The 50,933-nt window shown below is 67.8% G+C and carries 47 protein-coding genes and 1 riboswitch; of the genes, 21 read left to right on the top strand and 26 right to left on the bottom strand.

All coding sequences use genetic code 11. The features are described 5' to 3' along the window. Positions 1-52: 52 nt before the first annotated feature. From hslU to AC6LKG_RS17855, 5 genes are all read right to left on the bottom strand, one after another. A complete protein-coding gene (gene hslU / locus AC6LKG_RS17875; protein WP_498166388.1) occupies positions 53-1,387 on the bottom strand; it encodes an ATP-dependent protease ATPase subunit HslU in 1,335 nt (444 codons plus the stop codon). A 74-nt stretch (positions 1,388-1,461) separates the two neighbouring features. Then, entirely contained in the window at positions 1,462-2,001 is a 540-nt protein-coding gene (hslV, locus tag AC6LKG_RS17870) for an ATP-dependent protease subunit HslV (RefSeq protein WP_498166386.1), read from the bottom strand. 216 nt (positions 2,002-2,217) lie between these two features. Further along, positions 2,218-2,682, bottom strand: coding sequence for an RNA polymerase-binding protein DksA (gene dksA / locus AC6LKG_RS17865; protein ID WP_056327244.1), 465 nt, complete (start codon positions 2,680-2,682; stop codon positions 2,218-2,220). Positions 2,683-2,809: 127 nt separating this feature from the next. Then, positions 2,810-3,946 carry a CobW family GTP-binding protein gene (locus tag AC6LKG_RS17860; RefSeq protein WP_498166385.1) on the bottom strand — a complete coding sequence of 379 codons (1,137 nt, stop codon included), beginning with the start codon at positions 3,944-3,946 and terminating at the stop codon, positions 2,810-2,812. 353 nt (positions 3,947-4,299) lie between these two features. Next, a complete protein-coding gene (locus AC6LKG_RS17855) occupies positions 4,300-4,800 on the bottom strand; it encodes a Fur family transcriptional regulator (protein ID WP_498166383.1) in 501 nt (166 codons plus the stop codon). A 332-nt stretch (positions 4,801-5,132) separates the two neighbouring features. On the opposite strand from AC6LKG_RS17855, the gene AC6LKG_RS17850 reads away from it, so the two are divergent. The 5 genes from AC6LKG_RS17850 to AC6LKG_RS17830 are packed head-to-tail and all read left to right on the top strand — an operon-like array spanning position 5,133 to position 9,506. Continuing rightward, complete coding sequence (locus AC6LKG_RS17850) at positions 5,133-5,855, top strand: metal ABC transporter ATP-binding protein (RefSeq protein WP_498166382.1); 723 nt, start codon at positions 5,133-5,135, stop codon at positions 5,853-5,855. After that, complete coding sequence (locus tag AC6LKG_RS17845; RefSeq protein WP_498166380.1) at positions 5,852-6,718, top strand: metal ABC transporter permease; 867 nt, start codon at positions 5,852-5,854, stop codon at positions 6,716-6,718. Before AC6LKG_RS17850 ends, AC6LKG_RS17845 begins: the two co-directional genes overlap by 4 nt. 18 nt (positions 6,719-6,736) lie before the next feature. Then, positions 6,737-7,717, top strand: a complete 981-nt coding sequence (locus AC6LKG_RS17840) for a metal ABC transporter substrate-binding protein (protein WP_498166379.1) — start codon at positions 6,737-6,739, stop codon at positions 7,715-7,717. A 50-nt stretch (positions 7,718-7,767) separates the two neighbouring features. After that, a complete protein-coding gene (locus AC6LKG_RS17835; RefSeq protein ID WP_498166389.1) occupies positions 7,768-8,361 on the top strand; it encodes a DUF1007 family protein in 594 nt (197 codons plus the stop codon). Beyond that, positions 8,352-9,506: a nickel/cobalt transporter gene (locus tag AC6LKG_RS17830; RefSeq protein ID WP_498166377.1), complete on the top strand. Its 1,155-nt coding sequence runs from the start codon at positions 8,352-8,354 to the stop codon at positions 9,504-9,506. The genes AC6LKG_RS17835 and AC6LKG_RS17830 overlap by 10 nt, the downstream gene beginning before the upstream one ends. 13 nt (positions 9,507-9,519) lie before the next feature. On the opposite strand, the gene xerC is transcribed toward AC6LKG_RS17830, so the two are convergent. From xerC to AC6LKG_RS17805, 5 genes are read right to left on the bottom strand one after another with little or no spacing between them, the layout of a single operon-like run. Then, entirely contained in the window at positions 9,520-10,521 is a 1,002-nt protein-coding gene (gene xerC / locus AC6LKG_RS17825) for a tyrosine recombinase XerC (protein WP_498166376.1), read from the bottom strand. 7 nt (positions 10,522-10,528) lie between these two features. After that, positions 10,529-11,206, bottom strand: a complete 678-nt coding sequence (locus AC6LKG_RS17820) for a DUF484 family protein (RefSeq protein WP_498166374.1) — start codon at positions 11,204-11,206, stop codon at positions 10,529-10,531. Positions 11,207-11,210: 4 nt separating this feature from the next. Then, positions 11,211-12,122 carry a diaminopimelate epimerase gene (gene dapF / locus AC6LKG_RS17815; RefSeq protein WP_498166372.1) on the bottom strand — a complete coding sequence of 304 codons (912 nt, stop codon included), beginning with the start codon at positions 12,120-12,122 and terminating at the stop codon, positions 11,211-11,213. 59 nt (positions 12,123-12,181) lie between these two features. Further along, positions 12,182-13,072 (bottom strand): lysophospholipid acyltransferase family protein, encoded by an 891-nt coding sequence (locus AC6LKG_RS17810; protein ID WP_498166370.1) that lies wholly within the window; start codon positions 13,070-13,072, stop codon positions 12,182-12,184. 50 nt (positions 13,073-13,122) lie between these two features. Next, positions 13,123-13,989, bottom strand: coding sequence for a lysophospholipid acyltransferase family protein (locus tag AC6LKG_RS17805; protein WP_498166368.1), 867 nt, complete (start codon positions 13,987-13,989; stop codon positions 13,123-13,125). A gap of 276 nt (positions 13,990-14,265) precedes the next feature. Here AC6LKG_RS17805 and metK point away from each other — a divergent pair, with 276 nt between their 5' ends. Continuing rightward, positions 14,266-15,429, top strand: a complete 1,164-nt coding sequence (gene metK, locus AC6LKG_RS17800; protein WP_498166367.1) for a methionine adenosyltransferase — start codon at positions 14,266-14,268, stop codon at positions 15,427-15,429. A gap of 65 nt (positions 15,430-15,494) precedes the next feature. Here the strand turns inward: metK and AC6LKG_RS17795 are convergent, their stop codons facing one another. Further along, positions 15,495-16,922: an amidase gene (locus AC6LKG_RS17795; RefSeq protein WP_498166366.1), complete on the bottom strand. Its 1,428-nt coding sequence runs from the start codon at positions 16,920-16,922 to the stop codon at positions 15,495-15,497. 81 nt (positions 16,923-17,003) lie between these two features. Continuing rightward, positions 17,004-18,308, bottom strand: a complete 1,305-nt coding sequence (locus AC6LKG_RS17790) for an MFS transporter (RefSeq protein WP_498166364.1) — start codon at positions 18,306-18,308, stop codon at positions 17,004-17,006. 77 nt (positions 18,309-18,385) lie between these two features. On the opposite strand from AC6LKG_RS17790, the gene AC6LKG_RS17785 reads away from it, so the two are divergent. After that, entirely contained in the window at positions 18,386-19,396 is a 1,011-nt protein-coding gene (locus tag AC6LKG_RS17785; RefSeq protein WP_498166362.1) for an Lrp/AsnC family transcriptional regulator, read from the top strand. A 34-nt stretch (positions 19,397-19,430) separates the two neighbouring features. Here the strand turns inward: AC6LKG_RS17785 and AC6LKG_RS17780 are convergent, their stop codons facing one another. From AC6LKG_RS17780 to AC6LKG_RS17770, 3 genes are read right to left on the bottom strand one after another with little or no spacing between them, the layout of a single operon-like run. After that, on the bottom strand, positions 19,431-21,917 hold the full coding sequence (locus AC6LKG_RS17780; protein ID WP_498166360.1) for a branched-chain amino acid ABC transporter ATP-binding protein/permease: 2,487 nt from the start codon (positions 21,915-21,917) through the stop codon (positions 19,431-19,433). Then, the gene (locus AC6LKG_RS17775) at positions 21,917-22,795 is read right to left on the bottom strand and encodes a branched-chain amino acid ABC transporter permease (protein WP_498166358.1); all 879 of its coding nucleotides are present in this window, start codon (positions 22,793-22,795) and stop codon (positions 21,917-21,919) included. The genes AC6LKG_RS17780 and AC6LKG_RS17775 overlap by 1 nt, the downstream gene beginning before the upstream one ends. A gap of 17 nt (positions 22,796-22,812) precedes the next feature. Next, on the bottom strand, positions 22,813-24,006 hold the full coding sequence (locus tag AC6LKG_RS17770; RefSeq protein ID WP_498166356.1) for an ABC transporter substrate-binding protein: 1,194 nt from the start codon (positions 24,004-24,006) through the stop codon (positions 22,813-22,815). 196 nt (positions 24,007-24,202) lie between these two features. On the opposite strand from AC6LKG_RS17770, the gene AC6LKG_RS17765 reads away from it, so the two are divergent. From AC6LKG_RS17765 to AC6LKG_RS17755, 3 genes are read left to right on the top strand one after another with little or no spacing between them, the layout of a single operon-like run. Continuing rightward, complete coding sequence (locus tag AC6LKG_RS17765; RefSeq protein ID WP_498166354.1) at positions 24,203-25,153, top strand: polysaccharide deacetylase family protein; 951 nt, start codon at positions 24,203-24,205, stop codon at positions 25,151-25,153. A 37-nt stretch (positions 25,154-25,190) separates the two neighbouring features. After that, positions 25,191-25,961 (top strand): GntR family transcriptional regulator, encoded by a 771-nt coding sequence (locus AC6LKG_RS17760; protein WP_498166352.1) that lies wholly within the window; start codon positions 25,191-25,193, stop codon positions 25,959-25,961. A 1-nt stretch (position 25,962) separates the two neighbouring features. Continuing rightward, positions 25,963-26,586, top strand: a complete 624-nt coding sequence (locus tag AC6LKG_RS17755; protein WP_498166350.1) for a flavin reductase family protein — start codon at positions 25,963-25,965, stop codon at positions 26,584-26,586. A 19-nt stretch (positions 26,587-26,605) separates the two neighbouring features. Here AC6LKG_RS17755 and AC6LKG_RS17750 read toward each other — a convergent pair whose 3' ends face one another. Then, positions 26,606-27,529, bottom strand: coding sequence for a LysR family transcriptional regulator (locus AC6LKG_RS17750; protein WP_498166348.1), 924 nt, complete (start codon positions 27,527-27,529; stop codon positions 26,606-26,608). A gap of 131 nt (positions 27,530-27,660) precedes the next feature. Between AC6LKG_RS17750 and AC6LKG_RS17745 the strand changes: the two genes are divergently transcribed. The 9 genes from AC6LKG_RS17745 (at position 27,661) to metF (ending at position 36,433) form a co-directional block, all read left to right on the top strand. After that, positions 27,661-28,644, top strand: coding sequence for a tripartite tricarboxylate transporter substrate binding protein (locus tag AC6LKG_RS17745; RefSeq protein ID WP_498166346.1), 984 nt, complete (start codon positions 27,661-27,663; stop codon positions 28,642-28,644). A gap of 60 nt (positions 28,645-28,704) precedes the next feature. Further along, the gene (gene leuC / locus AC6LKG_RS17740; protein ID WP_498166344.1) at positions 28,705-30,126 is read left to right on the top strand and encodes a 3-isopropylmalate dehydratase large subunit; all 1,422 of its coding nucleotides are present in this window, start codon (positions 28,705-28,707) and stop codon (positions 30,124-30,126) included. Further along, positions 30,123-30,761: a 3-isopropylmalate dehydratase small subunit gene (leuD, locus tag AC6LKG_RS17735; RefSeq protein WP_498166343.1), complete on the top strand. Its 639-nt coding sequence runs from the start codon at positions 30,123-30,125 to the stop codon at positions 30,759-30,761. The genes leuC and leuD overlap by 4 nt, the downstream gene beginning before the upstream one ends. Positions 30,762-30,790: 29 nt before the next feature. Beyond that, complete coding sequence (locus AC6LKG_RS17730) at positions 30,791-31,684, top strand: alpha/beta fold hydrolase (RefSeq protein WP_498166341.1); 894 nt, start codon at positions 30,791-30,793, stop codon at positions 31,682-31,684. A 199-nt stretch (positions 31,685-31,883) separates the two neighbouring features. Then, positions 31,884-32,120: a DUF1289 domain-containing protein gene (locus tag AC6LKG_RS17725; RefSeq protein ID WP_198486325.1), complete on the top strand. Its 237-nt coding sequence runs from the start codon at positions 31,884-31,886 to the stop codon at positions 32,118-32,120. Between the two features lie 117 nt (positions 32,121-32,237). After that, positions 32,238-33,278: a glycosyltransferase family 4 protein gene (locus AC6LKG_RS17720; RefSeq protein ID WP_498166340.1), complete on the top strand. Its 1,041-nt coding sequence runs from the start codon at positions 32,238-32,240 to the stop codon at positions 33,276-33,278. Positions 33,279-33,344: 66 nt separating this feature from the next. After that, positions 33,345-33,480: riboswitch (S-adenosyl-L-homocysteine riboswitch) on the top strand. Between the two features lie 100 nt (positions 33,481-33,580). Then, entirely contained in the window at positions 33,581-34,999 is a 1,419-nt protein-coding gene (ahcY, locus tag AC6LKG_RS17715; protein ID WP_498166338.1) for an adenosylhomocysteinase, read from the top strand. A gap of 117 nt (positions 35,000-35,116) precedes the next feature. Next, positions 35,117-35,452 (top strand): phage holin family protein, encoded by a 336-nt coding sequence (locus AC6LKG_RS17710; RefSeq protein WP_050446250.1) that lies wholly within the window; start codon positions 35,117-35,119, stop codon positions 35,450-35,452. A gap of 138 nt (positions 35,453-35,590) precedes the next feature. Then, the gene (metF, locus tag AC6LKG_RS17705; RefSeq protein WP_498166337.1) at positions 35,591-36,433 is read left to right on the top strand and encodes a methylenetetrahydrofolate reductase [NAD(P)H]; all 843 of its coding nucleotides are present in this window, start codon (positions 35,591-35,593) and stop codon (positions 36,431-36,433) included. Between the two features lie 171 nt (positions 36,434-36,604). Here the strand turns inward: metF and AC6LKG_RS17700 are convergent, their stop codons facing one another. The 6 genes from AC6LKG_RS17700 to AC6LKG_RS17675 form a co-directional block, all read right to left on the bottom strand. Then, the gene (locus tag AC6LKG_RS17700) at positions 36,605-37,603 is read right to left on the bottom strand and encodes a tripartite tricarboxylate transporter substrate-binding protein (protein ID WP_498166335.1); all 999 of its coding nucleotides are present in this window, start codon (positions 37,601-37,603) and stop codon (positions 36,605-36,607) included. 160 nt (positions 37,604-37,763) lie between these two features. Next, the gene (locus tag AC6LKG_RS17695; protein ID WP_498166334.1) at positions 37,764-38,627 is read right to left on the bottom strand and encodes a proteasome-type protease; all 864 of its coding nucleotides are present in this window, start codon (positions 38,625-38,627) and stop codon (positions 37,764-37,766) included. Positions 38,628-38,682: 55 nt separating this feature from the next. Next, on the bottom strand, positions 38,683-39,486 hold the full coding sequence (locus tag AC6LKG_RS17690) for a transglutaminase family protein (protein WP_498166332.1): 804 nt from the start codon (positions 39,484-39,486) through the stop codon (positions 38,683-38,685). A gap of 13 nt (positions 39,487-39,499) precedes the next feature. Next, positions 39,500-40,486: an alpha-E domain-containing protein gene (locus AC6LKG_RS17685; protein ID WP_498166330.1), complete on the bottom strand. Its 987-nt coding sequence runs from the start codon at positions 40,484-40,486 to the stop codon at positions 39,500-39,502. Positions 40,487-40,488: 2 nt separating this feature from the next. Continuing rightward, on the bottom strand, positions 40,489-41,919 hold the full coding sequence (locus tag AC6LKG_RS17680) for a circularly permuted type 2 ATP-grasp protein (RefSeq protein WP_498166328.1): 1,431 nt from the start codon (positions 41,917-41,919) through the stop codon (positions 40,489-40,491). 337 nt (positions 41,920-42,256) lie between these two features. Next, positions 42,257-42,931: a 5-formyltetrahydrofolate cyclo-ligase gene (locus AC6LKG_RS17675; RefSeq protein WP_498166327.1), complete on the bottom strand. Its 675-nt coding sequence runs from the start codon at positions 42,929-42,931 to the stop codon at positions 42,257-42,259. Between the two features lie 213 nt (positions 42,932-43,144). Here AC6LKG_RS17675 and AC6LKG_RS17670 point away from each other — a divergent pair, with 213 nt between their 5' ends. Together AC6LKG_RS17670 and AC6LKG_RS17665 are read left to right on the top strand one after the other, a co-directional pair. Continuing rightward, positions 43,145-45,292, top strand: coding sequence for a lytic transglycosylase domain-containing protein (locus tag AC6LKG_RS17670; RefSeq protein WP_498166325.1), 2,148 nt, complete (start codon positions 43,145-43,147; stop codon positions 45,290-45,292). Beyond that, the gene (locus tag AC6LKG_RS17665) at positions 45,289-46,392 is read left to right on the top strand and encodes a tRNA nucleotidyltransferase/poly(A) polymerase-related protein (protein ID WP_498166323.1); all 1,104 of its coding nucleotides are present in this window, start codon (positions 45,289-45,291) and stop codon (positions 46,390-46,392) included. The genes AC6LKG_RS17670 and AC6LKG_RS17665 overlap by 4 nt, the downstream gene beginning before the upstream one ends. Before the next feature lie 6 nt (positions 46,393-46,398). Here the strand turns inward: AC6LKG_RS17665 and AC6LKG_RS17660 are convergent, their stop codons facing one another. The 4 genes from AC6LKG_RS17660 to AC6LKG_RS17645 all read right to left on the bottom strand — a co-directional run. Beyond that, positions 46,399-47,580: a class I SAM-dependent methyltransferase gene (locus AC6LKG_RS17660; protein ID WP_498166322.1), complete on the bottom strand. Its 1,182-nt coding sequence runs from the start codon at positions 47,578-47,580 to the stop codon at positions 46,399-46,401. Between the two features lie 88 nt (positions 47,581-47,668). Then, positions 47,669-49,444, bottom strand: coding sequence for a DEAD/DEAH box helicase (locus AC6LKG_RS17655; protein ID WP_498166321.1), 1,776 nt, complete (start codon positions 49,442-49,444; stop codon positions 47,669-47,671). A gap of 278 nt (positions 49,445-49,722) precedes the next feature. Then, on the bottom strand, positions 49,723-50,484 hold the full coding sequence (locus tag AC6LKG_RS17650; RefSeq protein ID WP_498166319.1) for a uracil-DNA glycosylase: 762 nt from the start codon (positions 50,482-50,484) through the stop codon (positions 49,723-49,725). 237 nt (positions 50,485-50,721) lie between these two features. Then, on the bottom strand, positions 50,722-50,933 hold a 212-nt coding region (locus AC6LKG_RS17645), incomplete at its 5' end, for a hypothetical protein (protein WP_498166317.1).

Here is a 50,933-nt window from a genome sequence, read left to right as displayed (position 1 = left end):
CTCGCGGCGGGCCTTCGTGTTTGTGCCGCCGACCGTGACCGGGGCGCGGGCCTTACAGCACGTAGCGGGCCAGGTCCTGGCTGCTGGCGGCTTCGGCCAGTTGCGCGTTGACGTAGGCGGCGTCGATCTTGACCGTCTTGTTGCTGGAGGCGGCGGCGTCGAACGACAGTTCGTCCAGCAGCTTTTCCATCACGGTGTAGAGGCGGCGGGCACCGATGTTCTCGGTGGTTTCGTTGACCTCGTAGGCCAGCTCGGCCAGGCGGCGCACGCCCTCGTCGGTGAACTCCAGTTGCACGTCTTCGGTGGCCAGCAGCGCGGTGTACTGCTTGGTCAGCGAGGCGTCGGTGTCGCCCAGGATGCGCACGAAGTCTTCGGCGGTCAGCGATTCCAGTTCCACGCGGATCGGAAAACGGCCCTGCAGCTCGGGGATCAGGTCGGACGGGCGCGCCAGGTGGAAGGCGCCCGAGGCGATGAACAGGATGTGGTCGGTGCGGACCATGCCGTAGCGCGTGTTGACGGTGGTGCCCTCGACCAGCGGCAGCAGGTCGCGCTGCACGCCCTGGCGCGAGACGTCGGCGCCGCCGCTTTCCTGGCGCGCCGCGATCTTGTCGATCTCGTCCAGGAACACGATGCCGTTCTGCTCGACGTTGTTGATGGCGACGGTGCGCAGGTCTTCCTCGTTGATGCGCTTGGCGGCTTCCTCGTCGACGATCAGCTTGAAGGCTTCGCGCACCTTCATCTTCTTGGACTTCTTCTTGTCGCGCGCCAGGCCGGCGAACATGCCGCGCAACTGCTCGGCCATTTCTTCCATGCCGGGGGGCGTCATGACGTCCATTTGCGGCGCGGCCTGGGCGACTTCGATTTCGATCTCAAGATCGTCGATCTTGCCTTCGCGCAGGCGCTTGCGGAAGGTCTGGCGGGCGCTGTTGTCCTCGCCGCGCTCGGGCTCGCCCGAGGCGCCGCGGGGCGGCGGCACCAGGGCGTCGAGGATGCGGTCTTCGGCGGCGTCCTCGGCCTGGGTGCGCACGCGGCGCATTTCCAGCTCGCGGGTCTGCTTGATCGAGTATTCGGTCAGGTCGCGGATGATGGTGTCGACGTCGCGGCCGACATAGCCCACCTCGGTGAACTTGGTGGCCTCGATCTTGATGAACGGCGCGTTGGCCAGCTTGGCCAGGCGGCGCGCGATCTCGGTCTTGCCGACGCCGGTGGGGCCGATCATGAGGATGTTCTTGGGGTGGATCTCGTGGCGCAGCGGCTCGGCCACCTGCTGGCGGCGCCAGCGGTTGCGCAGGGCCACCGCCACCGCGCGCTTGGCGCGGTTCTGGCCGACGATGTATTTGTCGAGTTCGGAGACGATCTCTCCGGGCGTCATGTTGGAGGCGGACATGAGGGCGGATCCTTGAAGCAGGGGACTGGCTGGGGGCTTGCCGCGACGCCGTGGGCGGCGTCGCGCGGCCGGGGTCAGTCGCCCAGCGTTTCGATGACGTGGTTCTGGTTGGTGTAGATGCAGAGGTCGCCGGCGATCTCGAGCGACTGCTTGATGATGGCCTCGGGCGCCAGGTCGGTATTGCGCAGCAGCGCCAGCGCGGCGGACTGGGCGTAGGCGCCGCCCGAGCCGATGGCGGCCAGGCCGTGCTCGGGCTCGAGCACGTCGCCGTTGCCGGTCAGCACCAGCGTGTGTTCGGCGTCGGCCACGATCAGCATGGCTTCGAGTCGGCGCAGGACGCGGTCGGTACGCCAGTCGCGGGTCAATTCGACCGCGGCGCGCATCAGGTTGCCCTGGTGCTTTTCGAGCTTGGCCTCGAAGCGTTCCTGCAGCGTGAACGCGTCGGCCGTGGCGCCGGCGAAACCGGCCAGGATCTTGTCGTGATAGAGGCGGCGGATCTTGCGGGCCGTGCCCTTGATGACGATGTTGCCCAGGGTGACCTGGCCATCGCCGCCGAGCGCGACACGGTTGCCGCGGCGGACACACACGATGGTGGTGGCGTGAAATTGTTCCATGCGTTCCTTCCTTTGAAAGGACTAGCTGGGGGCGAAGCGAACGAAATCAAGGCTTGCGGGCCCATGAAGAAAGGAAGGCCCGCCACGCCACGCCGCGCCGCCCGGGGGCCGGCGCCGGGACGGGGCGCTTTCATCATCAGGCGGCGCGGCAATGAAAAAAGGCCATGCCGGAAACCAGCATAGCCTTTCGAGGTGGCGCTTGAATAACGGGACGGATCAGTCGCCGTACAGCTTCTGCCGCATTTCGCGCCGTTCCTGCGCTTCCAGCGACAGGGTGGCGGTGGGGCGGGCCAGCAGGCGCGGGATGCCGATGGGTTCGCCGGTTTCCTCGCACCAGCCGTATTCGCCGCTGTCGATGCGGGCGATGGACTGTTGCACCTTTTTCAGCAGCTTGCGCTCACGGTCGCGGGTGCGCAGCTCGAGGGCGTGTTCTTCCTCGATGGTGGCGCGGTCGGCCGGGTCGGGCACGAACTGCGTTTCGCGCAGGTGCTCGGTGGTCTCGCCAGCGTTGGCCAGGATATCCTGTTCGAGTTGTTTGAGCCGTTCCTTGAAGAACGCCAGTTGGCGGTCGTTCATGTAGTCGGACTCGGGCATGGCCAGCAATTCCTTCTCGCTGGGCAGATCAATCGCCGTATCGCTCGTCGACTTGCTTGATTTTTTGGTTGCTGCCTTGGTAGCCATGAAAACACTCCACTATGAATCGATCCTGGCGCGGGATTGTCTTCCCGGTCCGTGTGCTTGCTGCCTACGCTATTCGTACCTCACAGTACTGCCTTCGTCGCACCGCGTCACGTATCCAAAAAGGGGATCACCCCGCCAGGCACTGCTCCAAGCCCCGGGTGAAAATCTCCTGGGGCAGTTTGCGTCCGATGAAGACCATCTTGGTGGACGGCTTTTCGGCCGCGGTCCACGGTTTGCCGGGTTCCGCGCCCATCATCATGTGGACACCCTGGAACAACATGCGGCGGTTGATGCCTTTCATGTACAGGATGCCCTTGTAGCGCAGCAGGTCCGATCCATAGACCTGCACGACGCCGCCCAGGAATTCCTCGAGGCGCGCGGGATCGAACGGCTTGTTGGAACGGAAGACGAACGCGCCGATTTCATCGTCGTGCTTGGGGTGGTGATGATGAGCATGATTGCAGTGCGCACCGCATTCGCCCTCGTGGTCGTGGTCATGATGGTCATGACCGTGACCGTGACCGTGGCCATGGTCGTGGCCATGGGCATGATCGTGATCGTGATCGTGGGCGGCGTCGGGATGCTCGTCGGCCAGGAAGTCCGGGTCGATGTCCAGGATCGAATTCAGGTTGAAACCGCTGATGTCGATGATGGACTTCAGGTCGACATCGCCGAAATTGACCGGCGTGATCGGCGCGCGCGGGTTCATCCGCACCAGGCGGTTGCGCAACGCTTCGTAGTCGATGTCGTTGACCAGGTCTTTCTTGGAAATCAGGATGCGGTCCGCGAAACCGACCTGCTTCTGGGCTTCGGGTTGTTCGTCAAGCGTCACCATGCCGTGCTTGGCGTCGACCACCGTGACCACCGCGTCCAGGCGGTAGTACTCGGCGATGTCGTCGTCCATGAAGAACGTCTGGCACACCGGGCCGGGGTTGGCCATGCCGGTGGTTTCCAGGATGACGCGCTCGAAATTCAGGGCGCCGGCCTCGCGCTTGGCGCGCAGGTCGGACAGGGTGCGCATCAGGTCGCCACGCACGGTGCAGCAGACGCAGCCGTTGGACAGCTCGATGATTTCCTCGTCGCTGTCCTGCACCAGCAGATCGTTGTCGATGCTTTCCGGTCCGAATTCGTTTTCGATGACGGCAACGCGGCGGCCGTGGAATTCGGTCAGGATGCGCTTGAGCAGGGTGGTCTTGCCCGCACCGAGAAAGCCGGTGAGGATGGTGACGGGAACCATTTTGTCCAAACTGCGCGGGGTGTTCATGGCGAAGCTGCTTGCGTGAAGTAAAGGCGGTTAAACACGGCGGTCAAACGCTGTATCTGGCGGGGCGGCAGCGGGTGCCGATTGCCTGCCAGACATCGCTCGACCGATGTTACTGCCACAGGCTGCGAGGGCCGCGGATCGCGGCCGGACGCAGGATTACAGCACAGTCGGGGGCGGGGGGCAAACCCCGGGCCAACCCGGGGGCCGCAGCCGCCCAGATCGCGGCTGTACGCCGTCAAGTATCGGGCGATATCGCTATTTTGGGGCGATTTTCCGGATTTCAAGTGTCCGGGGAGTGCGGCGGTGCCGGCCGCATGGCCGCTGTGCCCGCGCCGGACGCGGGCGACAAGCGGTTAGTGGTGGTGATGGTGCCCGGCGTCCGCAGGCTGCTGCTTCTGGCATTGCGGGCACAGGGCCCGGATCTCGGTTTCGTGGGTAGCCAGGACATAGCCGGTCTGCGCCACGCGCTCGGCGAGCTGGCGGCTCATGGCAGGGTCGGAAATCTCGGCGACCGCGCCGCAGCCCGTACAGACCACCAGCAGGTCGTGCGGCGCGCCGCCAGCGTCGTGGCATGCGCTCCAGGCATTGACGGCGTCCAGGCGGTGGATCAGGCCTTCGTCCATCAGGAAGTCCAGGGCGCGGTACACCGTGGGCGGCGCCGCGCCCGGATGCACCTCGCGCATGGCGTCGAGCAGTTCGTAGGCCTTCAGGCTGCGACCGTGGCGCAGCAGCAGTTCCAGCACCTTGCGGCGGATGGGGGTCAGGCGGCGGCCGCGTTGTTCGCACAGCGCCTCGGCGACGCTGAGTTGGGCGCCTACGGTGTCGCTGCGGGGGGAACGGGGCGGAGCGGGCATGGCGGGCTTCATCTGAATAGGGAACGCGCGCGACGCGCGCGAGATGCCTGGAAGGTAGCAGAAAACACCCAGCTGCGGGCGAAACCCCGCGATTCAAGTCTGTTAGTTATGATATAACATAATAAGATCTGGTCATTCCACTCTGTCCTGCCGTCCGTCTTTTCCATGCCCCAGCCTTCCGCCCCGTCCGCGCGGCCCGACGCCGCGCCGCGTCCGCGCGTGTCCCTGCGTTCCGCCTTTCTCGCGTCCGCCTGGCGCCGCATGGCCTATGCGCTGGCCGCGGCCCTCGCATTGTGGGCCTTGACGGGCTGGGCGCTGGGCTGGTGGCCGCGATGAACCGCGCGCCGGTCGCCATCGAACTGCGCAAGGCCTCGTTCGGCTGGCACGGACATGTGGCCTTGCGCGAGGTCTCGGGCCGGTTCGATCCTGGCACCATGACGGCGGTGGTCGGGCCCAACGGCGCCGGCAAGTCGACACTGGTCAAGGGCATCATGGGCGTGTTGCGGCCGATGTCCGGCAGCGTCGGCATCGGCGGGGCCGGCCGCGCCGAACTGGCCTGGCTGCCGCAGGCCGCCGAGCTGGACCGCGCCTTTCCCGCCCGGGTCCTGGACCTGGTGGCCATGGGGGCCTGGCGCCGGGTCGGCAGTTGGCGCCGCCATGGCCGCGAGGAATTCGACCGTTGCATGGACGCGCTGGAAACCGTCGGCCTGGCGGACATGGCGGGCCGTGGCATCGATACGCTGTCCGGCGGACAGATGCAGCGCACCCTGTTCGCCCGCATGCTGGTGCAGGATGCGCCGGTGCTGGTGCTGGACGAGCCCTTTGCCGCCGTCGACAGCCACACCGCCGATGAGTTGATGGCCCTGCTTTGCGAGTTGCATGGCCAGGGCCGGTCGGTGGTCGCCGTGCTGCACGATCTGGATCTGGTGCGCGCACATTTTCCGCAATGCCTGCTGCTGTCCGGGGCGGTGGTGTCCTGGGGCGCGACCACGGCCGCGCTGACCGAGGATCACCTGAGGTTGGCGCGCCAATGGCACGCGGGGGCTTTCGCATGACGGCGCTGCAATGGGTCGTGGCGCCCTTTCTCGATTACGCCTTCATGCGGCGCGCGCTGGCTGGCGCCAGCGCCCTGTCGCTGGGGGCCGCCCCGCTGGGCGTATTCCTGGTGCTGCGGCGCATGAGTCTGATGGGCGACGCCATGTCGCACGCGATTCTGCCGGGCGTGGCGGCGGGCTTCCTGCTGTCCGGCCTGTCGCTGGGCGCCATGATGCTGGGTGGCATCGCCACTGGCCTGGCCGTGGCGTTGCTGGCGGGCCTGGTGGCACGCCTCACACCGCTGCGCGAAGACGCCAGCTTCGCCGCCTTCTATCTGATCTCGCTGGGCCTGGGGGTGCTGCTGGTATCGCTGCGCGGTTCCAACATGGATCTGTTGCATGTGCTGTTCGGCACCGTGCTGGGGCTGGACGATGACGCCTTGCTGCTGGTGACGGCGACCGCCAGCGCGACCCTGCTGGCCTTGGCCGCGCTGTATCGCCTGCTGGTGGCCGAATGCCTGGACCCCGGCTTCCTGCGCGCCAGCGGCGGTCATGGCGGCTGGGTGCACATGAGCTTCCTGGTGCTGGTGGTGGTGAACCTGGTGGCCGGGTTCCAGGTGCTGGGCACGCTCATGGTGGTCGGAATCATGATGCTGCCGGCCGCCGCCGCCCGCTTCTGGATGCGCTCGGCGGCCAGCCAGATTCCGCTGGCCGCCGCCATCGGCGTGGCCGCTTCGATCACCGGCCTGTTGGTGTCATACCACTTCAATGTGCCGGCCTCGCCCGCCATCATCCTGGCGGCCGGCGCTTGTTACCTGTTTTCCATCGTTGGCGGCCCGCATGGCGGGTTGCTGCGGGCGCCGCGCGCTGCGCGCCGGGCCTGAATTCCAAGGAGATTCGCCATGCGTTCCATTCTGCTGCCGCTTTCGCGCCGCCGCGCCTTGCTGGCCGTGGCCGGCTTGTGGTTGTCCACGACCTTCGGCGCGGCGCATGCCGCCGAACCGTTGCCGGTCGTGGCCAGCTTCTCGATCCTCGGCGACATCGTGCGCGAGGTCGGCGGCGACGACGTCAGGCTCGGCACCCTGGTCGGTCCGGACGGCGACGCCCATGAATACGAACCCACGCCCGGAGACGCCAAGAAGCTGGCGGCGGCCAGGGTGCTGTTTGTCAACGGCCTGGATTTCGAGGCCTGGCTGCCGCGGCTGGTCAAGGCGTCCGGCTTTTCCGGCACGACCGTGGTGGCGTCCAGGGGCGTGACGCCGCGCAAGTTCGCCAGCCACGGCGACGCGCATGAACATGACGCCAAGGATCACGATCATGCCCATGGCGCGGGTGAAGACCATCACCATCATGGCGACGCCGATCCGCACGCCTGGCAGAACCTGGCCAATGGCGTGATCTATGCGCGCAACGTGGCCGACGGCCTGGCCGCGGCCGACCCGGCCCACGCCGACGCCTACCGCAAGCGCGCCGACGCCTATATCGCCCGCCTGCAAGCCGCCGATGCCGCTGCCCGCAAGAGCTTCGCCGCGATTCCGGCCGAGCGCCGCAAGGTGGTTACTTCGCATGACGCCTTCGGCTATTTCGGCGATGCCTATGGTGTCGAGTTCATCGCCGCGATGGGCATCTCGACCGCGGCCGAGCCGTCCGCCGGCGACGTGGCGCGCATCATCGAACAGGTCAAGCGCGACAAGGTGCCGGCGGTGTTCGTCGAGAACATCACCAGTCCGCGCCTGGTGCAGCAGATCGCGCGCGAAACCGGCGCCAAGGTGGGTGGTACGCTGTATTCCGATGCCCTGTCCAAACCCGGACAGCCCGGCGCCACCTATCTGGAAATGTTCGAATGGAACGTACGTCAGCTCGCCACGGCCTTGCGGCCCTGAGCGCCGTGGCGGGCGCGCTGGTGGCCACCGCCGCCGGCGCGCATCCCCACATGTGGATCGATGCCCGCGCGGTGATCGATCTGGACGAACAGCATCGCATCACCGCCGTGCGGCAGGTCTGGCTGTTCGATGAGATGTTCGGCGCCTATGCCACCCAGGGCCTCAAGAAGGGCAAGGGCGGAACGTTGCCGGATGACACCCTGAAGGGCATGGCGCGGGAATGGATGAAGGCGCTGGGCGAACCGGTTTCGCACTATTTCACGCGTGTCACCGTCGCCGGCAAGACCATGGCATTCGCCGCGCCGCGCGATGCGCGCGTGACCTGGAATCCGAAGACCAGCCGGCTGGCACTGGCCTTCACGCTGCCGCTGGCCGAGCCCGCCGCCGCGGATGCCGCGGGCGCGCAGGTCGATATCTACGACCCGACGTATTTCGTGGCCTATGCCTTCGAGGAAAAGGGGGCGGTCGCACTGGGCGGACCCGGCGCGGCGGCCTGCAAGCAGGCTTACCGCAAGCCCAAGGAACTGGATTGGAACACCATGCAGCAACTGGCCGCCATCCCGGCCGATCCGGACGCGTTGCCCGAGGAGCTTTTCGCCATCACCAAGGGGCTGACGCATCGCATCGAGGTGCAATGTTCGTAGCGCGCGGCCGTCCGCCGGCCGTCACATGCGCGTGGCTGCTGGCGCTGGTCGCGCTGGCCTGGGCGGGGGGGGCGGCGGCGCAGGGCGCGCATCCCTTCGGCGTGCCCGAGAGCGGCGGCGCCGGTCTTGGCGGACCCGGCTGGCTGGCGGGCTTTTTCGGCCAGGTATCGGCATGGCAGACCCATTTCTACCGCCAGCTCACGGCGGCGGTGCGGGCCTGGCAGGCCGATGGCGGCGGCTGGCTGCTGATCGGCCTGTCGTTCGCCTATGGCGTTTTCCACGCGCTGGGACCGGGCCACGGCAAGGCGGTGATTTCCTCCTACGTGCTGGCCAATCGCCAGACCGCCCGCAACGGCGCGCTGCTGGCATTGATCGCGTCATTGGTGCAGGCCTTGGTGGCGATCGCGATGGTGGCCGTGCTGGCCCTGGTGTTCAACGCCACGGCGGCTTCCATGAACCAGGCGACACGCTGGCTGGAACTGGCGTCATATGCGCTGGTGACGCTGCTGGGCGTCTGGCTGGTGTGGGTCAAGGCGATCCGGCCGTTGTGGCGGCGGCGGTCTTACGCGGGTGTTGCCGCGCCCGCTCCGGTCCGGTCCGCCCCACCGGTGGTTGCCGTGCCGCCGGTATTGAAGGGCGCCGCGGCGCTGCGCGCGATCACAGTGCAGGCCGCCGCGCCGCGGGAGCGGCGCGCGCACGGCGCCCACGATCACGCACATGTCGACGGGCACCATCACCACGATCACTCGCATCATGACGACGCTTGCGGTTGCGGTCATTCCCACGTGCCGCCGGCGGAGCAGATGGCAGGGCCGCTGAACTGGCGCCGCGCCGGGGCCGCCATTCTCGCCGTGGGCCTGCGTCCGTGCAGTGGCGCGCTGATCGTGCTGGTATTCGCGCTGTCGCAGGGGTTCTTCCTGGCGGGAGTGGCCTCGGCGCTGGCGATGGGCCTGGGCACGGGCCTGACCGTGGCGGCGCTGGCCTGCCTGGCGGTCGCGGCTGGGGGCGCGGCCAATGCACTCGGCGCGCGCCTGTCGAGCGTGGCGGCTGCGCGGCTGCGCTACGCGGTTGAAGCGCTGGCCGCGCTGGCAGTGCTGGCGCTGGGTGTGCTACTGCTGGGTGGCATGCTGGCCGGGGGCGGCTGAGCGGCCGCTGGTCTCAGGATTTGCGGCCAGCGCGCGGATGCGCCTGGTCGTAGGCGCGCGCCAGGTGCTGGAAGTCGAGCCGGGTGTAGATCTGGGTAGTGGAAATGTTGGCGTGGCCCAGCATTTCCTGCACCGCGCGCAGGTCCTGGGCCGACTGCAGCACATGGCTGGCGAAGCTGTGGCGCAGCACGTGCGGATGCACATGGGTCGGCAGGCCGGCGGCTTGCCCAATATGCGCCAACTGCAGTTGCACAACGCGCGGCGAGATGCGCCGCCCGCGCATGCCCAGGAACAGCGCCGCGGCATCGTCGGGCGATGCCGATGGCGGCGCCAGTTGCGGCCGCGCCGCGATCCAGCGGCGCAGCGCCGCCACGGCGGCCTGGCCGACCGGAACCGAGCGGCGCTTGCCGCCCTTGCCCAGCACGATGACCTCGGCCTCGTCCAGATTGAGCCAGCCACGCGATTCATGGTCGGGCGAGCGCGTATAGCGCAGGTCCAGCCCGACCAGTTCCGACAGCCGCAGCCCGCTGGAATACAGCAATTCGAACATGGCCTGGTCGCGCAGCGCGGCCGGTTCGGTCGCCACCCGGGCCGGCGCGCGATCGAGCAGGGCCTGGGTCTGTTCCACCGACAGGGCCTTGGGCAGGCCGCGCGGCGCTTTCGGGGCGCGCACGCCGGCCACCGGATTGCCGGCCAGGCCGATGCCAGGCGCCCACCATTGATAGAAGCCGCGCCAGGCCGCCAGTGTGCGCGCCAGGCTGCGCGGGCCGCGGCCCTGGGCGTGCAGCCGCGCGACGAACTGGCGGATATGGCCATTGCCGAGTTGCTCGAGTGGCAGTCGGACGCGGCTGGCCAATTCGTGCAGAAAGCGCAGTTCGCGTCGGTAGCCGTCCAGCGTGTGGGGAGAGTAGCGGCGGTTGCTTTCCAGATGGCGCAGCCAGGCGGCCATCGGGTCGGGCAGGGGAGTGTCCGGCGCCGGGTCCCGCGTGGCCTGTTCCGGGGCTCCCGTGCTCATGGTTCGATCAGGCCTTGGGCGCGGCCGGATTCAGCCGGTGCAGCGCGGCCGAGGCCAACTGGCCGATGGATTCGAGGAACGCGGTGCCCATGTCGGGCGTGAAGCGTTCGGCATCGTCCGAGCCCAGCACCAGCAGGCCGACGCTGGCGCCATCGGCTTGCAGGCGCAGCGGCACCAGCGCCAGCGACTTGGGCTTGGCATCCAGCCAGGCGGCGGCTTCGAAGCCGGTGTCGGTGCCGCAATACGGTGTCTTCAGGCTGTCGGTGAAGGTGCGCACGTCCTGGCTGGTGGGTTCGCCGTAGCCGGTTTCGGGCAGCTCGGGCAGGTTCCACAGGCGCAGCGCCACGTGGTTGATCTCGAACTGTTCGGCCAGGCCCAGCGCGATTTCGCCGGGCACGAGCTGCGGGTCCGGTTCGGACAGCAGTCGGCAGCACCACTTGGAGATGTGGCTGCCGATGGTTTCGTTGGCGGTGGCGTTGCGCACCAGTTCATTCAGGCGCCATTCGAGTTCGCGGTTGCGTTCGCGCAGCGTGAGGATCTGGCGCTCGCCCAGCGAGATGGCGCGCGAGCCATGCGGATGCGGCACTTGCAGCGTGGCGAAGACGTCCGCGTGCTGGTCGAAGAAGCCGGGGTGTTCCTGCAGGAACGTGGCGATGTCCTGGGCGGTGAAAGCGGTATCGGTCATGGGTTCAGCGGTTCAGCGCCATGGAAAAAACGAGCTTGTCGATATCGACCTGGCCCGTGAAAACGGATTCGGCCGGTCCGGTCATGCGTAGCTGTTCGCCATCCCAGGCGATGGTCAGCACGCCGCCGCGCGTCTGCACGCGCACCGGCGAGTCGAGCAGGCCGCGGCGGATGCCCGCCGCCACCGCGGCGCAGGCGCCGGTGCCACAGGCCAGCGTTTCGCCGGCGCCGCGCTCGTGCACGCGCAGGCGGATATTGTGGCGATCGACGATCTGCATGAAGCCGGCGTTGACGCGGCGGGCAAAGCGCGGATGGGTTTCGATCAGGGGGCCGACGATGGCGACGGGCGCGGTATCGACGTTGTCAACCACTTGCACCGCGTGCGGATTGGAGATGGCCACGGCCGACAGCGCCACCGTGCGCGGCAGGCCGGCGGGCACGTCGAGTTCGAGTTCCCACAGGGTGTCGCTGCCTTGGTTGCGCGCGGCCAGGCCGGCGGTGTCGAAGGGCAGGGCGACCGGGTCGAAGCGGGTACTGCCCATGTCGACCGTGACCTGCTCGTCGTCGCCTTCGTCCAGCACCAGGATGCCGGTGGCGATCTCGGCGCGCAGCGGGTTGCGGTCGGACAGGCCCTGTTCGTGCACGAAGCGCACGAAGCAGCGCGCGCCGTTGCCGCAGTGTTCGACTTCGCTGCCATCGGCATTGAAGATGCGATAGCGGAAGTCGGCGTCGGGCCGGGTGGCGCGTTCGACCAGCAGGATCTGGTCGGCGCCGATGCCGAAGTGGCGATCGCCGAGGGCGCGGGCGCGCTCGGGCGTCATGTCGATGGCCTGGCGGACCCCGTCCAGGACGACAAAGTCGTTGCCCGCGCCATGCATTTTGGTGAAGTTCCAGTTCATCGGACGATTATCGCCCATTCTGGCCGGGGACACCGCGATGGCGCCGCCAGTCTTGGCCCGCCAGGCCGGCCGTCGCTTCAGTAGATCTTGGGTTCGCCCGGCGGGCGCGTCTTGAAGCGGCGGTGCACCCAGTAATACTGGCTGGGGCAGCGGCGCACCCAGGCCTCCAGTTCGCGGTTCAGGCGCGCCGTGGCTTCCTCCAGGGAATCGTCGCCGGGGAAGTTTTCCAGCGGCGGCAGCACCTCGGCGTGGTAACGGCCGGTTTCCGGATTCCAGAAGTCCAGGATCGGCAGCACCGCCGCGTCCCACTTCTTGGCCAACTGGGCGGTAGCCAGCAGCGTCGCCGCCTGGATGCCGAAGAATGGCACGAACACCGCGCCCTGGCGGCCGAAGTCCATGTCGGGCAGGTAGTACACCGGCCGCGGCGCGCGCAGGTGGCGGATCAGTTCGCGCACGCCGTCCTTGCGGCTGACCAGGAACACCTCGTTGAAGCGGGCGCGGCCAGCGGCCACCACGGCGTCGATGTGCGGATCGCTTTGCGGCGTGTACATGGTGGCGGCGCTCGGCACTTCCATGGTGAGCCGGGTGGCGGCCGCGTCCAGGCCGATGAAGTGCGGCGCCAGCAGGATCACCGCGCGGCCCTGGGCGGTCAGGTCGTTGATGCGTTCGGCGCCGCTCTGCGTGACCAGGTCCTTGATGGCTTCGGGGGTGCCGTACCACAGCACGCCCCGGTCGACGATGGATTGCGCCAGCGCCCGGAAATGCTCGCGCACCCAGCGTTCGCGCACTTCCTCGGGTTGGTCCGGGAAGCACAGCTCGAGATTGCGGCGCACAATGCGGGTGCGCGATTTGGCCAGGCGCATGGCCAGCCAGCCGAGGGTGGCGCCGATGCGCAGCCGGGTGGCAGGCCGCATGCGGCCGAACCATTTCAGCAGGTTGACCAGCGTGCGCGTTTTCGATTCGTTCATGGGCGGGTTCAGGGGGGGCGTGAGACCAGGGCGGAGGGGGAGCAATGGCGTCAGCGGGACGCGGCGGCCGTGTCCTCGGCGGGCGCGGGCGGGGCGCCGCGCGGGGTCTTGTAGCGGTTGTAGCTCCAGAGATACTGCTGCGGACAGCGGCGGATCAGCGTTTCCATGGCGGCATTGAGCAGCGCGGCCTGGGCCTGCGGGTCGGCCGGCAGCGGCTCGGGCACCCGCACGTAATGGATGCGCCAGCCGCGGCCGCCCGGCAGGCGTTCGCCGGCGGTCAGGATGATCGGCACGCCGGTCTGGGTGGCGAGCTTGCCGGGCAGGGTCATGGTATAGGCCATGCGTCCGAAAAATGGCGCCCAGACGCCGTCGCCGACGCCCGGCGCCTGGTCCGGCAGCATGCCGACCGATTCGCCGCGCCGCAGGGCGCGCACGAATTCCCGCACGCCTTGCATGGTGGCGGGCACGGCATTGACGGCCGAGCTGTTGCGCGCGGTTTCGAGCAGCGGCGCCAGGATGTCCTTGCGCGGCGGGCGGAACATCACCGTCATGGGCATCAGGCGAGCCAGGTAGCGCGCGGTGATCTCGAAACAGCCCAGGTGCGGGGTCAGGAACAGGATGCCGCGGTTCTCGGCGCGGGCGGCCTCCACCACCGCGTTGTCGTCCGAGACGACCTGGGCCAGGCTTTGTTCATTGCGAAACCAGACCCGCGGCATTTCCAGGATCATGGCGCCGGCCTCGCCCGCCGCGCGCCGGGCAAAGGCCGGCTCGGGATAGCCCGCCTGCGCCGCATTGGCCTGCAGGCGGCGCCGGTACTTGCCCGGAAACGCATACGCGGCGCGGCCAAGCAGGCGTCCGAGCGCGTGCGCGACGGGCAGGGGCAAGGAGGCGAATAGGCGAAATAGGACGAGCAGCATGCGGCAAATGAGCGATATCGGGCATGGTGATGCCGGTGCTCGCGGGAAAGACCCCACCCCCGGCACAAGCATAAGACCGACATTTTCGCTTAAAATCGCCCTGTCGCCGAGTTAACCGACAACTTGCGGGGCGACGGCAAGGTCACGACGCGTCATGCATCGCTTGCCAAATCCGCTAAAGCGTCGCGCCCAGATCAGCGTATCTCACGCATTCCGGGGTGCAACGCGCCTCGTGAACCTATGCTCCGGCCATGCCGGACACCAAAGGACGCATCTGTGGCCAACAACGACTTTCTCTTCACCTCCGAGTCCGTTTCCGAAGGGCACCCCGACAAGGTCGCCGACCAGGTTTCCGACGCGATTCTGGACGCCATCTTCACCCAGGACCCGAACGCCCGCGTGGCGGCTGAAACCCTGTGCAACACGGGCCTGGTCGTGCTGGCCGGTGAAATCACCACCACCGCCAACGTCGACTACATCCAGGTCGCGCGCGACACGATCCGCCGCATCGGCTACGACAACACCGAGTACGGCATCGACTACAAGGGTTGCGCGGTGCTGGTCGCCTACGACAAGCAGTCGCCCGACATCGCCCAGGGCGTCGACCGCAGCTCGGAAGACTACCTGAACCAGGGCGCGGGCGACCAAGGCCTGATGTTCGGCTATGCCTGCGATGAAACGCCCGACCTGATGCCGGCTCCGATCTGGTACGCGCACCGCCTGGTGCAGCGCCAGAGCGAACTGCGCAAGGACGGCCGCCTGGCGTGGCTGCGTCCCGACGCCAAGTCGCAAGTGACTTTCCGCTACGTCGACGGCCGCCCGGCCGAAGTCGACACCGTGGTGCTGTCCACCCAGCACGCGCCGGAAGTCTCGCAGGAGACCATCCGCGAGGCCGTGATCGAAGACATCATCAAGCCCAGCTTCCCTGACGGCCTGATCACGCCCAAGACCAAGTTCCTGGTCAACCCGACCGGCCGCTTCGTCATCGGCGGCCCGCAAGGCGATTGCGGCCTGACCGGCCGCAAGATCATCGTCGACACCTACGGCGGCGCTTGCCCGCACGGCGGTGGCGCGTTCTCGGGCAAGGATCCTTCCAAGGTCGACCGTTCGGCCGCCTACGCCGCCCGCTACGTGGCCAAGAACATCGTGGCCGCCGGCCTGGCGCGCCAGTGCCAGGTGCAGGTCAGCTACGCCATTGGCGTGGCCGAGCCCATCAACATCACCGTCTACACCGAAGGCACCGGCGTCATCCCCGACGACCAGATCGCCAAGCTGGTGCGCGAGCACTTCGACCTGCGTCCGAAGGGCATCGTCAACATGCTGGACCTGCTGCGCCCGATCTACACCAAGACCGCCGCGTATGGTCACTTCGGCCGTTCCGAGCCGGAATTCTCGTGGGAAGCCACGGACAAGGTCCAGGCCCTGAAGAAGTCCGCCTGATCCTCCCCGTTTGGCAAGACGCCCCTGCATGCAGGGGCGTTTTCTTTTGGACGGCGTCGGCCGGGTCAGAGGTTCCAGGCCGAGAGGTCGGGTGTGCGCATGACTGGCGCCAGGATGCGTTCCAGCGCCGCGGCGCAGTCCAATAGCGCGGCATCGGCGCCGGCGGGCGCCAGCAATTGCGCCGCCATCGGCATGCCGTCGGCATCGAACCCGGCCGGCAGCGCGATGGCCGCCGCGCCCAGGAAGTTGGCGGGACGCAACAGCCTGCCCAGGCCCGCGTGGCGCACGTCGGCAGTGTCCAAAGCCTGGGCGGCCTGGTCGCAGGCCGGCATCAGCAAGGCATCGACCCCTTGCATGGCGGCCGCGAACGCGGCCATGTCCGTCTGCCGCCGTTGCAGCGCGGCAGCGTAGTCGGCCGGCGCGATGCGACCGCCGGCGGCGATGCGCGCGCGCACGACTTCCCATAGCGGCTGCGCCGGGTCCTCGGCCAGGTGGCCGAAATGGCGGTAGGCCTCGTAGGCCAGCACCAGCGAGTTGTCGTCCGCCATGCGCGCGAACGACAGCGACGCCGGCGGATGCCAGGTCGCGGGCGAGACGCCGGCCTGGTCCAGTCGTTCCTGCGCCTCGTGCCAGATCCGCAGGCCCTCGTCGGCCAATGCCGCGGGCCAGGCCTGTGGCGCCAGCGCCGCGATGGCGCCTGCGCGGCGCGGGGCCGGACGCCGCAGCGCGGCGATGCTGGCGGCGGAGACGTCCAGCGTGGCGACATCGTCGATGTCCGGACCGGCCAGCACCTGCGTCAACAAGCGTGCATCGGCCACGCTGCGGGCGATTGGGCCCAGCACATCCAGTGTCTCGGACAGCGGCAGGCAGCCGGCCCGGCTGATGAGGCCCGAGGACGGCTTGTAGCCGACCACGCCATTGAGCGCCGCGGGCGCGCGCACCGAGCCGCCGGTATCGCCGCCCAGCGCCAGCGGGGCCAGGCCCGTGGCCACCGCGACACCGGCGCCGCTGGACGAGCCGCCGGGCGCGCGCGGGATGGCCGCGTCCCAGGGATTGCGGGCGGTGCCCTGGGTCGGGTTCTGGCCCGACAGGCCGAACGCGAATTCGGTCATGCGGGTCTTGCCCAGGATCACCATGCCCTGCGCCGCCAGGCCGCGCACGGCGGTGGCGGTTTCATCGCTGACCACGCCGCGGCGGGTCTGCGAGCCGCCGCTGGCGGTGGTGCCGGCCCATTGCACACTGTCTTTCACTGCGACCGGCACGCCGTGCAGGGGGCCCATCGAGATGCCGGCGGCCAGCAGGCGGTCCGCGGCATCGGCCTGGGCCAGCGCGCGTTCGGCGGTGACTTCACTGTAAGCGGCCAGGGCCGGCGCACGCTCGATGCGGTCCAGGAAATGGGTGGTGACCTGGCGCGAACTCAGCTCGCCCGCGTGGATGGCGCGGGCGAGTTCGCGGGCTTCTCGGAAATGCAGGGCGATATCTTGGTCTGGCATGGCTCTCACGAAAAGGAAAAGCTCTCCGGTCCTGGCAGAACCGGAAAGCGTCGATGCGGGGCGTCAGGGCCTGGGCGGGTCTTACTTCAGCGATTGGCCGCGGGTCTCGGGCATGCGGATGAAGGTGATCAGCGTGATCACGGCGCCGGCCAGCACGTAATAGAAGAACCAGCGCTCCATGCCCTTGCTTTGCAGCCAGGTCAGCAGGTAGGGCGTGGTGCCGCCCAGCAGCGCCACGACCAGGTTGTACGGGGTGCCGATACCGACGGCGCGCACGCTGGTGGGGAATTGCTCCGACATGATGGCCGGCGCGATCGACGTGTACATGGCGTACAGCACCAGGCCGAACAGCTCCACGGCAAGGATCGAGCCGAACGACGGGCCCAGCGTGGTCATCAGCGGGTAGAAGAACACCAGGTAGCCGGCGGCGAAGAAGATCAGTTGCGGCTTGCGGCCGATGCGGTCGGACAGCATGCCAAACACCGGCTGCACCAGCATGAAGACGATCAGCGCGACAGTGTTGGCGGCGAACGCGACCTGCGGATCGGCCTTGACCTGGCGGATGGCGTAGGTCGGCACATAGGCCACGAAGATGTAGAAGGCGAAGGTCGTCAGGATCGAGAAGCCGACGATGCGCAGAACCTCGCGCGGGTGCTCGCGCAGCAGGGTGCGCAGCGGCTGTTTTTCGACGCCGGCCTTCTTGGCGTGCGAGAACGCCTCGGTTTCCGGGATCGCTCGGCGGATCCACATGCCGGCCAGGCCGCCCAGCGCGCCCAGGAAGAACGGGATGCGCCAGCCCCAGTCGGCCATTTCGGCCTTGGTCAGGGTGGAGGTCAGCAGCCAGCCCACGGCGGACGCGGCCAGGATGCCCACGGCGGCGCTGAAGAAGACAAAGCTGGAATAGAAGCCGCGCTTGTTGGGGGGCGCCATTTCCGCCAGGAAGGTCGTGGCCGAGGCATACTCTCCGCCCAGCGACAGGCCCTGCAGCAGGCGCGCCGCGGTCAGCAGCAGCGGGGCGGCCAGGCCGATGGTGGCGTAGGTCGGCGTGACGGCGATGATCAGCGAGCCGCCGGCCATCATCAGGATGGTCAGGCCCAGCGCGGCCTTGCGGCCGTAGCGGTCGGAGAAGATGCCGAGCACCCAGCCGCCGACCGGGCGCATGAAGAAGCCGACAGCGAAAATGCCGAAGGTCGCCAGCAGCGCGGCGGTTTCATTGCCCTCGGGGAAGAACTGCTTGGAGAAGAAGATGGCGAATGACGCATAGATGGTCCAATCGAACCATTCCACCGCATTGCCTACACTACCTGCCAGAATCGTGCGGGCGCGCGACACGGGCGCGGCGTTTGCCCCCTGCGCGGCGCGCAGGGTTGCGGAAGGGGTACTCATAAGGGCCTCGGAATTTATTTTTGGTCAAAAAAAACCAGAAATTTTTGTATTTTTATCAATTCTCGAACGTTAGATTAATGAATATGGTCACGTCAAGTAAGGGTAAGTCCCTAACGCCGTCGCTCGATGACACCGATCTGGCCTGCCTGATGGCCTTGCAGGCGGACCCGCGCGCCTCCTGGCGCGAACTGGGCGCGGCCACGGGCATTGCCGAGCGCACCGTGGCCCGGCGTATCAAACGCTTGATGGATGCAGATGCCTTGCGCGTCATCGCCGAGGCCGATCCGCTCGCCACCGGACGCGGCGTGGTGCTGCACGCCTGGGTGCGCTGCCGCTCGGGCCGGGTGGCCGAGGCGGCCGAGGCGCTGGCGCGGCTCGGTGCCACGCAACTGGTGGTGACCCTGGCGGGCAGGGCCGACCTGATGGCTGAACTGACCCTGGCGGACGCGGCCGACATGCCCGACGTGGTGACCCGGGTACTGCCCTCGATCGAGGGGGTCGAGCAGGTGGAGGCGCGGCTGGTGCTGCGGCCTTTCCGCCGGGCCGGCCAATGGCGCATCCAGGCCGATGGCGCGTTGCCTGCCGGGCCGGAACCCGCTTTGGCACAGCCGCCGGTGGCGTTGACCGAGCCCGAGCAGCGCATCGTTGCCCACCTGATGCGCGACGGGCGTGCCAGTCTGGCTGAATTGGCCGCGCAGGCCGAGGTCAGTGAGCCTACCGCCCATCGCCTGTTGCAGCATCTGGTGGAGCGGCGCGCATTGAGTTTTCGTGTGGAGGTCGAGCCGGCCCTGGTGGGCTTTCCCGTCGAGGCGGTGATCTCGGTGCAGGTGCGGCCGCAGGCGGTCGACGCGTTGGCGGCCCACTTGGCGTTGGACCCGAACACGCGCTGTCTGTTCGGCACCAGTGGCGCCTCTCAGTTGTTCTGGCACGTGCTGTGCCGCGACAGCCTGCACCTGTGGGACGTGGTCACGCGCCGGCTCGGCGAACTCGATGGCGTGTTGGCAAGTGAGGTCAGCGTGGTGATGCGCGCCTACAAGCGTTGCGGTATCGTGCGCGCCGGCGCGCGGCTGGGCGCCGAGGCGGCGTGAGCCGCCGCTCGCCCGCGGCGCCCGCCGGACCTCACTAGGCGCCCAGATAGGCGCGCGCCAGCGCGCCGTTCGCGGCGATCTCGCGCGCAGGGCCCTGGGCGGCCACGCGGCCGGACTCGAGTACGTAGGCGCGATCGGCCAGTGACAGGGCCAGCGCCGCCATCTGGTCCACCAGCAGGATCGTCATCGACTCGGTCCGCAACTGGTCCAGCGCCTCGAACAGTTCGTCGATGACCTTCGGCGCCAGCCCCAGCGACGGTTCGTCCAGCAGCAGGATCACCGGCTTGGACATCAATCCGCGGGCGATCGCCAGCATCTGCTGTTCGCCACCGGACAGCAGGCCGGCGCGCTGGTGCAGCCGCTCGCGCAGGCGCGGAAAGCGCGCCAGCATTTCCTGCACCCGCGCTTCGCGGTCCGCGGGGTGCAGGAAAGCGCCCAATCGGATGTTGTCCAGCACGCTCAGATCCGCGAATACCTGGCGTCCTTCGGGTACCAGAACCAGGCCGCGCGCCACGATGCGGTCGGCGCTCAAGCCCTGCAATTCCTGCCCCTGCAGGTGCATGCCGCCTTGCGCCGGACGATGCAGGCCGGCCAGGGTGCGCATCAACGTCGACTTGCCGGCGCCGTTGGCGCCCAGCAGCGCCACCATTTCACCCTGGCGCACTTGCAGGTCGATGCCATGCAATACCGGATTGGCGCCGTAGCCGGTGGTCAGGTTGCCCACGCCCAGCACTTCCGGCGCGATACCGGTGGCGGGGCGGGCGCGTGCCGCCGGCGCCTGCCGGGCCGCATCGTCGCCCAGATAGGCTTGCCGCACCGCATCCGATTGCTGGATGTCGGCGGGACCGCCCTGTGCCAATTCGCGTCCCGCGTCGATGGCGACGATGTGGTCGGATACGCCCATCACCAATGCCATGTCGTGCTCCACCAGCAGTATCCCGGCGCCGGCTTCGGCGATGCGTCGCAGCAGCGCCGCCAGCCGTGTCTTGTCTTCGCGCGACAGGCCGGCGGCGGGCTCGTCCATCAGCAGGATGTCGGCATCGGTAGCCAGTGCGCGGGCGATCTCCACCAGGCGCCGGTCGACGTGCGCCAGATCGGCGGCGGGCGCGTCCAGTGCGCCTTCGTAGCCGCAGAAGGCCAGCAGTGCGCGGGCCCGCTCGCGGGCGTCTGACGACAGATAGCGACGCGCGGCCAGCAGTCCGCCCAGCCGCCCGCGCAGTGCGCCGAGCGCGACGTTGTCTTCCACGCTCAGGGTGTCGAACAATTGCGATGTCTGGTAGGTGCGGGCAATGCCCGCGCGCGCCACGCGGTACGCGGGCAGGCGCGCCAGGGGCGCGGTCCCCAATACAACCCGGCCGTCGGTCGGCTGGTAATAGCCGCTCAGCATATTGATGACCGTGGATTTGCCCGCGCCGTTGGGGCCGATCAGCGCAGTAACGGCGGCCGGCGCGACCTGGAAGGACACGCCTTGCACCGCGCGCACGCCGCCGAAAGTCATCGTCAGTGCCTCGGCGCGCAGGGCGCGGCGAGTCCGGCCCGAGGCCGCCAGCGTGCCCTGGCTCGGCGTCAGCCTTGGAGTCGCGCGGCGCCGCTGCCAGCGCGCCAGCAGGCCGGCGGCGCCATCGGGCGCGGCCCACAGCACGACCAGCAGAAAGGCGCCGAAGAACAGCAGGCGGTATTCCTCCAGGCTCGACAGCATTTCGGGCAGCAGGCCGACCACCACCGCGCCCAGCAGCGGCCCGGCCAGCGAGCCCGCGCCGCCGATCGTCACGGCCAGCACGAACAGGATCGACTGCATGAAATTGAAGTTATGCGGCGTGATCATACCGGCCTGCGACGCGTACAGGCCGCCCGCCAGCCCCACCACCGCCGCCGACACCATGAATGCCATGGCCTTCACCAGCAATGGATTGATGCCGATGGATTCGCTGGCGGTCTCGCTGTCCTTGACCGCGCGCATCGCCGCGCCCCAGGTGCCGCGCGCCAGCAGCGCATAGCCGCCCAGGGCCGCGAATACCGCCAAGATTGCCAGCATCGCCACGCCGCGATCGCCGCCCAAGGCGCCGAGGGCCGGCTGCGCGATGCCCATCAAGCCATTCTGCCCGCCGCTGATTTCGCCTCCTTCGATCAGGGCGTGTTCCACGATGAAGCCGAAAGCGATGGTGATCATCGCCAGGTAAGGCCCCTGTACCCGCAGCGCGGGAACCGCCAGCAGCAATCCAAACGCGCCCGCCACCAGTGCCGCGGCCGGCCACGCCAGCCAGAAGCTCCAGCCGGCCTGGCCGGTCAGGATCGCCACCGTGTACGCGCCGATGGCGTAGAAAGCGGCGTGGCCGAAAGACATCTGCCCGGTCAGCCCCAGCAGCACGTTCAGGCCGATGCCGGCCAGCGCCAGCAGCGCCACATTGCCCAGCACGAAAACGTAGTACCCGTTCACCGTGGCCGCCAGTGCCAGGCTGGCGATGGCCAGCAGGGCATAGGCGGCCACGGCCGGCCGCCAGGCCGCATTTCGCTTCTGCATCAGACTTTCCTCACCGCGGCGCGGCCGAACAATCCATTTGGGCGCATGGCCAGGATGGCGATGACCAGCGCGAAGCTGATGATCTGGGTGTAGCCGGAGCCCAGCGCGACCGTGATCAATGCTTCGGCCACGCCGAACAGCAGGCCCGCGATCATTACGCCCCAGGCGCTGGTGATGCCGCCCAGGATGGCGACCACGAAGGCCTTCAGTCCGAACAGCGTGCCCATGTCCGCCTGCACGTTGAACAGGGGCGCGACCAGCGCGCCGGCCACGCCCGCGAACAGGGTCGAGACGGCAAAGGCCGCCATGATGGCGCGCCGCACCGGAATGCCCATCAGGCGCGCCGCGTTCGGGTTCTGCACCACCGCCAGCAGCGCCACGCCCCAGCGGGTGCGGCGCGATAGCGCGTGCAGCGCCGCGGCCAGCGCCAACCCCACCAGCGGAATCAGCAACTGCAACGGATAGATGCCCAGGCCCAGCCCGCCGATTTCCACCGGCGCCTGCGCCAGGGGCGAAGGCAGGCTGCGGGGCTCCTTGCCGAACGTGAACATCACCACGTTGTCCAGCACGATGCCCAGCGCCACCGTCGACATCAGCCAGGCGTTCGAGCCGCGGCTGGCGAACGGGCGCACCGCCAGCCGCTCGACCACCAGGCCATAAAGGGCGCACAGCGCCATCGCCGGTGGCAGCGCCGCCAGCAATGGCCAGCCCAGCGTCTGTGCGAAGGTATAGGTCAGCACCGCGCCCAGCATCATGGAACTGCCCTGGGCGAAGTTGACCGTGCCGGACACGGCGTAGGTCAGATAGAAGCCCAGAGCCATCAACCCGTACATGCTACCCAGGCCCAGGCCGCTGACGATGGCGGACATCCACAGCATGCGTCTCTCCCGTCCGGCTACTGCTGCACGCCCTTGACGGGCAGGATGCGGTTGTCGACGAAGTGGGTCCATACGTAGTCATCTTCGCGCAGGGCATCGTGCGAGGCCGGCGTGAAGGGCTGTTCATAGGTCTTGATCAGACCCTCGTACTTGCCGATCTTGTAGAAGCCCTGGCGCACCGCGTCGCCGTCGGTCGAGCCGGCCTGCGCGATGGCCAGCGCCGCCAACTGCATGCCGTCATAGGCGTTCGCCACGCCCACGGCCGGGGTGATGTCCTGCGGTCCCTTGATATCGGAGTACTTCGTCTTGAGCGCCTGCATCACCTTTTCGCCCACCGGGCCAAGCTTGCCGAAGAAGCTGTAGGTCTGCACGAAATGCACATTCCTGGCATTGGGGCCGGCCAGTTCGGTGAAGCGGCCGCCGGCGGGTCCCCAATGCGACACCACCGGCACTTTCCAGCCCATGCGGTCCAGCGACTTCACCACCTGCGCCGATGGCCCCACGTTGCCCACCATGAACAGCGTATCGGCGCCGGCCGCCTTCAGGCGGCTCAGTTGCGGCGTCACGTCCAGGTCGTTCGGCTGGAATTTCTCGACGCCGGCCGGGGTCATCCCGGCGGTCGCCAGCGCCGCGGCCAGGCCCTTCTCGTTCGATTCCCCCCAAGGGTTGTTCACCAGGATCATGCCGGGCTTGGCGCTCTGGAAGGTCTTGCGGGCGTACTGCACCATGGCGCTGTCGACGATCTCGTCCATCGCCGAGACGCGGAACACGAAATTGGGGTTGCCCTTGTTGTGGGTGATCGCGGTGCCCGCGGCCCAGGGGCCCATGAACGGCACCTTCTCCTGGTTGACGATGGGCACGATCGCCATCGACACCGGCGTGTCCAGGCCACCGAACAGCACCGCCACCTTTTCCTTGTAGATCAGCTCGCGCGCTGCGGCCATGCCCTTGGCCGGGTTGCCTTCGTCATCGCGGCGCACCAGCACGATCTGGCGGCCGCCGAGCAGGCCGCCCTTGGCGTTGATCTCGTCGATGGCGATGCTCATGCCGCGCGTCAAGGCCTCGCCGGCGCGTGCCGATTCACCCGACAGGGCGGTGATCAGGCCGATCTTGATGGGGTCGGCGGCCAGCGCGGGTTGCGCGGCCAGGCCGGCCGCGAACAGGGCGGCGGCGGTGGCGCGGAGCATGAAGGAACGGCGGGTCGGGCGCATGGGGCACTCCTGGAAAAGTGGAATGGATCTTGCATGGGTCAAGTGCTGCTGCCGTTCCCGATGCAAGATCCATGCCACCCGCGCCAGGGAGGCTCACCGTAGGGGGAATCCGGCGGTTTGTCGACGTTGATAGGCTAATTTTGTTCTCAAAAACCAAGATTTTTGTTCACAATCATGCATCAGGATTTGCACCAAAATGAATCCATCCCAGCTTCAAAGCACTAATGCGGGGCGTGCCGCGCCCTGGTCGCCGGCGCCGCTGGCCGGCCACGACCGTTTTGCCTACCAGCCTATTTCGGGCCGCCCTGACTACCTATGGCCGAACGGAGCGCGCCTGGCCGTCTACCTGGGGTTCAACATCGAGCATTTCGCGTTTGGCGAAGGGTTGGGCGCGGAGCTGGGGCCCGCGTCGCCGCACCCCGACGTGCTCAATTACGCCTGGCGCGAGTATGGCAACCGGGTCGGCGCCTGGCGCTGCCTGGAGCTGTTCGACGCCTTGGCGCTGCCGGCCGCCGCGTTGATCAATACCGCGCTGTACGACCATTGCCCCGAGCTGGTCGATGCCTGCCTGGCGCGCGGCGATGAGTTGATCGGCCATGGGTACAGCAATGCGCATCGCCAGGGTGGGTTGGCAGAAGCCGAGGAACGCGCGCTGCTGCAACACTGTCGCGACCGCATCTGCCGCCATGCCGGCCAGGCGCCCGCCGGTTGGCTGTCGCCCTGGATTTCGGAAAGCCGCGCCACCCCCGATCTGCTGGCGGAAACCGGATATCGCTATACGCTGAACTGGTGCCATGACGACCAGCCCACGCGCATGCGCACCCGGTGCGGCGACCTGTGGGCGATTCCGTATCCGCAGGAGTTGAATGACATCCCCATGATCATGGGCCGCAAGATGGACGCGCGCGACTTTGCCGATATGATTCTCGACCAGTTCGAGGAAATGCGGATGCAGGCGCGGCGCCAGCCGCTGGTGATGGGCATCGCGCTGCATCCGTATATCGTCGGCCAGCCCTACCGCCTGCGGCACCTGCGCCGGGCGCTGGCGCCGCTGGCGGCCGCGCGCGACCGTGGCGAGATCTGGTTCGCCACCCCGGGCGAGATCTGCCGCCATGTCGATGCCCTGGCACCGGCGCTGGTCCCTTGAATGCCGCCTTTTTTCCACGCTGCCACCGAGTTCCGCCATGTCCAGCCGCCGCCCCGCCCAACCCAGCGCCAAAGCCGTCCCCGCGCGTCGCCGCGCCATTGCCGTTGCCGCGCCCGACGACGCGGATGACACGGCGCCCGATGCCGATATGGAACGCCGCATCTGCGAAGCGGTCTACGAAAGCGTCATGAGCCAGCGGCTTACGCCCGGCACCAAGCTGCCTGAGGCGGCCCTGTGCGAAATCTTCGGGGTATCGCGCTCGGTCGCGCGCAAGGCCCTGCAGCGGCTGGCGCACGAGCACGTGGTGGATCTGCACCACAATCGCGGCGCGGTGGTCGCCGAGCCCACTCCCGAGGACACCCGCCAGATCTTCCAGGCGCGGCGGGCCCTGGAGGCGGCCCTGTTGCCGCTGGCCGCGGCCCGCGCCACCAAGGCCGACTACGCCTCGCTGCGCAAGCAACTGCGCGACGAACATGCCTTGCTGCATCGCGCCGGCCAACCGGCCTGGGCGCGCCAGGCCAGCGCGTTTCACGTGCGCCTGGGCGAGCTGTCCGGCAATGGCATCCTGCATGGCTACCTGGCCGAGCTGGTGTCGCGCTGCTCGCTGATCGTGGCGCTGTACGAACCGCCCGGCAACGCCGCCTGCGAGCATGGCGAGCACGTGCAGATCGTCGACCTGATGGAGCGCGGACAGGTGGCCGAGGCCGTGAAGATCAACGACAACCATCTCGCGGACCTGGAGCGGCGCATCAGCCTGGAACGCCCGCAGCCCGCCCAAACCCTTGCCCAGATGCTGGGACTGGCCTGACATGGACATCGACTTCGATTCAATCACCGAATACCAGCGCTACAAGCTCATGGCGAGCCTGATCGTGCCACGCCCCATCGCGCTGATCACCACGCTGTCCGAGACCGGCGTGGTCAACGCCGCGCCCTTCAGCATGTTCAACATGCTGGGCGAGGACCCGCCCATCGTCATGGTCAGCATCAACCGCCTGGACGACGGCAATCTGAAGGACACGGCGCGCAACATCGCGCGCGACCGCGAATTCGTGGTGCACCTGACCGACGAGGCCATGGCCGAGAAAATGCACCGCTGCGGCGATCGCCTGCCGGCCGACGTCAGCGAGTTGGCGCACGCCGGCCTCGACGCCGCGCCCAGCCATCGGGTCGCGCCGCCACGCATCGCGCAGGCGCCGGTGGCGTTCGAATGCACGCTGTTCGAGACGCTGGAAACCGCCAGCCGCCAGATCTTCATCGGCCAGGTGCGCTGGCTGCATGCGCGCGACGGCCTGATCGATACCGAAACCTGGCGTGTGCGGCTGCAGGACTATTTCCCGGTGGGTCGGTTCGGCGCCAGTTTCTACGTCACCACCCGCGATCGCTACGCCATTGGCGACGCGCCCGCCAGCACCGCCATCGACGAGATCTGAACGCCGTCCGGCCGCGGTTTCACCAGACCGCGGCCTGCGAGCCCGGCGCGCGCAGATGGCGGGCGAAGCGTTGCGCCACGAAGTCGACGAACGCCACCGTCTTGGCCGGCAGGTTCAGGCGTTCCGGGTATAGCACGTGGATGTCGGCCGGCGGCGTCGCCCATTCGGGCAGTACCTGGCGCAAGCGGCCGGCGCGCAGCAGGGCGGCGGTTTCCCATTCCGAACGCATGACGATGCCGTGGCCGTCCAGCGCCCATTCCAGCGCGCTCTGGCCGTCATTGGAGCTGACCGGCCCGCGCACCTTCACGGTTTCGGCGCGGGCGCCGGATTCGAGCCGCCAGGTGCCATACGCGACGTCGTTCTCGCGCACCACGATGCAGCGATGGCGCTGCAATTCACCCGGGGCGCGCGGTTCGCCGTAGATATCCAGGTAGCGCGGCGACGCGCACAGCAGGCGCCGGTTGGACGCGATCTTGCGCGCGGTCAGGCGCGCGTCGGGCAGATCGCCAAAGCGCACCGCAACGTCGAACCCCTCCTCGATCAGGTTCAGGGGCCTGTCGGTCAGGCGCAATTGCACCTCGACTTCCGGATACTGCCGCGCGAAATCCGAGACCGCCGGCGCCACATGGGCGCGGCCGAAACCGAAGGTCGCGTTCAGGCGCAGCAGCCCTTGGGGCTGGGCGCGGCTGCTGGACACCGAGCGTTCCAGCGCTTGCAGGTCGGCCAGGATGCGGCTGCCTTCGGCCAGATACAGCTCGCCTTCCTGCGTGACGCTGACGCGCCGGGTGCTGCGATTGAGCAGCCGCACGCCCAGGCGCTGCTCCAGCTTGGCCAGCCGCGTGCTGACCGCCGGCGGCGTCAGGCCGAGTTCGCGCGCCGCCGCGGACAGGTTGCCGTGCTTGACCAGCAGCGAAAAGAAGGCCAGATCGGAAAGGGCATCCATGGCGTTATTTATAAATCATATTTAATAAAGATTTATAGAATTCACCCATTATAAGAATCTACACGGCTTATACACTGGGTTCGCCGATACCAGAGCCGCCCGACGCGGCCATCTACAAGGAGACCCCACCCATGAAAAGCCCGCACCTGCTGCGCAGCCTCTGCGCGCTGGCCGCCGCCGCATCCTGCTGGATGGCGCCGGCCACGGCCGCCGAGGCCTTCCCGCAGCGCCCGATCACGCTGATCGTGCCCTTCGCACCCGGCGGCAGTGTCGATATCGCCGCCCGCCTGATTTCCGACGCCTGGGGCAAGGCACTGGGCCAGAGCGTGATCGTGGAGAATCGCGCCGGCGCGTCCGGAAACATCGGCATGGCCGCCGTGGCCCGCGCCGAGCCCAACGGCTATACGCTGGCCATCAACACCATGTCGCTGGCGATCAACCCGGCGCTGTTCCGAAATATGCCGTTCGACACCGCGCGCGACCTGCGCTCGGTCGGCACGGTGGGCACTTCGCAGCACGTGCTGACCGTGTCGCCATCGCTGCCGGTGAACAACGTCAAGGAACTGCTTGCCTATATCCGCGCCCGCCCCGCCAACGAACTGAGTTTCGGCTCCGCCGGTACCGGCAGCACCTTTCATATGGCCGCCGAACTGTTCAAGTCGGTTTCGGGCACGCAGATCCTGCATGTGCCCTACAAAGGCGGCGGTCCGGCCATGGTCGACACCATCAGCGGCCAGGTGCAGATGAGCTTCCCGGTGCTGTCGGCGGCCAAGCCGCAGGTGGACGGCAAAAAGCTCAAGGCGCTGGGCGTGACCGGCACCACGCGTTCGCCGTTGTTGCCGGACGTGCCCACCATTGCCGAGTCGGGCCTGCCGGGCTATGCCTTCACCACCTGGTTCGTCGTCAGCGCGCCTTCCGGCACCCCGCAGGCTGTGGTGGACAGCCTCAACGCCAAGTTGGCGCAGGCGCTGCAATCGCCCGAATTGTCCGCGCGCATGCGCCGCGAGGGTTTCGATCCGCTCATCTCCACGCCGACCCGGACCGATGCCATGGTCAAGGCCGAGATGACGCGCTGGGCCGGTGTCGTCAAGGACGCAGGCATCGAGGCCAACTGAGGTCCAGGGATCCGCCGCGCCCGTGTGGGCGCGCGTCTTTTATCGCAAGGAAGCATCGACATGCCCGGCATGACGCTATATGACAAACTGGTGGCGAGCCATACCGTGGCCCGCATCGACGACGAGCACATCCTGCTGTACGTGGATCTGCACATCATGAACGAATACACCAGCCCGCAGGCTTTCAGCGGCCTGGCCGCGCGCGGCCGCCAGGTGTTGCGGCCGGGCCAGCAGATGGCGGTGGTGGATCACATCATCCCCACCCATCCGGTGCCGGCCGCGCTGCGCGTGATTCCCGACGAGGCCTCGTCGCGTCAGGCGCGCAACCTCAAGCGCAATTGCGGCGAGCAGGGCATTGCGCTGTTCGACACCACCGATCCGCTGCAAGGCATCGAGCACGTGATCGCGCCCGAGCTCGGCATGGTTTTGCCGGGCATGGTGGTGCTGTGCGGCGACAGCCATACCACGACCTACGGCGCGCTGGGCGCGCTGGGCTTTGGCGTCGGCACCTCGGAAGTCGAGCACATTCTGGCGACCCAGACGCTGGTCTACCGCGTGGCGCGCAACATGCGCATCCGCATCGACGGCCGGTTGCCGGCGGGCGTGTCGGCCAAGGACCTTGTGATCTACGTGGTGCACCGCATCGGCGCGCAGGGCGCGCGCGGCCATGCGGTCGAATACTGCGGCAGCGCCATCGACGGCCTGTCGGCCGAAGCCCGCATGACCCTGTGCAACATGACGGTGGAAGCCGGCGCTCGCGCCGCGCTGATCGCGCCCGACGCCACCACCGACGCCTATGTCGCCGCCCATGCCCGGCACCTGGACACCGCGGAACTGGCGCAGGCGCGGGCCTATTGGGCGACCCTGCATTCGGACTCCGATGCGGTGTTCGACGCCGGGCATGTCTTCGATGCCGCGCACATCGCGCCCTTCGTGACCTGGGGCACCAGCCCCGACCAGGCCATGCCGGTCACCGGCACCGTGCCCGATCCTCACGCCGAGTCCGATGCCCTGGCGCGCCTGGCGCTCGAGAAGGCGGTGGAATACATTGGTCTGCAACCGGGCGCGCCGATCGCCGGCGTGCCTGTCGACCGGGTCTTCATCGGCTCGTGCACCAACGGCCGCCTCGAAGACTTGCGTGTGGTTGCGGACCTGGTGCGCGGCCGCAAGGTGGCCGGCGGTGTGCGCGCGATGGTGGTGCCGGGCTCGGGCGCCGTGCGCGCGCAGGCCGAGGCCGAGGGCATTGCGGCCACGTTGATCGACGCCGGTTTCGAATGGCGTCAGCCCGGCTGTTCCATGTGCCTGGCGATGAACGATGATGTGCTGAGTCCTGGCGAGCGTTGCGCTTCCACCACCAACCGCAACTTCGAAGGCCGCCAGGGGCGTGCCGGCCGCACCCACCTGATGAGTCCCGCCATGGCCGCGGCCGCCGCGCTGGCCGGCCGCATTGTCGACGTGCGCGGCCTGGAGCAAGCGCCATGAACCAGGTCATCCGCGGCGTGGCCGCGCCCCTGCCGTATTCCAATCTGGACACGGACCAGATCATGCCCAAGCAGTTCCTGCGCATCATCGACAAGGCCGGCCTGGACCGTGGCCTGCTTTATGACCTGCGCTTTGACGCCGACGGCGCGCCGCGACCCGACTGCGTGCTGAACCAGCCCGCCTACGCCGGCGCCTCGGTGCTGGTGGCCGGGCCCAATTTCGGCTGCGGCTCCAGCCGCGAGCACGCGGTCTGGGGCCTGATGCAGTTCGGCATCCGCGTCGTCGTGGCTGCCAGCTTTGGCGAGATTTTCTACTTCAATGCCCTCAACAACGGCCTGTTGCTCGTGAGCCTGCCGCCTGCCGAGGTCGACGCCTTGCTGGCGCGGATATCCAACAGGGCAGGCAATCCCGTCGAGATCGATGCAATGGCCGGCACGCTGCGGGCCGCCGACGGCTGGACCGCGCGCTTCGACCTGCCGGCGCGCCATCGCCGCATGATCGCGCAGGGACAGGATCTGGTCGGCGCCTCGCTGCAACAATTGCCGGATGTGGAACACTTCGAGACTGTCCACTGGACCCGGCATCCCTGGATGAAAGACGTGGCGCGCCGCGTGCGCGACCGGCTCGGCCAGTGAACGCCCCAGACTGAGAGGCACAGACCGCAATGACCGCTTTCTTCGATCTTCCCGTGCGCCGCCACGAGGTCAACGGCATCCACATCGCCGCCCGCATCGGCGGCTCGGGCCCGCCCCTGCTGCTGCTGCATGGCCACCCGCAGACCCACGCCATCTGGCACCGGGTCTGGCCGGAGCTGACGCGCCGTCATACCTGCGTGGCGGCCGACCTGCGCGGCTATGGCGACAGCGACAAGCCGGGCGCCACGCCGGACCACGCGGCGCATTCCAAGCGCGCCATGGCCGCCGACATGGTGGCGCTGATGCGCGCCCTGGGGCATGAACGCTTCGACATCCTGGCCCATGATCGCGGCGCGCGCGTCGCGCACCGGCTGGGCCTGGACCATGCCGACGCGGTCGGGCGCATGATGCTGCTGGACATCGCGCCCACGCTGGACATGTACGAAAACACCACGCGTGCCTTTGCCCAAGCCTATTACCACTGGTTCTGGCTGATCCAGCCCGCGCCCATGCCGGAGGCCATGATCGAACGCGACCCGGTGTTTTACCTGCGTTCGGTGATGGGCGGCCGGCCCGGCGGGCTGGCGCATTTCTCCGACGAGGCGATGGCCGAATACGAACGCACGGCGCGCCTGCCGGGCTGGGCCACGGGTATCTGCGAGGACTACCGCGCCTCCGCCACGCTGGATCTGGAGCACGACCGCCAGGGCCGCGCGGCCGGCGAACGCCTGCGCATGCCGCTGCGCGTGCTGTGGGGCGAGCGCGGCGCGGTGGGGCGCAATTTCGATGTGCTGGGGTTGTGGCGGGCAGTGGCCGATGAGGTCGACGGCAGGCCCTTGCCCGGCGCCCACTACCTGGCCGAAGAAACCCCCGACGCGTTGCTGGGCGAGGTGTCCGCGTTTTTCGGCTGGGATCGGAAATAGGGGGCAAAGGCGCCGGGGCCGGTGTGCTTCGGAAGCATGGCCCGGCACCCCTGATTGGCCTGTGCAGCGCGCTTCCGTCGCTTGCCTCCCCATGTGGCCTGGGTCTGGATGCGGGCGCATTCCGGCGCTGTCAATCAAGGCACGGCGGGCGATAGGGCTATCCAAAAAGGGACGCACCGCTGGTGGTAACCTTCGGCCCATGAATGCCTCTTTTGCCGATCTGACCGAGTTGCCCGAGCCCGAGGATGCGCAGCGCGCCTTCCGGACCTCGGATTCGCCGTGCGTTGCCGTGTGTTCCACGCTGTTCGACGATATCTGCAGGGGTTGCGGCCGCACCGCCATGGAAGTGGCCAACTGGGTCTTCATGACGGAAGAGGAAAAGCGCGAGGTCTGGATCCGCATCAAGGCCCAGGGGTATCCGCGCCGCAACAACTAAGGGCCGGACAAGGCGCCATGCCAGGCGCGCGGCCGGCCGCCGGCCATGTCGGCCGCGGTCTTGAGGGTGTCATATGCCGCGGGCTAAATCGCGCTATTGCCCACTTCCGGCCCCATCATGCGCATCGTCCTGGTTACGGATGCCTGGCATCCGCAAGTCAACGGCGTCGTCCGCACCTGGACGACCATGCAGCAGATTCTCACCGATTGGGGCCACGAGCTGATCGTGGTAAATCCCCAGGGCAGCCGTACCGTGCCGGCCCCCTCGGAGCCTGATTTGCGGCTGTGCCTGCAGCCCGGGCGGCAATTGCGCCGCATCCTGGGCGATATCGTGCCCGACGCGCTCCACATTGCCACCGAAGGCCCGCTGGGCCTGGCGGCGCGGCGCATGGCGCTGGCGCGCGGCTGGCGTTTCACCACCTCGTTCCATACGATGTTCCCTGACTACCTGCAGGCGCGCATGGGCATCCCCGCCGCGCTGCCGTGGCGCTTCCTGCGCTGGTTCCACCGGCCGTCGCAATGCGTGCTGGTGCCCACGCCGACCGTGCGCGACATTCTGGTGCGGCGCGGCTTCGCCAATCTGCGCATCTGGTCGCGGGGGGTTGATCCGCGCAAGTTCCAGCCCACTGCGGGCCAGGTCTTCCAGGACCTGCCGCGTCCCGTCTTCCTGTCGGTCGGCCGGGTGGCGCGTGAGAAGAACCTGGATGCCTTCCTGTCGCTGGACCTGCCCGGCAGCAAGGTGGTGGTGGGCGCCGGCCCCGACGAGGCGCGGCTGAAAAAGCGCTTTCCCGAGGCGGTGTTCCTGGGCATGCAGAACGATGACGCCTTGCCGGCGCTATACGGCGCGGCCGATGTCTTCGTGTTTCCCAGCCTGACGGACACCTTCGGGCTGGTGATGCTGGAGGCCATGGCCTGCGGCACTCCGGTGGCGGCGTTCCGCAGCGAGGCGCCGCTGGCGGTGGTGACGCAAGGCGTCACCGGCTTCCTGGACGACGATCTGGCCCACGCCTGCCGCGCGGCGCTGCCGCTGGATCGGCATGCCGTGCGCGAACACGCCCTGACACGCAGTTGGGACGCCGTGGCCTCGGACCTGCTGGCCTCGCTGGTGCCGCTGACACCCGGCGCCGAGCTGGCGCGGCCCCTGGCGCAAGCGGGTTGACGGCCCCGATCCGACATTGCACGCCGGGCTTTCCACCGCGTGGGCCAAACCGGTACAATGCCCGACAATCCTGAGGAGCGTTGCGACGACCTTGCGGTTCCCGTCATGCTGCATGATCCGCGGAACCCGGTTCGCCAGGCTCAGGAATCCTTGTTCAAGCGCCGTGCCCCGCACGGCGCTACAGCAACGGCGCTCACCTTTGTCGCGTACGGCGGAAAAGGCGAGCACTCGATTGTCGTGGTGGTTTCGCGTTGTCCGGCCGTATCGTGCGCCGTTCGTCATTCACGTGGAGCCTACACACCATGAACGCTGTCACCGATAAATCCTTCTCCGACTACATCGTCGCCGACCTGTCGCTGGCAGGCTGGGGCCGTCGCGAGCTGGCCATCGCCGAAACCGAAATGCCCGGCCTGATGGCCATCCGCGAAGAGTTCGCCGCCAAGCAGCCGCTCAAGGGCGCCCGCATCGCCGGCAGCCTGCACATGACCATCCAGACCGGCGTGCTGATCGAAACGCTGGTGGCGCTGGGCGCCGAAGTGCGCTGGGCCTCGTGCAACATCTTCTCGACCCAGGACCACGCCGCCGCCGCCATCGCCGCGTCAGGCACACCGGTCTTCGCCGTCAAGGGCGAAACGCTGGAAGAATACTGGCAGTACACCCACAAGATCTTCGAATGGCCCAATGGCCAGAACGCCAACATGATCCTCGACGACGGCGGCGACGCCACGTTGATGCTGCACCTGGGCACCAAGGCCGAGAAGGACATCTCGGTGCTGGCCAACCCCGGCAGCGAGGAAGAGCGCGTGCTGTTCGCCGCCATCAAGCAAACGCTCGAGCGCGATCCGAAGTGGTACTCGACGCGCCTGGCCCTGATCAAGGGCGTGACCGAGGAAACCACCACCGGCGTGCACCGCCTGTACCAGATGTCGCAGAAGGGCGAGCTGGCCTTCGCCGCCATCAACGTCAACGACTCGGTCACCAAGTCCAAGTTCGACAACCTGTACGGCTGCCGCGAATCGCTGGTGGACGGCATCAAGCGCGCCACCGACGTGATGGTCGCCGGCAAGATCGCCGTGGTCGCCGGCTACGGCGACGTGGGCAAGGGTTGCGCCCAGGCGCTGGTTGCCCTGCGCGCCCAGGTGTGGGTCACCGAAATCGACCCGATCTGCGCCCTGCAGGCCGCCATGGAAGGCTTCAAGGTCGTGACCATGGAAGAGGCCGCTGCCCACGGCGACATCTTCGTCACCGCCACCGGCAACTACCACGTCATCACGCGTGAGCACATGAACGCCATGAAAGACCAGGCGATCGTCTGCAACATCGGCCACTTCGACAACGAAATCGACGTCGCCAGCCTGGCCGACTGCAAGTGGGAAGAGATCAAGCCGCAGGTCGACCACGTCATCTTCCCGGACGGCAAGCGCATCATCCTGCTGGCCCAGGGCCGCCTGGTGAACCTGGGTTGCGCCACCGGCCACCCCTCGTTCGTGATGTCGTCGTCGTTCGCCAACCAGACCATCGCCCAGATCGAGCTGTTCACGCGCAACGACGCCTACAAGTCGGGCGAAGTCTACGTGCTGCCCAAGCACCTGGACGAGAAGGTCGCGCGCCTGCACCTGAAGAAGCTGGGCGTGAACCTGACCACGCTGCGCAAGGACCAGGCCGACTACATCAGCGTGCCGGTCGAAGGTCCTTACAAGCCGAATCACTACCGCTACTGATGCTTGTAGCAAAATAGGGAAGTACCGCGCCATGTCGGCGCGGGCTTTCCGGTCCGCGGGAGTCCCCGCTCGCCAGGCGATGACGGGGCCGCGGAGCGTACACACAGGAGGTCGAACATGGCATTGATACTCGTCTGGATCCTGAACGCGGTGGCCCTGCTGGCCGTTGCCTATCTGTTGCCCGGCATCGTCGTGGCCAGCTTCGGATCGGCGCTCATCGCCGCGCTGGTGCTGGGCCTGGTCAACATGCTGGTCAAGCCGGTGTTGGTGCTGCTGACGCTGCCCATCACCATCGTCACGCTGGGTCTCTTCCTCATCGTCATCAACGCTTTGTTGTTCTGGTTCGTCGGCTCCGTGCTGAAGGGTTTCCAGGTCAACGGGTTCTGGTGGGCCGTCGGCGGTGCGATCCTGTACAGCATCATTTCGGGCCTGCTTACCAAACTGATCCCCTGATTGTTCCCACCCCCGAGCGCTGCGCGCTCCCCCTCGAGGGGGCGTGCCAGCGGACCGGCAAAGCCGGCTCCGCGGCACCCCGAGCGGGCGGCGCCTGTTTCATGCGACGCGCGTGGCGCCATGGATAACTGATCCGATATGTCCGACTCGACTTCTCCGGCGTTCAGCCTGGAATTCTTTCCGCCTCGCGACCTGGCTGGCCAGGAGCGGCTGGTGCGCGCGGCCAAGCAGATGCTGGCGATCCAGCCCAAGTACGTCAGCGTGACCTTCGGCGCGGGCGGTTCCACCCGCGCCGGCACGGCGGATGCCGTGCGCACGCTGCGCAACCTTGGCTGCGACGCGGCGCCGCACCTGTCATGCGTCGGCGCCTCGCGCCAGGACCTGCGCGACATCCTCCATGCCTACAAGAACGAAGGCGTGCGGCGCGTGGTCGCCTTGCGTGGCGACCTGCCCTCGGGCATGGGCGGCGATGCCGGCGAGCTGCGCTACGCCAACGAACTGGTCTCGTTCATCCGCCAGGAAACGGGCGACTGGTTCCACATCGAGGTGGCGGCCTATCCCGAAATGCACCCGCAGGCGGCCAGCGTGTCGGCCGACATGGACCATTTCGTGGCCAAGGTGAAGGCCGGCGCCGATGCCGCCATCACCCAGTACTTCTTCAACGCCGACGCCTACTTCGATTTCGTCGACCGGGCCCAGGCCAAAGGCGTGCGGGTGCCGATCGTGCCGGGCATCATGCCCATCACCAACCACACCCAGTTGCTGCGTTTTTCGGAAATGTGCGGCGCCGAAGTGCCGCGCTGGATCCGCCTGCGCCTGGCCGAGTTCGGCGACGACAAGGCATCGATCCGCGCCTTCGGCGTGGATGTGGTCACCGAGCTGTGCCAGAACCTGCTGGACAACGGCGCGCCAGGCCTGCATTTCTACACGCTCAACCACGCCGAGGCGCCTTTGGCGGTGTGGAAGGAACTCAGCGTGTAAGACCCGTGCCGGGCGTCTCGCGGCAACGGCAAGGCCGGCAATCATTGCCGGCCTTTTTTTCGGCGTAGTCACGGCCACATCACATGGCCCGGCGTCAGGCGGCCTTTGCCGCCTCGGCCGGTCGGCAAGGTGGCAAAGGCGCGCGCCGGCCGTTGGCGCGATCCGGGCGCGTCAGTCCGCGTACACACCCGCCTTGCGGATGATCGGCCCCCACTTGTCCACTTCCGACTGCAGCCAGATCTGCAGGCCGGCCGGCGTCTGCTTGGCCTCGGGCACGATCTCGGCGCCCAGTTCAGCCATCTTCTGCGTGAAGGCGGGGTCCTTCAGCGCCGCGCGCAAGGCCTGGTTGAACTTCGCCACCGCTTCCGGCGGTGTGCCCTTGGGCGCATACACGCCGTGCCAGACCTTGACCTCGAAGCCCTTGAGCCCGCTTTCCTGCAGCGTCGGCGAGTCAGGCAGGGTCCTGATGCGGTCGAGCGTGGTGACGCCGAAGAGTTTCACGCGCTGCGCCTTGATGTGCGGAAGCGTCTGCGTGGTCTGATCGCACAGCACGTCCACCTGCCCGCCCAGCAGCGCCGTCAGCGCCGGCGCCGTTCCCGCATACGGGATGGCGGTGAACTGCGTGCCCAGCGCCTCCTGCAGCAGCATGCCGCACAGTTGCGACACCGCGCCCAGGCCGGCATTGGCCAGGTTGATCTTGTTGCCGTTGGCGCGCGCATACTGCATGAATTCGGCCATGTCGGCCGGCGGCAGATCCTTGCGGCCCAGCAGCGTCATGGGCACGTCGGCCACCTGGCCGACATAGGCGAAATCGGTGAGTGGATTGAACGGCAGCTTGCGGTACAGCGCCGGCGCCGTGGCCATGCCATTGTGATGGATCAGGAAGGTGTAGCCATCCGGCGCTGCGCGCGCCACGTGCGTGGCCGCCAGCGTGCCGCCCGCGCCCGGGCGATTCTCGATGACGATGCTCTGGCCCAGGGTCTGGGACATGGCGGCGCCCAGGCTGCGCGCCACCACGTCGGTGGGGCCGCCGGCCGCGAAGGGCACGACCAATGAAATGGCATGGTTGGGATAGCCGCTCTGGGCCATGGCTGGGCTGCCTGCCAGGCAGCCCAGCGCCAGCAGCGGCACGGCCAGGCGCTTCAGGGCGCGTGGGAAATATGGGGTCATGTCTCGTCCTTGTGGGTGTTATGGCGACCCGCAAGACGAAGCATCGCGGGCTGGCGCCAGTGTGGCGCGCCAGCCGCAAGATGAGAATTTGTGGTTTTACAAGCCGGGTTTAGGGAAGCGGAAAGCCGGGTTTGTACGGTGGGACAGGTCTTAGCCGAGGCTAGTTCGGCTGATCCTTGCCCGGATCCTCTGCCAGCACCTGCGGCGCCGGATACACCGCCGGCGCCACGTCCACCGGTTCGGCGCGCAGCGGTTGATGCTCGCGGCTGGCGGGCACCAGCGAAGCCGGGTCTTCCGGGCGGGTCCAGAGCGGGTCCGGGATTTCTGCGAACACCTGGCGCAGGCGTTCGCCCCAGGTGCCGCGGATCATGCGGAAGTACTCGTTGTGCTCGTCGATGCTGGCGAAGTGCGTGACGCGCAGCGCGTCGGCATCGTAGACCAGCAGGTCCAGCGGCAGGCCCACCGAGATGTTCGAGCGCAGCGTCGAATCCATCGAGATCAGCGCACATTTGGCGGCCTCGTCCAGCGAGGTGTCGGGACGCAGCACGCGGTCCAGGATGGGCTTGCCGTACTTGGCCTCGCCGATCTGGAAGTACGGGCATTCGGACCCGGCCTCGATGAAGTTGCCGGCTGAATACACCTGGAACAGGCGGCAACGCTCGGCGCCGATCTGGCCGCCGAAGATCAGGCTGACATTGAAATCCACGCCTTGCTCCTGCAGGGCCGCGGCCTCGCGGTGGTACACCGCGCGCACCGCGGCGCCGACCCGGCGCGTGGCCTCGAACATGTCGGGCGCGTTCCAGACCGTTTCGCCGCCCTCGTCATGCTGGCGCGCCAGCGCATTCAGCACGGCCTGGCTGACCGCCAGGTTGCCGGAGGTCATCAGCACCATCATGCGTTCGCCCGGCCGCTCGAAGACGGTCATCTTGCGGAACACGCTGATCTGGTCGACTCCGGCGTTGGTGCGGGAATCTGACAGGAATACCAGGCCGGCATCGAGGCGGGCGGCAACACAGTAGGTCATGATCGAAAAATGGGAAAAGCCACGCCGCATTGTATTGCGGCGTGGCCTGACAGGGTTATTGCTGCGAGGCGGTCTGCACCTGCACATTGACCTCCATGGACTCCTCGCCGCCGCCGCTGCGCACGCCGCGCACCGGCGAGGCCGAGTCATAGTCGCGGCCCACCGCCAGGCGGCAGTGGCAATCGGACGCGAACTGACGGTTGGTGACGTCCACGCTGGTCCAGCCGGCGCCCGCCAGCCAGACATCGGCCCAGGCGTGGCTGGCGGCATGCTCGGCGGTGGTGTACAGATAGCCGCTGACATAGCGCGCCGGCACGCCCAGGCCGCGCACGCAGGCCAGGAACAGGTGGGCGTGGTCCTGGCAGACCCCGTGCCCCAACGCCAGCACCTGGCCGGCGGCGGTGGTGACGTCGGTGGTGCCGGGCTCGTACGCAACCCGGTCGCAAATGGCGCCGGCAAGCGCCAGCACATCGGCCGGCGTGTTCAGACCGTCGGGCAGCACATTGCGAACAAAGGCCAGGATGGTGTCATCGGCCTGTGTCAGCGGTGTCTGCACGCAATAGGCATGCACCGGCAGGCGGCTGTCCTCGCCGCCCAGCGCGCCTTGCGTCAAGGAACCGACCAGCACCTGCCCGACTACCCGCAGTTCGATCTCGGTATGCGGCCGGTTCAGCGTCAGCGTGTGGGTGATGTTGCCATAGGCGTCCACTTGTTGTTCGAGTTCGCCAGGCGCTTCGATGTGCCAGCGCAGCACGCGCTGGTGTTCGTCGTCGCGCGGGGTCAGCCGCAGGGTCTGGATGCTGTAGGTGACGGGCGCGGTATAGCGGTAGTGCGTGACGTGCGTGATGATCTGTTTCATGCCTGTCTCCTTGTCATGCCGACAGCGGCACCAGGAAGTCCTGGCTGATGCGGTTGCCCAGGTCGTTGATGCGGTCCAGGAAATGTTCCAGGTACTGGTGCAGGCCGCTGCGCAGGATGTCCTCGACGCGGCCGAACTGCAGTTCGGCGCACAGCATGCCGGCGCGTCGCTGGGTCTCGGTCGAGCGCTGGTTCGAGACCCGTGCCAGGTCGTCGGCCACCGCGCGCATCGCCGCCAGCAGCGAACGCGGCATGTCCGGATGCAGGATCAGCAGTTCGGCCACGCGGTCCGGCGTGATGACGTCGCGGTAGACCTTGCGGTAGATCTCCAGCCCGGACACCGAACTGAGCAGCGCGGACCAGCGGTAGAACTCGCTTTGCAGCGCGCCCGAAGCGTTGCCCTCGGCGCGGCCGTCCTGCTGTTGTTGCGGCGTGCCGCCGCCGTCGCGTTCGTGGAACTTCACATCCAGCATGCGTGCCGTGTTGTCGGCGCGTTCAAGGTGCATGCCGATGCGCAGGAAGTACAGCGCCTCGTCTTCCAGCATGGTGCCGATGGTGACGCCGCGTGCCAGGTGCGAGCGGAACTTGACCCATTCGAAGAACTCGCCCGGATTGCGCTCCAGCAACCCGGTGTGCAGATGCTTGAGCAGTTCCAGCCAGGTGGTGTTGTAGGTTTCCCAGACTTCGGTGGTCAGGCTGCCGCGCACCGCTCGGGCATTCTCGCGGGCGGCGCGCATGCAACTGTAGATGGACGAGGGGTTCTCGGGGTCGCGCACCATGTACTGCAGCACGTCCTGCGGCGACACCGCAGCGTGCTTGGCATGGTATAGACGGTGCAGTTCGGAGATGCGCAGCACGGCGTTCCATGACCCTTCGCGCGTCTGCGCGTCCTGCGGCAGCAGTGACATCTGCAGGTTCACGTCCAGCATGCGGGCGGTGTTCTCGGCGCGCTCGGTGTAGCGGCACATCCAGAACAGGTTGTCGGCGGTTCGGCTCAGCATCGTTATTCCTCCAGAACCCAGGTGTCCTTGGTGCCGCCGCCCTGGCTGCTGTTGACCACCAGCGAGCCCTCGGTCAGCGCCACGCGGCACAGGCCGCCCGGCACCGTGCGGATGTCCTTGCCGCACAGCACGTAGGGGCGCAGATCGACGTGGCGCGGCGCCACGCCCGATTCGACATAGGTCGGCACGGTGGACAACGCCAGCGTCGGTTGGGCAATGTAGTTGGCAGGGGCGGCGCGCACGCGCTCCTTGAACGCCTCGACCTCGGCGTGCGAGGCCGCCGGGCCCACCAGCATGCCGTAGCCGCCGGCGCCATGCACTTCCTTGACGACCAGATCGTGCATATTGGCCAATACGTGCGACAGTTCCTCCGGACGGCTGCAACGCCAGGTCGGCACATTCGACAGGATTGGCTCTTCGCTCAGGTAGAAGCGGATCATGTCCGGCACGTACAGATAGGTCGATTTGTCGTCGGCGATACCGGTGCCGATGGCGTTGGCCAGGGTCACCCGGCCGGCGCGATACACCGACAGCAGGCCGGGCACGCCCAACGCCGAATCGGCGCGGAACGACAACGGATCGAGAAAATCGTCATCCAGCCGGCGGTAGATCACATCGACCTTGCGCGGGCCCTGCGTCGTGCGCATGTAGACCGTGTTCTGCTCGACGAACAGGTCCTGGCCTTCCACCAGCTCCACGCCCATCTGCTGCGCCAGGAAGGCGTGCTCGAAATAGGCCGAGTTGTACATGCCGGGCGTCAGCACCACCACGGTGGGATCGTCGCCGCCGTGCGGCGCCACCTCGCGCAGGTTGTCCAGCAGCAGGTCGGGGTAGTGCGCCACCGGTTCGACCTTGACGCGGCTGAACGCGTCCGGCATCAACCGCATCGACATCTTGCGGTTCTCCAGCATGTACGACACACCGGATGGCACCCGCAGGTTGTCTTCCAGCACGTAGAACTCGCCGGCGCCGGCGCGCACGATGTCGACCCCGGCAATGTGGCAGTAGATATTCTCGGCCACGTCCACGTCCTGCATCTCGGGCCGGTACTGGGCGTTCAGGAACACCTGCTCGGCCGGCACCACGCCGGCGCGCACGATGTCATGGCCGTGGTAGATGTCGTGGATGAACATGTTCAGCGCCCGCACGCGCTGTTTCAGGCCGGCCTCCAGGCGGCGCCATTCGTCGGCGGGGATGATGCGCGGGATCATGTCGAACGGTATCAGGCGTTCGGTGCCAGCCGCATCGCCGGCCACTGAAAAAGTGATGCCGACCCGCCGGAAACTCAGGTCGGCCTCCAGGCGGCGCGCCGCCATGGCTTCCGCCGATTGCTCCTGGTGCCAGCGCTCGAAGGCCTGGTAGTGGGAGCGTATGCCGCCGGCGCTGTCGCGCATTTCGTCATAGGCGGCGGGACGGGATGGTCTGTCCTTCATGGCTCCTCCGTTACAGATACTGACGGCCGGCTTGGGCGTGGCCGTTGTCCGGCCATGCGTGGCCGGTCTGAATGAATAAGCAACCCGTGTGCCAGCCTGGACTGGCGCGGACGGGAGGCCGTGCTGGAGCTAAATATCCTCTCGTCGGCGGCGGATGGCTAGCCGCCGGCTGACGGGAGGCGTGGTGGCGCGGGCGGGACGGCGCTCCCGCTGGGGCGAAGATGGCGTGGCGGAGCGGGGCCGGATCAGGCCGCGGCGCGGCGGCCGCCTTCTGCGTTGATGCCAGATCATGGGGGTTGCACTATTTTGGTGCAACCCTTCGGGCAAAATTGGTGCGTCAGCGTAGCGTATAGCGCTGCACCGTGGCATCGCCCGTGCCCGGTTGCGCATGCGGGGCATGGGGCACCCAGCCGTCCGGTGTGATGATGGCGTCCAGGCGGAAGTCGTGGCCGGCCGGCTCATAGCCAGGATCCAGTTCGCCGCTGCTCCAGGCCACGCCAATGCTGGTGAAGGCGTGGCCGCGGTCGCGCAACGCCGCCAGGGTGCGGTCGTAGTAGCCACCGCCATAGCCGAGGCGGTCGGCGGATTCGGTGTAACCCAGGGTGGGCACCAGCAGCACATCGGGCATTACCTCGGCGCCCTGCGCCGGTTCCTGGATGCCGTAGGGGCCGGCGCGCAGCTCGGCGTCCGGCGTCCAAGGCAGGAACGCCAGCGGCGCGTTGCGTTCGCGCACCACCGGCAGCGCCACCGTGACACCATTTTCGACCCATTGCTGCAAGAGGGGCCGCAGGTCCGGCTCGTCCGCCATCGGCCAGAACGCGGCCACGACGGACGGGACTTGGCGGCCACCGCGAACGGCTTCGTCGCGGGCCACGTTGAGCCAGGTGAAAAGGCGCGCACGCATCAGCAGACCGCCGCGGCTGCGTTGGTCTTCAGGCAGTTCGGCTCGCAGTTTCCGCAATCGCGTGCGTAGCTGGCTTGCGGTATCCTCTGGAGTATTTTGCGTAGTCATGCGGTAGCTGTAACAGGGGTGGAAAATGAAGGCGACAATGCGGGTCAGCGAAAACACGTATCACGGCGCGAACCTGTGCGCCGGTCATCACGTCAGTGAGCAAACCCGTGCGCAAGCCCATGAGCAAACCCGCGCGGACCGCCGCGTGAATGCCCGCGCCTGTTGCCGCGCCCATCACTGCGCGGACCCGCAAGCCGTCGCCAGGGCGTGCGCATGAAGCCGGCGCGCTCGCACTCGGGAAGGGTCCGGCCCCCGCACTCCGGACGGTATCAGAAATCCAGCGGGAAATCCCTGCGCGGCGTCGAGGTCCGTGCGGGCGTGCGCCGCTGGCTGCCCCTGCTGGCGTTGTTCACGGCGGCTTGCGCGCCGGTCGATGCCCAGCAGCGCAGTGCGTCCGTGAGCGCCTCGCCGCAACCGGCTGCGCAGGCCGCGCAGCCGGCCATCGCCGTGCCGCCGGCCGTGCTCGCTGGCTTGCCGCCGACCGCCGAGACGCCGGCCCTGGCCGCCGTGGTGGCCGCGCGCGAGGCCATGAGCCGCAAGCAGTGGTCGATACTGGGGGCCCTGGTGCCCCAGGCCAAGTCAGACACCCTGGGCATGTATCCGCAATATTGGCTACTGCGCTACCAGTTGTGGAATCCGCCCGCCGGCGGCCGGCCCACCGCGGCCCTGCAGCAGTTCATCAACGGCAATGGCGATGCCTACCTGGCCGACCGGTTGCGCGCCGATTGGTTGCTGGCGGCCGCGCGCAGCGGCGATTTCGACACCGTGCGCAAGCTGGCGCCGGTCAAGAACAGCAACGCCCAGGTCGAGTGCGCCATTCTCGACGCCAAGCACATGACCGGCCAGCGCGCCACCGCGGCGCAGGCCATGGCCGTGTTCTCGCCGGGCGGGGCCTGCTGGGCCCTGTACGACCAGTTGGTCGCCGACAACGTCCTGGGGTGGGAGCAGCTCGAACCGCAACTGCGCGATGCGATCGAGGCCAACAAGACTTCCGACGCGCGCCGGTTCGTGCAGTACATGTTCGAGCCCCGCGACCAGAAGACGTACGATATTCTCATCAAGGACCCGATGCGCTGGCTCACGCGGCAGGATCGCCTGCCGGTGGGCCGCAACGAAAAAGAACTGGTCACCATCGCGCTGGCGCGTCTGGCGCGCTCCGACATCAACGTGGCCGATTCCTACCTGCGGCGCGAATGGGCCAAATCCATGGCCAGGTCGAACCTGGCCTGGATCCGCGGCCAGTACGCGCTGGTGGCCGCGCTCAACCTGGACAGCCGGGCCGACGACTGGTACCACGAGGCCGGCCACATCCGCATGACCGAGTACAACGCCGGCTGGAAGGTGCGCGCCGCGCTGCGCCAGCCCAAGATCGACTGGAAGTGGGTCATCGAATCCATCGACCAGATGCCGGCCTCGCAGCAGGCCGACCCGTCATGGGTCTACTGGAAGGCGCGTGGCCTGGCCGCCACCGGTCACCGCGACCAGGCCAACGCGGCCTACGCTTCCATCGCAGACCGTTTTGATTTCTACGGCCAGTTGTCCGCCGAGGAATTGGGCCGCCGTATTACCGTGCCGCCGCGCCCGGCGCCGGTCACCGACCAGGAGATCGCCGAGGCTCGCGCCAATCCGGGCCTGCGCCGCGCGGTGCAACTGTTCCGGCTCGGCTGGCGCCAGGAGGCGGTGCCGGAATGGAACTTCGCGTTGCGTGGCATGACGGATCGCCAACTGCTCGCGGCCGCCGAACTGGCCCGCGCCGAGAATATCTATGATCGCGTGGTCAATACGTCGGACCGCACCGAAAAGGAATTCGACTTCAGCCAGCGCTTCATCGCGCCTTTCGAAGGCCGCGTCACCGCCAAGGCCAATGCCATTGCGCTGGATCCCGCCTGGGTCTACGGCCTGATCCGCCAGGAATCGCGCTTCATCATGGACGCGCGCTCGCACGTCGGCGCCTCCGGCCTGATGCAACTGATGCCGGCCACCGCCAAGTGGGTCGCCGGCAAGATCGGCATGAGCGATTTCACGCCCGATAGCGTCAACGACTTCGACACCAACACCGAACTGGGCACCAATTACCTGAACATGGTGCTGCGTGACCTGGACGGTTCACAGATGCTCGCCAGCGCGGGCTACAACGCCGGCCCGCGCCGCCCGCAGAACTGGCGCTCGACCTTCTCGCACCCGGTCGAGGGCGCGATCTTCGCCGAGACCATCCCGTTCACCGAAACGCGTACCTATGTCAAGAACGTGATGTCGAACTCGGTTTACTACGCAGCCATGTTCAGCGGCCAGCCGCAGTCGCTGAAAGAACGGCTGGGCAACGTGGTGCCGCTGGGCGCGGAACGCACCGCCCTGCCATGACGCAAGACGCGGCAACGCAGGGCCTGCAGGCCTACATCGTGGGTGGAGCAGTGCGCGACGCGCTGCTCGGCCTGGCGCCCGGCGACCACGACTGGGTGGTGGTCGGCGCCACGCCCGAGGACATGGCGCGGCGCGGCTTCATCCCCGTGGGCGGCGATTTTCCGGTGTTCCTGCATCCGCGGACCAAAGAGGAATACGCGCTCGCGCGCACCGAGCGCAAGTCCGGCCGCGGGTACAAGGGGTTCACCTTCTATACCGGCGCCGACGTCACGCTGGAAGAAGACCTGCGCCGCCGCGACCTGACCGTCAATGCCATCGCGCAGACGCGCGACGGCACGTTGGTCGATCCGCTCGGCGGCGCCGCCGACGTGCGGGCGCGGGTTTTCCGCCACGTGGGCGAGGCCTTCGAGGAAGACCCCGTTCGCATCCTGCGCCTGGCCCGCTTTGCCGCGCGCTTTGCCGATTTCAGCGTCGCGCCCGAAACGCTGGCGCTTTGCCGCCGCATGGTCGAGGCCGGCGAGGCCGACGCCCTGGTGGCCGAGCGAGTCTGGAAAGAGGTCTCGCGCGGCCTGATGGCCGCCGCGCCGTCGCGCATGCTGGACGTGCTGCGGCAGTCCCGCGCGCTGGAACGTGTCATGCCCGAGTTGCAGGGGTCCGAGGAGACCGCCGGTGACGTCGATCGCGCGGCCGCCCGCAACCTGGCCTTGCCGGAGCGCTATGCGCTGCTGTGCCGCCTGTCGCCCGAGCGCGAAGCACTGGGCCGGCGTTTGCGCGTGCCCACCGAATGCAACGACTACGCGCGTCTCCTGCCCGAGGTGTTGACGGGACTGGACGCAACGCAGGCTACCGGCGCCGACAAGGCCGACGCGCAGCTCGCGCTGATGGAGCGTGTCGATGCCTTGCGCAAGCCCGGGCGTTTTATTGATCTGCTGGAGACCGCGGCGGTATTGCGGCCAGTGGCTATCGACGCCTGGCGCGCATGCGTCGATGCGGTGCGTGGCGTCGATGCCGGCGCCATCGCCCGGGCCTGCGCGGGCGATCCGGCGCGTATCAAGCAAAGCGTGCGCGAGGCGCGTCTGCAGCGGCTGCGAGCCGCCTAACGCATCCTACAGCTTGCCGAGGCGGTCGCCGCGGGCAAAGCCGATCAGCGGCTGTGTGATGCCCCGGCCCAGCGCCAGCACCTTGAACAGCTCGCCCATTTCGGCTTCCGACAGCAGCTTCTGCACCGGCGCCACCGCTTGCGCATAGGCCCGCGCATTGCTGGGATCGAGTTGGGCCAGCAATTCCATCAGCCCGGCATTCATCAGGAAACGCGCCTGCGACGTATATCCCAGCACTTGCAGGCCGGCCGCTTGCGCCGCATCGGCCATGGCGGTGAAATCGACGTGCGCGGTGATGTCCTGCAGGCCGGGGGCGGTGAACGGATCGCCATGCGCATGATGGCGCAGGTGGCACATCAGCGTGCCGCCGGCGCGTTGCGGGTGGTAGTACTCGCCCTGCGGAAAGCCGTAGTCGATCAGCAGCGCCGCGCCCTGTTCCAGCCAGCGGCCCATGGCGTCGATCCATGCTTCGGCCTGCGGGTTGATCTCGGACACGTAGCCCGGCAGCGCCGGCATGCGCGCCGCGACCGCCTCGGCCAGGCGCGGCGGGGCTGGCCGGTCTTCCCAGACGAAACCTTGCGTGGCGTCCCACGTCACGCCGCGTTCCATCACCGTGCCGTCGTCGCCCCAGCGGAACAGCGACACTGGCATGGCGTCCAGCACCTCGTTGGCCAGCACGCAGCCACGGAAACGGTCGGGCAGGGCATCCAGCCAGCGCACCCGCTCGCCGAACGGCGCCAGCCGCTCGGCCTGGCGCGCGCGCAGGTCGGCCGATACTTCGAGGATCAGGTACTGCGTGTCCTGCAGCCCCAACGCATCCAGTTCGCGCAGCACGCCTTCGGCCAGCGCGCCGGTGCCAGCGCCGAACTCCAGCACCGCCTGCGTATCGGTCTGCCGCAGCACCTGGGCCACCTGGCGTGCCAGGGTACGCGCGAACAGCGGAGTCAGTTGCGGCGCGGTGACGAAATCGCCCGCGGGCGCGCTCGCATCGGCTTCGGCCAGCTTGACGTTGCCGGCCGCGTAATAACCCAGCCCCGGCGCATACAGCGCCTCGGCCATCCAATGATCGAACGGCAGCCAGCCGGAAGCGGCGCCGATCGCGGCGCGCAGGTGCGCGGCGGCGGCTTCGCTATGGGCCTGGGCGGCGGGGGATAGTGGGGGCAGGTTGGCGGGGGCGGGGCGTTGCATGGCGGAAAAAGAAGCGTCGTGAAGAAGGCATTTTCCCAAAAAACAAACCCCGCGACAGGCGCGGGGTTTGCTGGGTGCCGATCAGGGCTTAGCCGCGGCGGGCGCCGGCCGGCTTGTTGAAGCGCTTGGCGGGGCCGCCGGGGCGCTTGTCGAAGCTGGGACGGTCACGGAAACCGCCTTCCGAGCGGTCGCCGCCGCGGAAGCCGCCTTCGCGCTGCGGACGGTCGCCGAAGCTGGGGCGATCGCTGAAGCTCGGGCGCGAATCGCGGTCGCCGCCACGGAAGCCGCCTTCACGCGGGCCGCGCTCGTTGAACGGACGCGGATCGCGCTGCGGGCGATCGCCGAAGCTGGGACGGTCGCTGAAGCTCGGGCGCGAATCACGGTCGCCGCCGCGGAAACCACCTTCACGCTGCGGACGGTCGCCGAAGGGGCGATTGCCCTGGTAGCCACCTTCGCGTTGGGGACGATCACTGAAGCTGGGACGATCGCCGAACGAACGGGCCGGGCGGTCGCCGAACGGGCGGTTGCCTTGGTAGCCGCCGCCTTCGCGGGCGCCCTGGTAGCCGCCTTCGCGCGGCTTGAATTCGCCACGCGGGCCGCCGAACGAACGGCCTTCGCGCGAACCGCCTTCACGGTGACCCTGGTAGCCGCCGCCGAAGCCGCCCGGACGCTTGCCAAACGGCTTGCCGCCGCGCGGCGCGCCGCCGGTCGAGGGGCGCGGGGTGCGCTTGGGTTCCAGGCCGGCGATCACTTCCGGCGTGATGGACTGGCCGATGTAGTGCTCGATGCGGCGCACCTTGTGGCGCTCGGAGTGCGTGGCCAGCGTGAACGCCAGGCCGTTGCGGCCGGCGCGGCCGGTACGGCCGATGCGGTGCACGTAGTCTTCGGCCTGCATCGGCAGGTCGAAGTTGACGGCGTGGCTGATGCCTTGCACGTCGATGCCGCGCGCGGCCACGTCGGTGGCAACCAGGATGCGCAGCTGGCCGCGTTGCAGTTGCGACAGCGTACGGGTGCGTTGGCGCTGGTTCATGTCGCCGTGCAGGGCGGCGGCGGCAAAGCCCTGGTCGGCCAGGTGGTCGGCCAGATCGTCGGCGCCGCGCTTGGTCGACGTGAAGACGATGGCCTGGTCCAGCGAGGCGTCGCGCAGGACGTGGTCCAGCAACTGCATCTTGTGGCTGGCGTCGTCCGCGTACAGCAGGCTTTGCGTGATGTTGGTGTGCTTTTCCTTGGCGCCGGCGACTTCGATGCGCTGCGGATCGCGCATCATGCGGGCGGCCAGCTTGGCCACGGTGCCGTCCAGCGTGGCCGAGAACAACAGCGTCTGGCGCTCGGCCGGCAGGCGGCTGATGATGGTCTCGATATCCTCGATGAAGCCCATGTCCAGCATGCGGTCGGCTTCGTCCAGCACCAGCGTGTGCACGGTATTGAGTTTGACGCGGCCCGAATTCAGATGGTCGATCAGGCGGCCGGGCGTGGCCACCAGCACGTCGACGCGGCGCGACAGGGCCTTCAGTTGGGCGCCGTAGGGCATGCCGCCGACGACGGTGGCGGTGCGCAGGTCGGCCAGCTTGCGGCCGTAGGTGGCGGTGGCGTCGGTGACCTGCAGCGCCAGTTCGCGCGTCGGGGCCAGCACCAGCACTTGCACGCCGACGCCCTTGTTGGCGGGCATCTGGGCGATGCGGTGCAGCGCCGGCAGCATGAAGGCGGCGGTCTTGCCGCTACCAGTCTGCGACGACACCATCAGGTCGTGGCCGGCCAGCGCCTGCGGAATGGCCGAGGCTTGCACGGTGGTGGGGGTGGTGAAGCCGGCGTCTTGCAGGGCCGACAGCAGGGCGGGCGCCAGGCCCAGGTTTTCGAAAGACATAACTTTCCCTTGCCGCGATCAAATGCGGCGCAGTGCTTGGTCGGGCCAGGGGATTAGGCGGCCGGATCCAGGCGACGGTTGATGGAGCATCGTGCCGACCGAATCAACCGTGCGCGTGGCGCGTTCCCGTAATGCTGCTTGGAACGCAGGGCGAAAGGAAAGGAGGTCAGGAATCGATGATGTTCGGCATGGGCCTGGGCTTGGTTGCCCGGCAGACTGCTGAAATTCCCGCTAAATCAAGGCGGTAAATGCCGAACTCGTTTGGTGCAGTGCGGCGATCATAACCCGAATTCGCCCTGCGCGGGAATTATTTTTTTGTCCAGGTTCCAATCAATAGGGTTTTTCCCTTGGTCGGCCAACCAGCGGTTGGTCGCCAGGAAATGGCCGCAGCCCAGGAACGGCACGGGCGGGCGCCGGGCCGACAGCGGCGAGGGATGGTTCGCCATCAGCACCAGGTGGCCACTGTCGTGCGGCAGCAACGCCTGCTTGGCCTGGGCATGGGCGCCCCACAGCATGAACACCTTGGGCGACGGGTCTTGGGCCACCAATGCGATCAACGCGTCCGTCACCGTTTCCCAGCCGCGCTTGGCGTGGGAGGCGGGTTGCCCGTCCTCGACCGTCAGCGCCGTGTTCAGCAGCAGCACGCCCTGGTCGGCCCAGGGGCTCAGGTCGTTGCCGGCCGGCAGCGGCGTGCCCGGGTATTCCTGGGCAATCTCATTGAAGATGTTGCGCAGGCTGGGCGGACGCTTGCAGTCGTCCGGCACGGAAAACGCCAGGCCCTGCGCCTGGCCGGGGCCGTGATAGGGGTCTTGGCCCAGGATCACCACCCGCACATCCGACGGCGCCAGCCCGTGCAGGGCGCGAAACGGCTCGGCCGGATACACCACTGCGCCTTCGGCCAGACGCCTTTCCACGTGGGCGGTCACGGCCTGCAGCGCCGCGGTGACACGCGGGGCGCGCAGGGCGGCCTGCCAGGCGGCTGGCAATTGCGCCGTCTGGGCGGCGAGAGCGGAGGGAATCAGGCGGTTGTCGATCGGCATGGGCGCGATTTTGGCACAGCGCGCACTGCGTCAGCGTGGCCGGCGATGCGTGATTCCCAGGTGATTTCAGACTGTTCCCATAGCCAGCCGCCGCCTGGACCGCTAATTTTTCGACGTAATGATATGTAACTGTATGGTCATTGTTCCGTCGCTGCATATTCTCGATTGTCGTCAGAAAATTCCTCGAAAATCTGGCATAAATTGAAATACGCGCTTAATTAATCTGATTTCTCTCCGTTATTGAAAGAAACCGGCAATTTCAATAAGAAACAAGTGCATACCATCGTATCGCGAAGCCGCCTCCGGCAGAGGCGGCTTCCCTGCCTGGCGCTGTGCGTTTCGTTCGTCGCCTTGCTGATCCCTGCGCCACCCCTGGCCGCGCAACCCCTGCCCGCGGACGCCGCCGCGCGCGCCAGCGACATCCAGCGCCGCCAGGAACAGGAAATCGA

The sequence above is a fragment of the Achromobacter sp. 46006 genome (assembly GCF_059761975.1).
The sequence above is the reverse complement of the archived record's forward strand: the minus strand, read 5'-3'. Positions and strand labels throughout refer to the sequence as shown.

Excerpts from the sequence above, each read along its gene's own strand:
- AC6LKG_RS17830 (WP_498166377.1), top strand. The coding sequence starts at position 8,352 with ATGTTCGTAGCGCGCGGCCGTCCGCCGGCCGTCACATGCGCGTGGCTG.
- AC6LKG_RS17840 (WP_498166379.1), top strand. The coding sequence starts at position 6,737 with ATGCGTTCCATTCTGCTGCCGCTTTCGCGCCGCCGCGCCTTGCTGGCC.
- AC6LKG_RS17670 (WP_498166325.1), top strand. The coding sequence starts at position 43,145 with ATGAAGCCGGCGCGCTCGCACTCGGGAAGGGTCCGGCCCCCGCACTCC.
- AC6LKG_RS17700 (WP_498166335.1), bottom strand. The coding sequence starts at position 37,603 with ATGACCCCATATTTCCCACGCGCCCTGAAGCGCCTGGCCGTGCCGCTG.
- AC6LKG_RS17665 (WP_498166323.1), top strand. The coding sequence starts at position 45,289 with ATGACGCAAGACGCGGCAACGCAGGGCCTGCAGGCCTACATCGTGGGT.
- AC6LKG_RS17770 (WP_498166356.1), bottom strand. The coding sequence starts at position 24,006 with ATGCGCCCGACCCGCCGTTCCTTCATGCTCCGCGCCACCGCCGCCGCC.
- AC6LKG_RS17720 (WP_498166340.1), top strand. The coding sequence starts at position 32,238 with ATGCGCATCGTCCTGGTTACGGATGCCTGGCATCCGCAAGTCAACGGC.
- AC6LKG_RS17790 (WP_498166364.1), bottom strand. The coding sequence starts at position 18,308 with ATGAGTACCCCTTCCGCAACCCTGCGCGCCGCGCAGGGGGCAAACGCC.
- xerC (WP_498166376.1), bottom strand. The coding sequence starts at position 10,521 with ATGAGCACGGGAGCCCCGGAACAGGCCACGCGGGACCCGGCGCCGGAC.
- AC6LKG_RS17820 (WP_498166374.1), bottom strand. The coding sequence starts at position 11,206 with ATGACCGATACCGCTTTCACCGCCCAGGACATCGCCACGTTCCTGCAG.
- AC6LKG_RS17650 (WP_498166319.1), bottom strand. The coding sequence starts at position 50,484 with ATGCCGATCGACAACCGCCTGATTCCCTCCGCTCTCGCCGCCCAGACG.
- dksA (WP_056327244.1), bottom strand. The coding sequence starts at position 2,682 with ATGGCTACCAAGGCAGCAACCAAAAAATCAAGCAAGTCGACGAGCGAT.
- AC6LKG_RS17765 (WP_498166354.1), top strand. The coding sequence starts at position 24,203 with ATGAATCCATCCCAGCTTCAAAGCACTAATGCGGGGCGTGCCGCGCCC.
- AC6LKG_RS17835 (WP_498166389.1), top strand. The coding sequence starts at position 7,768 with ATGTGGATCGATGCCCGCGCGGTGATCGATCTGGACGAACAGCATCGC.
- hslU (WP_498166388.1), bottom strand. The coding sequence starts at position 1,387 with ATGTCCGCCTCCAACATGACGCCCGGAGAGATCGTCTCCGAACTCGAC.
- AC6LKG_RS17755 (WP_498166350.1), top strand. The coding sequence starts at position 25,963 with ATGGACATCGACTTCGATTCAATCACCGAATACCAGCGCTACAAGCTC.
- metF (WP_498166337.1), top strand. The coding sequence starts at position 35,591 with ATGTCCGACTCGACTTCTCCGGCGTTCAGCCTGGAATTCTTTCCGCCT.
- AC6LKG_RS17725 (WP_198486325.1), top strand. The coding sequence starts at position 31,884 with ATGAATGCCTCTTTTGCCGATCTGACCGAGTTGCCCGAGCCCGAGGAT.
- dapF (WP_498166372.1), bottom strand. The coding sequence starts at position 12,122 with ATGGGCGATAATCGTCCGATGAACTGGAACTTCACCAAAATGCATGGC.
- AC6LKG_RS17685 (WP_498166330.1), bottom strand. The coding sequence starts at position 40,486 with ATGCTGAGCCGAACCGCCGACAACCTGTTCTGGATGTGCCGCTACACC.
- AC6LKG_RS17710 (WP_050446250.1), top strand. The coding sequence starts at position 35,117 with ATGGCATTGATACTCGTCTGGATCCTGAACGCGGTGGCCCTGCTGGCC.
- AC6LKG_RS17785 (WP_498166362.1), top strand. The coding sequence starts at position 18,386 with ATGAATATGGTCACGTCAAGTAAGGGTAAGTCCCTAACGCCGTCGCTC.
- AC6LKG_RS17780 (WP_498166360.1), bottom strand. The coding sequence starts at position 21,917 with ATGCAGAAGCGAAATGCGGCCTGGCGGCCGGCCGTGGCCGCCTATGCC.
- AC6LKG_RS17750 (WP_498166348.1), bottom strand. The coding sequence starts at position 27,529 with ATGGATGCCCTTTCCGATCTGGCCTTCTTTTCGCTGCTGGTCAAGCAC.
- AC6LKG_RS17745 (WP_498166346.1), top strand. The coding sequence starts at position 27,661 with ATGAAAAGCCCGCACCTGCTGCGCAGCCTCTGCGCGCTGGCCGCCGCC.
- AC6LKG_RS17660 (WP_498166322.1), bottom strand. The coding sequence starts at position 47,580 with ATGCAACGCCCCGCCCCCGCCAACCTGCCCCCACTATCCCCCGCCGCC.
- AC6LKG_RS17695 (WP_498166334.1), bottom strand. The coding sequence starts at position 38,627 with ATGACCTACTGTGTTGCCGCCCGCCTCGATGCCGGCCTGGTATTCCTG.
- leuC (WP_498166344.1), top strand. The coding sequence starts at position 28,705 with ATGCCCGGCATGACGCTATATGACAAACTGGTGGCGAGCCATACCGTG.
- AC6LKG_RS17675 (WP_498166327.1), bottom strand. The coding sequence starts at position 42,931 with ATGACTACGCAAAATACTCCAGAGGATACCGCAAGCCAGCTACGCACG.
- AC6LKG_RS17845 (WP_498166380.1), top strand. The coding sequence starts at position 5,852 with ATGACGGCGCTGCAATGGGTCGTGGCGCCCTTTCTCGATTACGCCTTC.
- AC6LKG_RS17760 (WP_498166352.1), top strand. The coding sequence starts at position 25,191 with ATGTCCAGCCGCCGCCCCGCCCAACCCAGCGCCAAAGCCGTCCCCGCG.
- AC6LKG_RS17690 (WP_498166332.1), bottom strand. The coding sequence starts at position 39,486 with ATGAAACAGATCATCACGCACGTCACGCACTACCGCTATACCGCGCCC.
- hslV (WP_498166386.1), bottom strand. The coding sequence starts at position 2,001 with ATGGAACAATTTCACGCCACCACCATCGTGTGTGTCCGCCGCGGCAAC.
- leuD (WP_498166343.1), top strand. The coding sequence starts at position 30,123 with ATGAACCAGGTCATCCGCGGCGTGGCCGCGCCCCTGCCGTATTCCAAT.
- AC6LKG_RS17860 (WP_498166385.1), bottom strand. The coding sequence starts at position 3,946 with ATGAACACCCCGCGCAGTTTGGACAAAATGGTTCCCGTCACCATCCTC.
- AC6LKG_RS17655 (WP_498166321.1), bottom strand. The coding sequence starts at position 49,444 with ATGTCTTTCGAAAACCTGGGCCTGGCGCCCGCCCTGCTGTCGGCCCTG.
- AC6LKG_RS17775 (WP_498166358.1), bottom strand. The coding sequence starts at position 22,795 with ATGCTGTGGATGTCCGCCATCGTCAGCGGCCTGGGCCTGGGTAGCATG.
- AC6LKG_RS17850 (WP_498166382.1), top strand. The coding sequence starts at position 5,133 with ATGAACCGCGCGCCGGTCGCCATCGAACTGCGCAAGGCCTCGTTCGGC.
- AC6LKG_RS17855 (WP_498166383.1), bottom strand. The coding sequence starts at position 4,800 with ATGCCCGCTCCGCCCCGTTCCCCCCGCAGCGACACCGTAGGCGCCCAA.
- ahcY (WP_498166338.1), top strand. The coding sequence starts at position 33,581 with ATGAACGCTGTCACCGATAAATCCTTCTCCGACTACATCGTCGCCGAC.
- AC6LKG_RS17810 (WP_498166370.1), bottom strand. The coding sequence starts at position 13,072 with ATGAACGAATCGAAAACGCGCACGCTGGTCAACCTGCTGAAATGGTTC.
- AC6LKG_RS17730 (WP_498166341.1), top strand. The coding sequence starts at position 30,791 with ATGACCGCTTTCTTCGATCTTCCCGTGCGCCGCCACGAGGTCAACGGC.
- AC6LKG_RS17805 (WP_498166368.1), bottom strand. The coding sequence starts at position 13,989 with ATGCTGCTCGTCCTATTTCGCCTATTCGCCTCCTTGCCCCTGCCCGTC.
- AC6LKG_RS17795 (WP_498166366.1), bottom strand. The coding sequence starts at position 16,922 with ATGCCAGACCAAGATATCGCCCTGCATTTCCGAGAAGCCCGCGAACTC.
- AC6LKG_RS17680 (WP_498166328.1), bottom strand. The coding sequence starts at position 41,919 with ATGAAGGACAGACCATCCCGTCCCGCCGCCTATGACGAAATGCGCGAC.